This window comes from Thauera phenylacetica B4P, assembly GCF_000310225.1.
Taxonomy (GTDB): domain Bacteria; phylum Pseudomonadota; class Gammaproteobacteria; order Burkholderiales; family Rhodocyclaceae; genus Thauera; species Thauera phenylacetica.
Genome location: NZ_AMXF01000011.1, coordinates 1 through 42,825 on the forward strand (window position 1 = coordinate 1; position 42,825 = coordinate 42,825).

General features: G+C 68.0%; 36 protein-coding genes. 11 read left to right on the forward strand and 25 right to left on the reverse strand.

The annotated features are described in order from the left end of the window. The 3 genes from C667_RS03335 to C667_RS03345 form a co-directional block, all read right to left on the reverse strand. A partial coding sequence (locus tag C667_RS03335) for an electron transfer flavoprotein subunit beta/FixA family protein (protein ID WP_004357015.1) occupies positions 1-468 on the reverse strand: 468 nt, incomplete at its 3' end. 15 nt (positions 469-483) lie between these two features. Next, complete coding sequence (locus C667_RS03340) at positions 484-1,650, reverse strand: acyl-CoA dehydrogenase family protein (RefSeq protein ID WP_245538420.1); 1,167 nt, start codon at positions 1,648-1,650, stop codon at positions 484-486. Positions 1,651-1,752: 102 nt separating this feature from the next. Beyond that, positions 1,753-2,571: an IclR family transcriptional regulator gene (locus C667_RS03345; RefSeq protein ID WP_004357019.1), complete on the reverse strand. Its 819-nt coding sequence runs from the start codon at positions 2,569-2,571 to the stop codon at positions 1,753-1,755. Between the two features lie 248 nt (positions 2,572-2,819). On the opposite strand from C667_RS03345, the gene C667_RS03350 reads away from it, so the two are divergent. The 5 genes from C667_RS03350 to C667_RS03370 all read left to right on the forward strand — a co-directional run bounded on the left by C667_RS03350 (position 2,820) and on the right by C667_RS03370 (position 6,664). Continuing rightward, the gene (locus tag C667_RS03350; RefSeq protein ID WP_083881262.1) at positions 2,820-3,629 is read left to right on the forward strand and encodes a sugar phosphate isomerase/epimerase family protein; all 810 of its coding nucleotides are present in this window, start codon (positions 2,820-2,822) and stop codon (positions 3,627-3,629) included. Between the two features lie 244 nt (positions 3,630-3,873). After that, positions 3,874-4,692, forward strand: coding sequence for a sugar phosphate isomerase/epimerase family protein (locus C667_RS03355; protein WP_004357023.1), 819 nt, complete (start codon positions 3,874-3,876; stop codon positions 4,690-4,692). Between the two features lie 43 nt (positions 4,693-4,735). After that, entirely contained in the window at positions 4,736-5,521 is a 786-nt protein-coding gene (aroD, locus tag C667_RS03360) for a type I 3-dehydroquinate dehydratase (protein WP_004357026.1), read from the forward strand. A gap of 4 nt (positions 5,522-5,525) precedes the next feature. Then, complete coding sequence (locus C667_RS03365) at positions 5,526-6,143, forward strand: chromate transporter (protein ID WP_157302165.1); 618 nt, start codon at positions 5,526-5,528, stop codon at positions 6,141-6,143. Further along, positions 6,140-6,664, forward strand: coding sequence for a chromate transporter (locus tag C667_RS03370; RefSeq protein WP_157302167.1), 525 nt, complete (start codon positions 6,140-6,142; stop codon positions 6,662-6,664). The genes C667_RS03365 and C667_RS03370 overlap by 4 nt, the downstream gene beginning before the upstream one ends. Positions 6,665-6,804: 140 nt before the next feature. Here the strand turns inward: C667_RS03370 and C667_RS03375 are convergent, their stop codons facing one another. The 4 genes from C667_RS03375 to C667_RS03390 form a co-directional block, all read right to left on the reverse strand. Next, positions 6,805-8,568, reverse strand: coding sequence for a thiamine pyrophosphate-binding protein (locus C667_RS03375; protein WP_004357033.1), 1,764 nt, complete (start codon positions 8,566-8,568; stop codon positions 6,805-6,807). A 100-nt stretch (positions 8,569-8,668) separates the two neighbouring features. Next, positions 8,669-9,502: a citryl-CoA lyase gene (locus C667_RS03380; RefSeq protein WP_004357035.1), complete on the reverse strand. Its 834-nt coding sequence runs from the start codon at positions 9,500-9,502 to the stop codon at positions 8,669-8,671. Between the two features lie 2 nt (positions 9,503-9,504). Then, a complete protein-coding gene (locus C667_RS03385; RefSeq protein ID WP_004357037.1) occupies positions 9,505-10,707 on the reverse strand; it encodes a CaiB/BaiF CoA transferase family protein in 1,203 nt (400 codons plus the stop codon). Positions 10,708-10,951: 244 nt separating this feature from the next. After that, complete coding sequence (locus C667_RS03390) at positions 10,952-12,442, reverse strand: aldehyde dehydrogenase (protein ID WP_004357039.1); 1,491 nt, start codon at positions 12,440-12,442, stop codon at positions 10,952-10,954. Between the two features lie 107 nt (positions 12,443-12,549). Between C667_RS03390 and C667_RS03395 the strand changes: the two genes are divergently transcribed. Next, on the forward strand, positions 12,550-13,464 hold the full coding sequence (locus C667_RS03395) for an IclR family transcriptional regulator (RefSeq protein ID WP_245538421.1): 915 nt from the start codon (positions 12,550-12,552) through the stop codon (positions 13,462-13,464). 52 nt (positions 13,465-13,516) lie between these two features. Here C667_RS03395 and C667_RS03400 read toward each other — a convergent pair whose 3' ends face one another. The 5 genes from C667_RS03400 to C667_RS03420 form a co-directional block, all read right to left on the reverse strand. Beyond that, entirely contained in the window at positions 13,517-14,392 is an 876-nt protein-coding gene (locus C667_RS03400) for a sugar phosphate isomerase/epimerase family protein (protein ID WP_004357044.1), read from the reverse strand. 60 nt (positions 14,393-14,452) lie between these two features. Continuing rightward, positions 14,453-15,316: a 4-hydroxyphenylpyruvate dioxygenase gene (locus tag C667_RS03405; RefSeq protein ID WP_039920695.1), complete on the reverse strand. Its 864-nt coding sequence runs from the start codon at positions 15,314-15,316 to the stop codon at positions 14,453-14,455. Between the two features lie 169 nt (positions 15,317-15,485). Beyond that, the gene (aroQ, locus tag C667_RS03410) at positions 15,486-15,923 is read right to left on the reverse strand and encodes a type II 3-dehydroquinate dehydratase (protein WP_004357047.1); all 438 of its coding nucleotides are present in this window, start codon (positions 15,921-15,923) and stop codon (positions 15,486-15,488) included. 139 nt (positions 15,924-16,062) lie between these two features. Next, complete coding sequence (locus tag C667_RS03415) at positions 16,063-17,088, reverse strand: TRAP transporter substrate-binding protein (RefSeq protein WP_004357049.1); 1,026 nt, start codon at positions 17,086-17,088, stop codon at positions 16,063-16,065. A gap of 132 nt (positions 17,089-17,220) precedes the next feature. After that, positions 17,221-18,471, reverse strand: coding sequence for a CaiB/BaiF CoA transferase family protein (locus C667_RS03420; RefSeq protein ID WP_004357051.1), 1,251 nt, complete (start codon positions 18,469-18,471; stop codon positions 17,221-17,223). Positions 18,472-18,669: 198 nt separating this feature from the next. Between C667_RS03420 and C667_RS03425 the strand changes: the two genes are divergently transcribed. After that, complete coding sequence (locus C667_RS03425) at positions 18,670-19,605, forward strand: LysR family transcriptional regulator (protein WP_004357053.1); 936 nt, start codon at positions 18,670-18,672, stop codon at positions 19,603-19,605. Positions 19,606-19,623: 18 nt separating this feature from the next. Here the strand turns inward: C667_RS03425 and C667_RS03430 are convergent, their stop codons facing one another. The 11 genes from C667_RS03430 to C667_RS03480 form a co-directional block, all read right to left on the reverse strand. Further along, positions 19,624-20,586 carry an AEC family transporter gene (locus C667_RS03430; protein WP_004357056.1) on the reverse strand — a complete coding sequence of 321 codons (963 nt, stop codon included), beginning with the start codon at positions 20,584-20,586 and terminating at the stop codon, positions 19,624-19,626. A 152-nt stretch (positions 20,587-20,738) separates the two neighbouring features. Then, on the reverse strand, positions 20,739-22,202 hold the full coding sequence (locus C667_RS03435; RefSeq protein WP_004357058.1) for a glutamate synthase subunit beta: 1,464 nt from the start codon (positions 22,200-22,202) through the stop codon (positions 20,739-20,741). Then, the gene (locus C667_RS03440) at positions 22,203-26,885 is read right to left on the reverse strand and encodes a glutamate synthase-related protein (RefSeq protein WP_004357060.1); all 4,683 of its coding nucleotides are present in this window, start codon (positions 26,883-26,885) and stop codon (positions 22,203-22,205) included. Between the two features lie 1,838 nt (positions 26,886-28,723). After that, a complete protein-coding gene (locus tag C667_RS03445; RefSeq protein ID WP_004357062.1) occupies positions 28,724-29,848 on the reverse strand; it encodes a deoxyguanosinetriphosphate triphosphohydrolase in 1,125 nt (374 codons plus the stop codon). 136 nt (positions 29,849-29,984) lie between these two features. Continuing rightward, positions 29,985-31,067, reverse strand: coding sequence for a 3-dehydroquinate synthase (aroB, locus tag C667_RS03450; RefSeq protein WP_004357063.1), 1,083 nt, complete (start codon positions 31,065-31,067; stop codon positions 29,985-29,987). Beyond that, positions 31,055-31,585: a shikimate kinase gene (locus C667_RS03455; protein WP_004357064.1), complete on the reverse strand. Its 531-nt coding sequence runs from the start codon at positions 31,583-31,585 to the stop codon at positions 31,055-31,057. Before C667_RS03455 ends, aroB begins: the two co-directional genes overlap by 13 nt. An 88-nt stretch (positions 31,586-31,673) precedes the next feature. Then, positions 31,674-33,821, reverse strand: a complete 2,148-nt coding sequence (locus C667_RS03460) for a type IV pilus secretin PilQ (RefSeq protein WP_004357065.1) — start codon at positions 33,819-33,821, stop codon at positions 31,674-31,676. Beyond that, complete coding sequence (locus C667_RS03465; RefSeq protein ID WP_004357066.1) at positions 33,818-34,342, reverse strand: pilus assembly protein PilP; 525 nt, start codon at positions 34,340-34,342, stop codon at positions 33,818-33,820. The genes C667_RS03460 and C667_RS03465 overlap by 4 nt, the downstream gene beginning before the upstream one ends. Beyond that, positions 34,339-35,022, reverse strand: coding sequence for a type IV pilus inner membrane component PilO (locus C667_RS03470; RefSeq protein ID WP_004357067.1), 684 nt, complete (start codon positions 35,020-35,022; stop codon positions 34,339-34,341). The genes C667_RS03465 and C667_RS03470 overlap by 4 nt, the downstream gene beginning before the upstream one ends. Then, positions 35,019-35,624, reverse strand: a complete 606-nt coding sequence (locus C667_RS03475) for a PilN domain-containing protein (protein WP_004357068.1) — start codon at positions 35,622-35,624, stop codon at positions 35,019-35,021. Before C667_RS03475 ends, C667_RS03470 begins: the two co-directional genes overlap by 4 nt. Beyond that, complete coding sequence (locus tag C667_RS03480) at positions 35,621-36,697, reverse strand: pilus assembly protein PilM (protein ID WP_039920699.1); 1,077 nt, start codon at positions 36,695-36,697, stop codon at positions 35,621-35,623. Before C667_RS03480 ends, C667_RS03475 begins: the two co-directional genes overlap by 4 nt. 187 nt (positions 36,698-36,884) lie before the next feature. Here C667_RS03480 and C667_RS03485 point away from each other — a divergent pair, with 187 nt between their 5' ends. Continuing rightward, a complete protein-coding gene (locus C667_RS03485; RefSeq protein WP_004357071.1) occupies positions 36,885-39,308 on the forward strand; it encodes a penicillin-binding protein 1A in 2,424 nt (807 codons plus the stop codon). 338 nt (positions 39,309-39,646) lie between these two features. Here C667_RS03485 and cyaY read toward each other — a convergent pair whose 3' ends face one another. After that, positions 39,647-39,973, reverse strand: a complete 327-nt coding sequence (gene cyaY, locus C667_RS03490) for an iron donor protein CyaY (protein WP_004357073.1) — start codon at positions 39,971-39,973, stop codon at positions 39,647-39,649. Positions 39,974-40,018: 45 nt separating this feature from the next. On the opposite strand from cyaY, the gene lptM reads away from it, so the two are divergent. Together lptM and lysA are read left to right on the forward strand one after the other, a co-directional pair. Continuing rightward, a complete protein-coding gene (gene lptM / locus C667_RS03495) occupies positions 40,019-40,216 on the forward strand; it encodes an LPS translocon maturation chaperone LptM (RefSeq protein WP_004357075.1) in 198 nt (65 codons plus the stop codon). Then, complete coding sequence (lysA, locus tag C667_RS03500) at positions 40,213-41,484, forward strand: diaminopimelate decarboxylase (protein WP_004357076.1); 1,272 nt, start codon at positions 40,213-40,215, stop codon at positions 41,482-41,484. The genes lptM and lysA overlap by 4 nt, the downstream gene beginning before the upstream one ends. A 160-nt stretch (positions 41,485-41,644) precedes the next feature. Here the strand turns inward: lysA and C667_RS03505 are convergent, their stop codons facing one another. Further along, entirely contained in the window at positions 41,645-42,001 is a 357-nt protein-coding gene (locus C667_RS03505) for a hypothetical protein (RefSeq protein ID WP_004357078.1), read from the reverse strand. 142 nt (positions 42,002-42,143) lie between these two features. Here C667_RS03505 and C667_RS03510 point away from each other — a divergent pair. Further along, a partial coding sequence (locus C667_RS03510; protein WP_039920712.1) for a D-alanyl-D-alanine carboxypeptidase occupies positions 42,144-42,825 on the forward strand: 682 nt, incomplete at its 3' end.

Here is a 42,825-nt window from a genome sequence, read left to right on the forward strand (position 1 = left end):
CGTCACCGAGGCCTTGCCATCGGCCAGCGTCACCTTGGAGGCGAAGGTCGCCTGCGGCCAGCCCGCGAGCGCGGCGAGCATCTGCCCGGTCTGGTTGGCGTCGTCGTCGATCGCCTGCTTGCCGCAGATCACCAGCTGCGGCTGTTCCTTGTCGCACACCGCCTTGAGCAGCTTGGCCACCGCCAGCGGCTGCAGCTCGACGTCGGTCTCGACCAGGATGCCGCGGTCGGCACCGATCGCCATCGCCGCGCGCAGGGTCTCCTGGCAGGCGCCCACGCCGCAGGACACCGCCACCACCTCGGTGGCCACGCCCGCTTCCTTCAGGCGCACCGCCTCCTCGACGGAGATCTCGTCGAAGGGGTTCATGCTCATCTTGACGTTGGCCAGGTCCACGCCGCTGCCGTCGGCCTTGACGCGAACCTTGACGTTGTAATCGACCACGCGCTTGACCGGTACGAGGATCTTCATGTTTCGCGCCTCCGCTCAGTACGTGCCGAAAAGGGCTTCGCCATGCTTCATCGCGCTGCGTGCGATGACCATGCGGTGGATCTCCGAGGCACCGTCGAAGATGCGGTAGATGCGGGCGTCGCGGTACATGCGCTCGATCGGCATCTCGGCGCAGTAGCCCATGCCGCCGAACACCTGCACCGCACGGTCCGCCACACGGCCGAGCGTCTCGGCGGCGAAGACCTTGACCATCGCGATCTTGTCGCGCGCATCGCGACCGGCGTCGATCGTCGAGGCGGCATCGAGCACCATCAGGCGTGCGGCGTTGATCTCGATCACGCTGTCGGCAATCATCTGCTGGACCATCTGGAAGTCCCCGATCGGCTTGCCGAACTGCTTGCGCTCCTTGGCGTAGCCGACCATCAGATCGAGCAGCCGCACCGACTTGCCCACCGCACGCGCGCCCACCTGACCGAGGCGCACGCGCCCCAGGGTCTCGAGGATCAGTCGGAACCCCTGGCCTTCGCCGCCGAGCAGGTTCTCGGGGCCGACCGGGACCTCGTCGAAGGCAAGCTCGACATGGCTGGTGCCGGTCAGCCCCATCATCTTCTGGTCGCGCCCGATGGTGAAGCCCGGCGTGCCCTTGTCCACCAGAAACAGCGAGATGCCCTTCGGGCCCTTGTCGGGATCGGTGACGGCCGAAACCATGAAGAAGTCGGAGAACTCGCCGTCGCTGATGAAGTGCTTCGTGCCGCTGATCTTCCAGCCCCCCTGCCCGTCGGCGACCGCCCGGGTCTTGATGCTGGCGGCGTCTGAACCGGCGCCGGGCTCGGTGATCGCGATCGAGAAGGTGCGCTCGCCGCGCACCGCCGGCTTCAGCCAGCGTTCGTGCTGGGCCGGGGTGCCGACTAGGAGGGTTTCATAGACGTTGCCGAAGGCGCGGCGGATCAGGATGTCCTTGGCGTGACCGAACTGTTCCTCGCACAGCATGGTGTCGACCGCGGACAGGCCGCCACCGCCGAACTCTTCAGGGATGTTCATCGCGTACAGGCCGTTGGCCATCGACTTCTCGAACAGCGCACGCGCCTTCTCGGGCGCGAGGCGGCCGGTTTCCTCGATTTCATCCTCGAGCGGCAGCAGTTCGTTCTCGACGAAGCGGCGGACAGTCTCGACGAGCATCTTTTGTTCGGAACTCAGGTTCATATCCATTTCTTGCGGTCTCCAGGTGTACCCTCGGTGAGGCGGGACTGAGGCGGGAACGGGTGGGGCGTGCGGACAACGTGCGGGTCGGGCCTTCGCGGCCGCTCACCGCATGGAAGCGGGCCGCGGCGGCGCCGGATTGATGCTCTCGAGGTAGTCGGCCAGCGGCGCGAACGCGGAGAGCTCCTCGGCCGCCTGACGCAGTTCGGGAATCAGGGCCTCGATCGCCGCCTCGGTCAGGCGCACGCTCGGGCCGGCGACACTGACCACACCGCCGACGCGATCGGAACCCGGCGCGGCCACCGCGACAGCGCAGGACGACATGCCTGCCGCCCAGGTCTCGATCGCGCAGGCGTAGCCACGACGCCGCGTCTCGGCGACCTGGTGCATGACCTCGGCGATGGTCCTGGGGACGCGCGCGCCACGCTGCTCGAGCTGGGTGAAGCCCTGGCGGACGACATGTGCGATCGCCTCGTCCGCGGGAAGACTGGCAAGCCAGGCCATGCCGCTCGCCGAGCAGAACAGGGCTGCCTCGCCGCCCATGTCCGGATCGAAGCGCAAACCGCTGCGCGCACCCTGCGCCTTGGCGACGAAGGGCAGACGACCGTTGTCCACCACCGCGAGGCGAACCAGCTCGCCACAGGACTGCGCAAGGCGATTCAGCACCGGCTGCACCACTTCCAGGATGCCGCTGCCACCCAACAGGCGGAAGCCGAGCGACATCAGCCGGGTGGTCAGCAGATAGCGCCCCGATTGCTCATCCTGGGCCACATAGCCCAGCTGGATGAACTCGGCGAGCAGGCGATGCACGCCGCTCTTGGGGATCTCCAGGCGATCCGCGATGTCCTGCAGGGGCAGTCCATGCGGACACTCTGCCAGGAGCTCCAGCACATTCATCGCACGCAACAGCAGACTCCCCGCCATCGAACACCTCATTTCTTGAACTTAGTTCCATTTTTGAACCTGAGTCCGATTTTGTCAATGTTTTTTTGAGCAGAACTACAGTTCGCCTGACGAAGCCTTTCTACCAAAAAAAGTTGCATTGAACAGAACTAAATTCTATCTTAACGAAAACCGGCGGCCATCAAGCACCACCACCGCCCACCCTCGACAAAGAAAGAGCGCTCCCCTGCCGCATGAGCAGGATCACGCCCCTGCACGGAAACGGAGACATGGCGCACCGATTCTCCCTGGCTCGACCGGACGACCCACCCCACTCGCCTGCGGAGACCCTGCGGATCGCGATGCGCGCGGGTTACACCCACGCGAGTCTGCGGCTTGCCGACCTCGCGGCTGCCGCGTGGCCCTTCCTGCACCGCGACCGCGCCGGGGCCAACGGGGAGGTCCGCGCCATCCTCGAGGACAACGGGATCCGGGTGCTCGATCTGGAGGGTGCGCCGATCGACGCCTTCAGCCCGCTCGACACCTTCCTGCCACTGCTCGAGACCGCAGCCAGGCTGGGCGCACGCCATGTCGTCGCGCGCATCGACGACACCGAACGCGAGCGCGCGACCGAGGCCTTCGCCAGACTGTGCGACCGCGCGCTCCCGTTCCGGCTGACGGTGGAGTTGTCCTGCGTCCATGGCAGCGCCACCCCCCGACTGGCCGCCGCCGCGGCGGTGGTCGGCGCGATCAACCGCCCGAACGCCGGCATCCTGATCGACACGCTGGACTTCACCCGCGCCGGCGACGAGCCCGAGGAGCTGCGCAGGCTGCCCAAGGAGTGGTTCCATCTGGTCCGGGTGCGCGACGCCGCCTCCGCCGGATCGACCACCAACTGCCCCGCCGTGGTGCTCCCGGGCGAAGGCTCGGTCGACCTGCGCGGCATCCTCGATGCACTTCCCGCCGGGCTGCCCTACGCGCTGGTGCCGCCGCGCGCCGCGAACGCAGGCGCCGAGGAAGGGTGGGCACGCCGCTGCATCCTGGCCGCGCGCGACTGCATCGACGGTCTGCACGGCATCCGGGACCTCCAGGCGGCATGAGTTTCGACGCGCGCGCGACAATGCGACACCCTCCTCCCTCCCTCTTCGTCGCGCGCGCCCTTTTCTTCCCGACGGCCGCGAGGCCTGCGCCGCAGTCGTGGCGCAGGCCTCGCCCCGGCACCGGCCGCCCATCGCGCTCGCCAAATGGACGCGACGCCAGCGGGCCACTATCGTCATCAGGATGGCGGCGGACACCTCGTGTGGCGCCGTCGACGCAGCTCCCTTCACCCGAGCGGATCAGACCATGAAACAGGAATTTTCTCTCGCCCACCTCACCGTGCTGGGCTGCGCGCCCCCCGAGATGGTGTACATCGCGGCGCGCGCCGGATATGACTACGTCAGCATCCGCCCGATCTTCATGGGCCTGCCCGGGGAGCCGAACTACGCGCTCGCCGAGAACCGGCAGATGCTGGCGCAGACGCGGCGCGCGCTGACGTCGACCGGCGTGCGCGTTCACGACATCGAGCTCGCGCGCATCTTCGACGGGGTGACCGTGCGCGACTACCTGCCGGCGATGGAGGTCTCCGCCGAGCTCGGCGCCAAGGCGGTGCTGTCGTCGATCTGGGGTGGCGAGCGCGAGTACTACATCGAGAAATTCGCCGAGCTGTGCGACCTGGCCAAGCCCCTGGGCCTGAGCGTCGACCTCGAGTTCGTCCCGATCGCCGCGGTGCGCGACCTCGCCGGCGCGGCGGACGTGCTGCGCACGATCGACCGCGACAACGCCGGCCTGATGATCGACATGCACCACTTCCATCGCGCAGGCGACGACCCGGCGGCACTCGACGCGCTGCCGCGGGAGTGGTTCCATTTCGCCCATTTGTGCGACGCGCCGGCCGTGATCCCCACCGAACGTCAGGAGATGATCCGCATCCTGCGCGAGGCACGCATGTATGTCGGCGAGGGCGGCATCGACGTCGCCGGCATCCTCGCCCACATTCCGCACTGCGTGTATTCGATCGAGCTGCCCAACAAGGCCGCGCACGAGGAAATGGGCTACGCCGAACACGCCACCCGCTGTCTCGAAACCCTCAAGGCCTACCTCGCGCGCGACGCTCGCGCTTGAGGCGCGGCACATCGAAACATCCACAGGTTCTGGAGCGCATCGCATGAAACACCCCCTGGTGCTCGACCCCGCCGGCCGCAAGCCCGGCGGCGAAACCCCGCTGATCTGCACCCCGCTGATCGGTCGCAGCAAGGAACGCCTGCTCGGCGAACTCGCCACCATCCTGCGCAAGAAGCCCGACATGCTGGAGTGGCGCGTCGACTGCTTCGACGCGGTCGCCGACACCGCAGCGGTGCTCGATGCGGCCGTCGCGCTGCGCGCCGCGGCCGCAGGCCTGCCGATGATCTTCACCTGCCGCAGCGCCGGCGAGGGTGGCCAGCCCACCGCCCTCGACGAGGCCGGCGTAGTCGCCCTGCTCGAGGCGGTGTGCGAAGGCGGGCTCGCCGAATGCATCGACTTCGAGCTCGGCAATTCGCCGGCCCATGTGCGCCGCGTGCGCGAATTCTCGCGCAAGGCCGACGTGAGCCTGATCCTGTCCTACCACCAGACCAGCTACACGCCCGGGCAGGAATTCCTCATCGACCGCTTCCTGGAGGCCGAACACCTCGGCGCCGACGTCGCCATGGTCCAGGTCCGGCCGCGCGACCGCGCCGACGTGCTGCGCCTGCTCGCCGCGACCTCAGAGGCCGACGCGAAGACCCGCATCCCGCTGATCTGCTCGGCGATCGGCCCGCTCGGTTCGGTCAGCCGCATGGTGGGCGGGCTGTTCGGTTCCTGCCTCACCTTCGCCGTGGGCGAGCACTCCTCGGCGCCCGGGCAGATTCCGGTAGGCGATCTCGTCAGCGTGTTCGACGTGATTCGTCGCGCGCGCGGTGGCGAGATGTTCTGAGACCGTGCCGAATCCGGACGGCAAGTCGGGCGTAACCCCCGCGGCGGAAGCGGGCGCCACGCCCGGGTTGCTCGAACTCTTCCTCGCTTGCAGCCGCATCGGCCTGTCCGGCTTCGGCGGCGTGCTGCCCTTGCTGCGCCACATGCTGGTCGAGCAACGCCGCCTGCTCGACGGCCCCGAATTCAACGCCCTCCTCGGCCTGTGCCAGTTCCTGCCGGGCTCGAACGTGATCAACCTCGCGGTGTGCGTGGGCGCGCGCCTGCACGGCGTGCGCGGCGCCATCGTCGTGACCGCGGGGCTGCTGATCGCCCCCTTCGCGCTGATGATGGGGCTCGCCGCCCTCTACGGCCTGTGGGGCCATCTCGCCATCGTGCAGGACATGCTGCGAGGCATCGCGGCCGCCGGCGCCGGGCTGCTGTTCGCCACCGGGCTCAAGATGGCGCAGGCCATGCATGAACGCTGGCTTTACCTGCCCTTCGCCGTGCTCATCCTGGTGGCCATGGTGGTGCTGAAGCTGCCGCTGCCGCCGCTGATGCTCGCCCTGCTGGCCGTCACCGCCGGACTGGCATGGTGGCGCGCACGCCGCGCGCTGGCGGAAGCCGGGAAGGTGCCGAGGCCATGATCCTGCTGCTGCTCGACCTGTTCGTCCAGTTCGCGATCCTCAACGTGATCGCCTTCGGTGGCATCACCGCGCTGCTGCCGGAGCTTCACCGCCTGGTGGTGGAGCAGCGCATGTGGATGGACAGCACCACCTTCGCCCATCTGTTCGCGATCGCCCAGTCGGCACCCGGGCCGAACCTGCTCGTGGTGTCGCTGATCGGCTGGAAGGTCGCCGGCATTCCCGGCGCGATCGTCGCCACGCTGGCGATCAGCCTGCCGATGAGCGTCTTCATCTACGTCTTCTACCGCCACTGGGAACGCTTTCGCACCGCACCCTGGCGCGCGGCGATCCAGGTCGGCGTCGCCCCGCTCGCGGTCGGCCTGGTGTGCGCCAGCGGCTGGCTGATCGCCGCCTCGGCCGGGCTCGACTACCGCGGCGTCGCGCTCGTCGTGGTGTGCACCGTGCTGATGTTCTACCGCCACTGGCACCCGCTGTGGTACATCGCCGCGGGCGCCGCGGCGGGGGCGGCGGGCCTCGTCTGAAGGCACGGCGCCCCCACGGGCAAGCCCCCCGGGGTGCAAGAGCACGGACAAAGCCCGCCCGATCTGTCGACCGGGCGGGCTCCGAAGCGGATTCACGCAGGCTGAACGCGGGCCCTGGCGGGCCCGCGTCGCGATCGCGCTCAGTCCGTGCTGACGTGCGATACGCCGCCGTCGGGCGAGTAGATGTCGAGGATGTTCCAGTGGCCGGTGGTGGGCACCGGGTTGTTCTTCATCGCGACATCGATCACGAAGGGCTTGTTCGACTTGACCGCACGTTCCAGCACCTCCTTGAACTCGGCGGCCGATTCCACCTTGACGCCCTCGGCGCCGTAGGCGCGCGCGACGGCGGCGAAGTCGGCCTGGTAGGGCTGGTCGTCCTTGCGGAAGAGCGTGCCGACGGTGGTGCCGTAGTGCGCCTTCTGCAGGCCGGCGATCGTGCCGAACGCGAAGTTGTTCATCACGATCCAGATCGCAGGGATGTCCTCTTCCACGGCGGTGGCGAGCATCGCCGGGTTCTGGCCGAAGCCGCCGTCACCGACCAGGGAGACGACCACGCGATCCGGGCAGGCGACCTTGGCACCGAGCGCGGCCGGGGCGCCGAAGCCCATGGTGGCGTAGCCGCCCGGGGTGAGGATGCTGCCCGGAGTGTAGATCGGGAACTGCTGGCCCACGCCGTTCTTGTTCCAGCCGACGTCGGTGGTGATGATCGCGTCGCGCGGCAGCACCTCGCGCACGACCGAGAGGATGCGCTCAGGCATCATCGGGAAGCAGTCGTCCTCGACGAACTTCTGGTTGCCGGCGACGAAGGTCTTGCGGAACTCGGCGATCTCCTGGCGCAGGGCTTCATTGCGGCGCGGCTGCGGCAGCATCTCGCGGGCGACGCGGTTGAGCACCTTGAGCGCTTGCTTGAGATCGGCCACGGCGCCGATGGCGACCGGATAGTTGCGGCCGATCTCGGACGGGTCGATGTCGATGTGGATCAGCTTGCTCTTGTCGAAGTCGAAGGTGAACTCTTTCTCCCAGGAGCTGCAGTCGGCCTCGGCGAAGCGGGTGCCGACGCCGAACACCCAGTCGGCGTTCAGGCACTTGCCGTTGACCAGCTCGGTGCCCCAGAAGCCGGTCATGCCCAGGACGAGGTCGTGGTCGTCGGGCAGCACGCCCTTGCCCATCAGCGAGTGCGCGACCGGGATGCCCATGTGGTCGACGAAGGCCTTCAGCTCCTCGGCCGCGTCGGCGAGGATCACGCCACCGCCGGCCTGGATCACCGGGGCCTCGGCGTCGAGCAGGGCCTGCACGATCTGGCGTGCGGTCTCGTCGTCGATCGAGGGCTTGTTGAGCGCGCGGGTGTGTCTGGAGACGCGTTCGAACAGCGCGGGATCGATCTCGCGCGAGAAGAAGTCCATCGGCACGTTGACCAGCACCGGGCCGGGGCGGCCGCTCTCGGCGAGCTGGAAGGCCTTCTCCATGATCTCCGGGAACAGCTCCGGGGTGTCGACGCGCCAGGCGCGCTTGACGAAGGGGCGGTAGATCTCCCACTGCGAGGCGTCCGCGTGCAGGTTGATCTCCTGGTGCGGGTGCTTGCCGTAGTAGTAGCTCGGAATGTCGCCGGCGATGACCACCATCGGGATCGAGTCGAGGGCCGCGTTGGCGACGCCCGTGGAGGCGTTGGTGAGGCCCGGGCCGAGGTGGCTGAGCACGACCGAGGCCTGCTTCTTCGCGCGTGCGTAACCATCGGCGGCGTGCGAGGCGATCTGCTCGTGGCGGGTGTTGATGAAGCGGATCTTGCTGCCCTCCAGCGCGTTGAGCACCGCGATGTTGGTGTGGCCGCACAGACCGAAGATGTGCTCGATGCCGCGGTTCTCGAGGTACCGGACGAGCTGGTGAGAGATCGTTTGCTTTTTCATGTGTCGCCTCCTGGTTGGGATAGGGCTGCTGCTCGAATCTTGCGCCGTGTCTCGGCCGACGCTGCCTGGGGTACTGCGTTCGCGAATGCGCGGTGCGCGATCAATCCTGCGGCGGCAGGCTGCGCCGCGCCGGACCGGCATAGGTGTAGGGAATGCTCTTGGGCATCGGGCCCTTGATGCGGCCGCCCTGCTGATGCTGCTCCCATGCGTGCGACAGGATGCCCACCGAGCGCGACAGGATGAACAGGCCGCGACCGAGCTCCGGCGCGAAGCCGAGTTCGGCGTAGATCACCGCGGTCGCACCGTCGATGTTCATCGGGATGCGCTTGCCCTTGCGGCGTTCGAGGACGCGCTCGACCTCGCGGCCGATGTCGACGTAGCGCCCGCTCACCGCCCCCTTGTCGCGCGCAGCTTCGGTGAGCGCCAGCAGACGGCCCGAGCGCGGGTCGATCGGATGGAAGCGGTGACCGAAGCCGGGGATGACCTTGCCGTTCTCGGCCACCCAGGCGTCGAGCGCGAGCTCGACCGCCTGCCCGATCGGCTCGCCCGCGTCCATGCGACGCGCCACGTCGGCGTAGATCTCCATGCACTGCTGGCCGGCGCCGCCGTGGATGCCGGCGAGCACATTGACCGCCGAAGCCATGGCGTTGTTGAGCTCGACGCCGCAGGTGACGGCCATGCGCGAGATCGAGATCGACGGCGCCTGCGGGCCGTGATCGACCGCCGCCACCAGTGCGGCCTCGAGCAGGCCGGCCTGCTCGGGCGTGGGCAGATCGCCGCGCACCATCAGCCAGATCATCTGGGGGAAGCTGATGTTGCCGATCAGCTCCTCGATCGGATAGCCGCGGACGGCGATCTTGCCCGGGTGGATGTCGATGATCTCGGTGGTCCACCAGGCCTTGGCTTCCTGGACGATGTCTTCTGCGCTTTTCATGGTCAGACCGCCTTGGCGTCGTGAAGTTGGGCGATTTCCGCAGCCGAGTAGCCGAGTTCCACAAGCAGGGAGTCGGTGTGCTCGCCGAGCTGCGGCGGCGGCGTGGCGACGTCGGGGTTGCCACCCGCCATCTTGAAGCCGGCGCGCACCAGGCTGATGTCGCGGCCGACGCCGGGCACCTGCTCGAAGTGCGCGAGCAGGTCGCGGGACTGGATCTGCGGATGGCCGAGGACCTGCGGCACGCTGAGCACCCGCCCGGCCGGCACGCCCAGCTTGGCGAGGATGGATTCCCACTCCGCGGCCGACTTGCCGGCGAGCCCGGCCTCGACCTCGACCTTGAGCGCCTTGCGATTGCGCTTGCGCGTCTCGCGCTCGGCGAAGCGCTCGTCGGTGGCGAGCTCGGGGCGACCGATCGCCTCGGCAAGGGCGACGAACTGCTCCTGCTTGTTGGCGGCGATGTTGAGCAGCCCCTCGCCGGTGCGGAAGGTGCCCGACGGCGCGGCGGTGAAGTTCTCGTTGCCCATGGGCACCGGCTCCTTGCCCGCGATGAGATAGTTCGAGACGATCCAGCCCATGGTGACGATCGTCGAGTCGAGCATCGACACGTCGATGAACTCGCCCTCGCCGCTGCGGCTCTGGCGCACCAGCGCGGCCGCCACGGCGAACGCGGCGGTGATGCCGCCGATGGTGTCCGCCACCGGGTAGCCCACGCGCAGCGGCGCGCTTTCGTGGTCGCCGGTGATGCTCATAACGCCGGACATGCCCTGCACGATCTGGTCGTAGGCCGGCGCATGACGCATCGGCCCGCCCTGGCCGAAGCCGGAGATGGCGCAATAGACCAGCTTGGGGTTGGCTTTCTTGAGGATCTCGTAGCCGAGGCCGAGGCGGTCCATCACGCCGGGGCGGAAATTCTCGACGAGCACGTCGGCGGTGCGCACCAGGCGCAGCAACACTTCCTTGCCGGCATCGGACTTGAGGTTGAGGGTGAGCGACTTCTTGCCACCGTTCTGGGCGAGGAAGGAAGCGCCCATCTTCTTCTTGTTCAGTTCGGCATCGGCGCCGAGCTGGCGCGCCAGGTCGCCCGATTCGGGCACCTCCACCTTGACCACATCGGCGCCGAGCAGGCCGAGCTGATAGGCGCAGAACGGCCCGGCGAGCACGTTGGTGAGGTCGAGTACGCGGACTCCGGAAAGTGCAGCGGTCATGTGCTACCTCTTCTTGTGAGGATTCATCGATGAGGAACAGGTCTCCTGAATCCAATAATAGAACGCAATTCCCGATATCGCAACTATTTTTGGAACTGCGTTTTGTCTGACAGACCGATGCCGGCAAACTCCCGTGCGGTATGCCCGCCGCAGAAAAAAGACCGCCCGCAACGAGAGCGCGCTCTCGCCGCGGGCGGTCTTCTCCAAGGCGCGAACCTGCCTTGCCGGCCTGCCGAATCCGGGCTCAGCGGCGGATGAAGGGATTGGGGACGTCGAGGTCGGTCGAGATCCACACGCACTTGGTCTCGAGGTATTCCTTGATCGTCTCGCTGCCCGACTCGCGACCGATGCCGGAGCGCTTGAAGCCGCCGAAGGGCGCGGTGAAGCTGGTGGCGCGGTAATTGTTCACCCAGATCGTGCCGGCCTTGAGCTTGTCAGTCACCAGCATCGCGCGGTGCAGGCTCTGGGTCCACACGGCGCCGGCCAGGCCGTAGAGGACGTCGTTGCCGATGCGGATGGCGTCTTCCTCGTCCTTGAACTTGATCACCGACAGCACCGGGCCGAAGACTTCTTCCTGCGCGATGCGCATGCTGTTGTCGACCTCGGTGAAGATCGTCGGCTCGACGAACAGGCCTGCACCGAGGTCGGGACGCGCCTTGCCACCGAGCACGCATTTCGCACCCTCGGACTTGGCCACCTCGATGTAGCTCAGCACCTTCTCGAACTGAGGGCGGGTGGCGACCGGGCCGATCTGGGTGTCCATCTGCGTCGGGTCGCCGAGCTTGGCCTTGCTGACGAAATCGATCAGGCGGGCGATCAGCTCGTCGTGGATGGATTCCTGCACCAGCAGGCGCGAGCCGGCCTGGCAGCTCTGGCCGGTGGCGGCGAAGATGCCGGACACCACGCCCTTGACCGCCTGGTCGAGGTCGGCATCGTCGAACACGATGTTGGGCGACTTGCCACCGAGTTCGAGGGTGACCGTCTTGAGGCCCTTCGCGGCCTGCTCGTAGATCATCTGGCCGGCGATCTCGCCACCGGTGAAGCCGATGTGGGCGACGTCGGGATGCGCCACCAGCGGCTCGCCGACTTCCTTGCCGAAGCCGGTGACGACGTTGACCACACCCTTCGGAAAGCCGGCCTGCTCGAACAGCTTGCCGAGCTCGACCGCCGAGGCGGAGGTGAACTCGGACGGCTTGATCACCGCGGTGCAACCGGCGGCGAGCAGCGGCGCGAGCTTCCAGCTCGTGAGGGTGAGCGGCGAGTTCCACGGCGTGATCACCGCGACGACGCCCTTGGCCTCGTACTTGGTGTAGCAGAACACGCCCTTCTTGTCGGTCGGGATGACCTGGCTCTGCACCTTGTCGGCGAGACCGGCGTAGTACTGGAAGTACTGCCCCATGTAACGCACCTGGGCGACGACCTCGGAGGCCAGCTTGCCGTTGTCGCGCATCTCGATGTCGGCCAGGTGCTGGGCGTTGGCGATGATCAGGTCGCCGAGACGCCACAACAGGCGGCCGCGCTCGCTGGCGGTCATCTCGGGCCAGGCGCCCTTCTCGAAGGCGCGATGCGCGGCGGCGACGGCAGCCTGCACGTCGTCCTTGTTGCCGCGGGCGATCATCGCCCAGGCCTCGCCGGTGTAGGGATTCTCGGTCGGGAAGTACTCCCCCGAGGCCGGCGGCACGATCGCGCCGTCGATGTAGTTGCCGTAGTGCGGAAGGGTCGCGGTGTTTGCCATTGATGTCTCCAGTCACGAATCGAACAGGCGCTCTTTCAGTCTCATTCACGCTGCCGCGAGAAGCCTGGCGCGGTTTCGTGTTTCGCTTATCAGAACTTGGTTCTAGTATGGAGTATCATCTCGAGGGTTTCAAGCCGAATCTGTATTTTTTTTGGCCTGTCAAGCAGACGCACTCGAAGCGGGCTTCCGCCACGCCCGAGGCCCCTCGAAGCCGCGTCCGAACGCTGAAGGAGGGGCCGAATCCGGGCTATCATCCACAGCGAAACAGGAACACTGTTCAACTAATTTGGCGCAAGAACATGAGCACAGAAGGTGTGGCATCGGTAGAGCGTGCGCTCTCCATCCTGGACGTTTTCACCGACCGCGAGAAAAGCCTGACCCTGACCGAGATCTCCAAGCGGGCCGGGTTCTACAAGAGCACCACGCTCCGCCTGGCCGAGTCGCTGGAGAAATTCGGCTACCTGCGCCGCTTCGAGGACGGCACCTACATGATCGGCCCCAAGCCGCTCTTCCTCGGTTCGCTGTACCAGCGCCACTTCAGCACGCACGACTTCATCCCGCCGCTGATGCGCCGAATGTCCGAGGAACTGCGCGAGGGCATCTCCTTCTTCATTCGCGACGACAACCATCGCGTCTGCCTGCACCGGGTCGAGGCGCCGCGCTCGATCCGCGACACGATCCACGAGGGCGATGCCTTGCCGCTGACCGTGGGCGCCTCCGGGCACGTGCTGATGGCATTCAGCGGGATGAGCGGGGAACGCTACGACCAGGTGCGCGCGCGCCTGTACGCGATCTCGCTCGGAGAGAGGGATCCCGAAACCTCGGCCGTCGCCGCCCCGGTGTTCTCCGGCGGGCAAAGGCTGGTGGGCGCGCTGACCGTTTCCGGGCCGCGCTACCGCCTGGACCAGGCCGCGCTGGAGGCGATCGTGCCGGCGCTGCAGCGTTACGCCGCCGAACTCACCGAAACCCTCGGGGGAGCCTGGCCGGGCAAGAGCGACGCCAAGCCGGCCGGCGCCGACTGAAAGCGGGGAAAGCGCACCCCTGCCGCCACGCGGGAGAGATGCGCGCGCGGGCTCAGGCGCGGACGGCCGCGGGGATGCGGCGGCGCGGCAGATCGATGTGGCGCAACTGGTCGATCAGCCAGAGCAGGGATTCGCGCGCCTGATCGGCGACGAGCTCCGGCGGCAACTGGGCGAAATCGTCGTTGCAGGCGTTCAGATAGAAGCCGCCATGGAAACCGATCACGCGCAGGCGGCGGATCAGCTCGAGCAACGACTCCGCATGACTGCCGTCGCCGGGAAAAACCCGGACGAAATCGCGCTCGCCGCGGGTCTGCTCTTGCGGATGAAGTGCGATCGCGTCACTGAGCCCGACCAGGAACAGGCGATCCCCGTAACACCGGTCCAGGGCATCGAGCCCGCGATCGGCGACGAAGAGGTGGCCGGTATCGATCGCCAGCCCCAGGTTCGCGCGCTCGGCGGCATTGACACGCTCCTCCGCACTCACCACGTCGCACGCCACCGCCGAGCCCGGGCGCCCCTGATAGGCGATATCGACCCCCTTGGGCACGGCGAGTGTCGCCAGCTTTGCGAGATCGCGCGCGACACGAACCGGATCGGCCGCCGCCTCGGGCACGCCGCTGGCCGAGACGAGCAACATCGGCGCGCCAATCGCACGACACAGCCCGAGGAGTCCCTTCGCAACCGTCACCTTGTACTCGTGCAGTGGTCCTTCGAGTCCCTCGAAATCGCTCAGCTGGCGCAGCGCCTGCACGCGCACCCCGGCGCCGCGCACCAAGGCCACGGCGGCCTCCACGCCCTGCGGATGCCCCACCAGGTCGGACGCCGCGAACACCATGCGCCGGAACCCCCGGCTCACCGCTGCGTGCAGGCGCGCTTCCAGCGGGCCCGCCATCGAACTGGCATCCAGCGCGACAGAATCGAAATCCAAGCTTCCCTCCTGGAATCATTGCGAACGACCGCATCCGGGCGCCACACGCCCGGGCGGGGTTCAGACCTCGGTCGGCTTGCTCGCGACCAGCTCGAAAGTGGCGGAGCCGAGATACACCTGGGTGAGCGCACCGCGTTCACCCGGATGCAGATGCCCCTCGTCGATGAAGACCAGCCCCCGCTCGCGCAGCAGACGGGTCGCCTCCGGGACGTCGGGTGCGCCGAAGCCGATACGCACCAGGCCTTCGTCCCAGTGGATGTCCTCGGCCCCCTCGGGCGGCTCGACGAGTTGCACGTAGAAACGACCACAGGGGCTGCGCAACAGCGTGCCCTTGGGAAGGATGCCGACGAAGCTGCCCGGCGGCAGTTCGACGAAGCCGAGCAACTGACTGTAGAAATCCACCCACTCGCCGGTGCGGAAGGCCCCCACCGCCTGCACCAGTCCGAAATAATGCAGGCCGGCGATCGCGGGGGGGTTGGGATCCATGCCCGGCAAGGGCACGAAATCTACGTCGTAGATGGAAAAATCCTTGTAGCGATCGACGAAGTAGATCGTGCTGTCGCCGCTGCCCAGGATGCCCGGGATGTTGAGCTCCATCGCAGCAGCCCGTCGCGGGATCTCCCAAGCGCCGGCGTCGAGCGAGTGACGCATCGCATGCGCCGCATCACGAACCCGGAAGGCCACCGCGGAGAGGTAGGTCGCGCCCGGCTCGGCGCTGGCCCCGTCGGCGTTCACGATCAGGTTCATAGCCCCCTGGCGGTACAGCACCACCTCGCGAGAACGATGGCGCGCCACCGGCGCGAAGCCCATGAGCTGGAGCACACCACCCAGCGCCTGAGGCTTGCCGGTGACGAACTCGATGAACTCCACCCCATCCATGCCCAGGACATTCCGGGGTTCGGGAACCAGATCCAACGCAGTCATTGCCGATACCTTGAGGAGAGAGCACGTCCGCAGCGGGTGCGGAACGCGTGCGTGCCCGGCTGCGGCCGGACGATAGCTCGAATCTACTCGAAACGCGCAGCCCGGCCAAGCAAGGGACGGTTGGCTGGATCCGCCCGGACCGATCCCCCCTCGATCGTCCAGGCCCGCCTCAGCGCAGCTTGCTGGCGATGAACTGCAACGCGAGGTTGTAGCCCATCGTCCCGAAACCGGCCATCACCGCCTCGGCGATATCCGAAAGATAGGAATGGTGGCGGAAGGGTTCGCGCTTGTGCACGTTGGAGATGTGCACTTCGACGAAGGGCAGGGCCACGCCATTGAAGGCATCGCGGATCGCCACGCTGGTGTGCGTATAGGCACCGGGATTGATCAGCGCGAACTTCACGCCCTCGCTGCGCGTCTGGTGGATGCGCTCGACGATCGCACCTTCGTGATTGCTCTGGAAGCAGAGCACTTCGAGGCCGAGCTCGCCGCCCTGGGCGACCAGGCCGCTCTCGACGTCGGCCAGCGTGGTGGCGCCGTAGATATGGGGCTCGCGGGTGCCGAGCAGGTTGAGGTTGGGGCCGTTGATGACGAGGACCTTGCTCATCGGGAATCTCCGGTGGTTCGTGCAATGGGTAGGACGGCAAATGGGTACGACTGCAAAAGCGAAGGGCCCGGCCACGCGGATGTACCGACGGCCAGGCCCGGATGGAACGAGCCTTGCTGCGTTCCGGGCTTGCTGCGGATTACTTCGTCCGCAGCTTGGCGAGTTCCGCCTGCAGCTCGGTAACGACGTCGGCACCGACGGTGGCCGAGTGCTTCTCGATCACCGGCTTCATCTTCTCGCGCAGCTTTGCGACCTCTTCCGGCGGCAGCTCGGTGACCTGCATGCCGGCCTTCTTGAGCGCTTCGAGGGCGGTCTCGCTTTGCTCGCGCGAGACCTTGCGCTGATGGGCGATCGCCTCCTTGGCCGCATCCTGGAACACTTTCTTCTCATCCGCGCTGAAGGTGTCCCACACCTTCTTGCTGATGATCATCGATTGCGGGTTGTACTGGTGGCGGGTCAGCGCGAGATGCTTCTGCACCTCGGCGAACTTGTTCGCGAGGATCACGGTGACCGGGTTCTCCTGGCCATCGACCGCGCGCTGCTCGAGTGCGTTGAACACCTCGGGGAAGGCCAGCGCCACCGGGTTGGCACCGAGCGCCTGCACCCAGTCGAGGTTGATCGGGTTGGGGATCACGCGCAGCTTCAGGCCGGCGATGTCTTCCACCTTGTTGATCGGACGCACGTTGTTGGTCAGATTGCGGAAGCCCAGCTCCCAGTAGCCGAGGGCGACGATGCCCTTTTCCTCGAGCCTGGCATGCAGCTTCTGGCCGAAGGGGCCGTCGACGACCGCGTCGACCTCGTCGGAGTTGTTGAACAGGAAAGGCAGGTCATAGACGCCGAGCGCCGGCACGTGCGAGGCGAGGATACCGGAGTTGAGCGCGGTCATCTCGATGGTGCCGCCCTGCAGGGCCGAGACCGTCTGCTGGTCGCCGCCGAGCACGCCACCCGCGAACACGCGCACCTTGATCTTGCCGCCGGTCTTCTCGCCGACCAGGTCGGCAAACTTCTGCGCGCCGACCTCCGCCGGGTGTCCCTTCGGGTTCTGGATGCCGAGGCGAAGCGTGCGCTCGGAGAAGCTCTGGGCATACGCGCCCATGCTGGCCACTCCCATCGCCAACGCAGCGGCAGCGGTCATTGCGGTCTTGATGAACATCCGTTTCTTCATGGTCGATCTCCTCAGTGCCGGGACGGCGGGTACGCAATTGTCTTGCACGACTGCGTGCGTACCGGACGCAGTCGCACTGTATCTCAGACGGGACGCGCCGACCGCGCCCCGATGCGGCGGGCCGGTGGAGCCTCAACCGAGGCCGAGCGCCGCGACCGCCTTCTCGGCGTGGAGCACACCGTCGCGGACCATCGCCTCGATCTGCTCGGGGGTATAGCCGAGTTCCGCAGCGAGCTTGCGGTTGTGCTGTCCCATCAGCGGCGCCGGCGTCGTCTGGGTGGTGTCGCACGCCGAGAACCGGAAGGGGAGGTTGGGCAGCCTGACCTTGCCGAGCACCGGATGATCCTGCTCGATCAGCATCCCGCGGGCCTGGATCTGCGGGTCCGCCAGCACTTCGTCGATACGCTGCACCTTGGCGCAGGGCACGTCGACCGCATCGAGCGCCGCCAGGCACTCGGCCGCGCTCATGCCGGCCACCCATGCACGCACCACGGGCAGGATCTCGAGGCGATGCTCGTTGCGCCCCGCGGCGGTGTGGAGGCGCGCATCGGCGGCAAAGGCCGCGTTGCCCGTCTGACCGGCCACCAGGGCAGCGAAGCGCCTCCAGGCGTCGTCGACCTGCGCCGCGATCACCAGATGATCGCCGTCCTTCGCGGTGAAGACCCCGTACAGTGTCGAGGTCGGCAGATCGTGCCCGGTCTGCTGCGGGATCTCCTTGCCGCCCGACAGGGTGTAGCACTGCACCGCATATTCGTGCATCGACATCAGCGTGTCGTACAGCGCCATGTCGATGTGCTGGCCGCGGCCCGATTTGACCCGCCCCAGCAGCGCCGCACACACCGCCGCCACGCCATGGATGCCGGTGTACAGGTCACCGAGGGCGACCCGCAGCAGCGGCGGAGCCTCGCCCGGCTCGCCCACCATGGCCATGATGCCGCTCTTGGCCTCCGCGATCAGGCCGAAACCCGGTCGATGGGAATCGGGGCCGGTATGGCCGTAGGCGGAGATCGAGCAATACACCAACCCCGGATTCTGCTCGGCCAGTTTCTCGTAGCCGAGCCCCAACTTCTCGAGCGCGCCCGGGCGATAGTTCTCGACGAAGACGTCGGCCGAACGCACTAGCTTGTGCATCATCTCGAGCCCGCGCGGGTCCTTGATGTTGATGCAGACGCCCTCCTTGCCCATATTCTGCTGCAGGAAGTAGCCGCTCTGGCCCTGGATGAAATAGGGATGGTCGCGACCGGCGTCGCCGGAGGTCGGACGCTCGATCTTGATGACCTCCGCACCGAGCGCTGCCAGGCACCGGGTCAGGTAGGGGCCCGCGAGGAAGTGCGTGTAGTCGATGACACGAATGCCTGCGAGCGGAAGCTGCTGAGTTGCCATGATGTCGAAGTCCGGTTCGGGTCCTGGATCACCTGCGCCGAGCACTTATCCGCACATCGGCCAGACTGATTTGCAGCGCAAAGATAGGCCTCGCTTGAGCCCGCGTAAATGCAATGCCTGACATATAGTTCATTGCGCTTCGCAATAGTATTGCTAAAATCCAGCGTATTCAGGGCCTTGACCGAAACACGGTTCCGCATGACGCACCCAAAAGAGATCGATGCCACGCTGATCGACGTCAAGCTTCTGCGTCTGCTCGACCTCCTCTACGACACCCGCAGCGTCACCCGCTGCGCCGAGCTGCTCGAACAGAGCCAGCCGACGATCAGCATCTGGCTGTCACGACTGCGCCGGGAGCTGCACGACCCCCTGTTCGTCCGCAGCGCCGAAGGCATGCTGCCGACGCCCCGCGCGGACGCCCTGATCGTCCATGTCCGCGACGCGCTCGCCGCGCTGCGCCGGCTCTCGGCACCGGAGCACGGCTTCGATCCCGCCAGTTCCGAGCGTCGCTTCCGCATCTGCATGACCGACGCCAGCCATGTCACGATGCTGCCGCAACTGTTCGCCCATGTGCATGCGCTCGCCCCCTCGGTGACGCTCGAGGCGCTCGGCATCGCCGGCGGAACCGCCGGCCTGCTGCAGGCGGGCGAGGCGGACCTCGCGCTCGGCCTCGTGCCGGAGCTGGAATCGGGCTTCTACCAGCAAGCGCTGTATCCGCAGGACTGGATCTGCCTGGTCAACCGCTACCACCAGCGCATCGGCGAACAGTTGAATCTGGAGAGATATGGTCGCGAGGGACACGTCGGAATCCTTTCCGGGTCGGGCTCCACCCTCCTGCGCGAGACGCTCAAGGCGCAGCAGGTCGAGCGCCGAGTCGCGATCGAACTCCCGGGCTTTCTCGGGCTGGCCGCGATCGTGTCCACGACCGACCTGATCGCCACCGTTCCCCGCCACATCGGCAATGCGCTCGCCCGCAGCGCCAGCCTGAGGATCCTCCCCTGCCCGCTGCCGATCCCGCCCTTCATCGTCAAGCAGTACTGGCACGCGCGCTTCCACCACGACAGCGGCAACCGCTGGCTGCGCGAGATGTGCGTCTCGCTGTTCCAGCACGAGCCGCTGGCTGCGGCGTGCTGAACCGCGCGCGGCGCTCGCCTAGCGGAGATCCACGCCGGGGAACAGCGCCGAGCGGCTCGCCACCCAGATCCACAAGGTGATGCTGAAGAAGGACACCACCGTGGTCAGCACCAACGCCGCGGCCGCCTCGCGCTCCAGCGCATATTGCTGGCTGAGGATCGGATAGATGCTGAACATGGGCATGCACCCGAACAGCACCGCGGCCATGCGCACCGCGGGCTCGATTCCCGGCACCAGCATCACCGCGGCCAGCACTGCGAGCGGGTGCACGCAAAGCTTCATGAAGCTCACCAGCGCCACACCGCCCAGCAACCCGCCCAGCACGACGCCGGCCAGGCTTCCGCCCACCACGAAGAGCGAGATGCCGGCCGAGCCCAGCGCTAGCATGTCGATCGCCTTCAGGACGGGCGCCGGCAGGGCGAGGCCGCTCAGCGAAGCGACAAACCCCGCGCTGATCGCCAGGATCATCGGGTTGCGCAGCAGGCGGCCGAGCGTGCGCGACAGTGCGCGCCAAAGCGTGGCGTCCCGGTTACCGAGCGTTTCGGCCGCCGCCAGCAGCAAGGGGAGCATCAGCAGGTTCTCGACGATGACCACCATGGCCACGGCCAGCGAGGCGGTCGGCCCGAGCACCTGCAACACGACCGGCAGGCCGATGAACATGCTGTTCGACATCGACGACCCCATGCCCACGACCACCGCCGCAAGGGAGTTGCGCCCCAGCACGAAGCGGGCCGCCGTCACTGCGACGGCAAACGCGAGCAGCGAGCCGATCAGATAGGCGAACAGCAAGCGCAGATTGAGAATTTCCGCCACGCTGCTGCGCGTGAGGGTCAGGAAGAGCATCGCCGGCAAGGCGAACTGGATCACGAAGCGCCCGAGCACGCGAATCTCGACGGACGAGAACAGGCCGGCACGAACCGCGATGAAGCCGAGACCGATGATCAGGAAGATCGGCGTAGTGATGGCGAGGATGTCCAGCATGCGCTCGGGAGGCCCCAAAAGAAGAAAGGCGGCCCGAAGACCACCTTTCGTGAATCGCTCTGCCGCGGAGAATATCAGCGCTGCCAGCCAGTTTGGTAGACGCGACGCGACGCGACGCGACGCGAGTCGCGATGGCAGCGCCTCGCCCGCGCTTACCGCGGCAGCAGGCTCTCACCCATCAGGAACTCATCGACCGCGCGGGCGCACTGGCGGCCCTCGCGAATCGCCCACACCACCAGCGACTGCCCGCGGCGCATGTCGCCGGCGGCGAAGACCTTGGGCACGTTGGTGGTGTAGGAGCCGGCGCCGTCGGTCGTGGCCTTGGCGTTGCCGCGCGCGTCCTTGTCCACACCGAAGGCCTCGAGCACGCCGCCCACCGGCTGGGTGAAGCCCATCGCGAACAGCACCAGGTCGGCCTTGATCTCGAACTCCGAGCCCGGGACCTCGGCCATCCTGCCGTCCTTGAACTCCAGGCGACAGGCCTTGAGCGCCTTGACCTTGCCGTTCTTGCCGATGAACTCCTTGGTGGCGACGGCGAAGTCGCGCTCGCAGCCTTCCTCGTGCGAGGACGAGGTGCGCAGCTTGGTCGGCCAGTACGGCCACACCAGCGCCTTGTTCTCCTGCTCGGGCGGCATCGGCATGAGCTCGAACTGGGTCACGCTGGCCGCGCCGTGGCGGTTGGACGTGCCCACGCAGTCGGAGCCGGTGTCGCCACCGCCGATCACCACCACGTGCTTGCCCTTGGCCGAGATCGGGTTGGGCTTGTCGCCGGCGACCTGCTTGTTCTGCGGGATCAGGAACTCGAGCGCGTAATGCACGCCGCCGAGCTCGCGGCCGGGCACCGGCAGGTCGCGCGGGATCTCGGAGCCGCCGGCGAGCACCACGGCGTCGAAGTCCTGCTGCAGCTGCTCGGCGCTGACCACCTGCTTCGCATCATTGACGATGCCGGCGGGCACGTTGGCGGCGCCGACCAGCACGCCGGTGCGGAACACCACGCCCTCGGCCTGGAGCTGCTCGACGCGGCGGTCGATCAGCGACTTCTCCATCTTGAAGTCGGGGATGCCGTAGCGCAGCAGGCCGCCGATGCGGTCGTTCTTCTCGAACACGGTGACGTCGTGGCCGGCGCGCGCGAGCTGCTGCGCGGCGGCCAGCCCCGCCGGGCCGGAGCCGACCACGGCGACCTTCCTGCCGGTCCTGGCCTCGGCCGGCTGCGGCACCACCCAGCCCTCTTCCCAGGCCTTGTCGATGATCGCGTGCTCGATCGACTTGATGCCCACCGCCTCGGTGTTGATGTTCAGCGTGCACGCCGCCTCGCAGGGCGCGGGGCAGATGCGGCCGGTGAACTCGGGGAAGTTGTTGGTCGAGTGCAGCACCTCGATCGCCTCGCGCCAGTGGCCGCGATACACGAGGTCGTTCCAGTCCGGGATGATGTTATTGACCGGGCAGCCGTTGTTGCAGAACGGGATGCCGCAGTCCATGCAGCGCGCGCCCTGGACCGACGCCTGCTCGTCGGTGAGGCGGACGACGAACTCCTTGTAGGTCTTCAGGCGCTTGTCGACCGGCTCGTAGGCCTCGGACAGACGCTGATATTCCATGAATCCGGTGGGCTTGCCCATTTATGCGGCCTCCTTCTCAGCTTCGCGCTGCTGCGCCATCTCGGTCAGCGCGCGACGGTACTCGTGCGGGAACACCTTGACGAACTTCTTCCGCCAGACGCCCCAGTTGTTCAGGATCTCGCGCGCGCGCACGCTGCTGGCGAAGCGGACGTGGCGCTCGATCAGGCCCTTGAGGATGAGCTCGTCGCCCATCGTCAGGTGGTCGATATCGACGCGGCCGTGGGCCTCGAGCTCGTCGCCCGACTCCGAGCCCTTGCGCGCGGCGATCTCGTCGGGCAGCGGCTCGAGCGCGACCTGCGCCATGTTGCAGCGCTGCTCGAACGTGCCGTCCTCGTCGAGCACGTAGGCCACGCCGCCCGACATGCCGGCGGCGAAGTTGCGCCCGGTCTCGCCGAGCACCACCACGGTGCCGCCGGTCATGTACTCGCAGCCGTGGTCGCCCACGCCCTCCACCACCGCGGTGGCGCCGGAGTTGCGCACCGCGAAGCGCTCGCCCGCGACCCCGGCGAAGTAGACCTCGCCCTCGGTCGCGCCGTAGAGCACGGTGTTGCCGACGATGATGTTCTGCGGCGTGTCGCCACGGAACTCGGCCTTCGGGCGCACGATGATGCGACCGCCCGAGAGGCCCTTGCCGACGTAGTCGTTGCCCTCGCCCACCAGCTCGAGGGTGACGCCGCGCGCCACGAAGGCGCCGAAGCTCTGACCGGCGGTGCCGTTCAGGCGGATGTGGATGGTGTCGTTGGGCAGGCCGGCGTGGCCGTAGCGCTTGGCCACCTCGCCCGAGAGCATCGCGCCCACGGTGCGGTTGATGTTGCGCACCGGCAGGTCGATGTTCACCTTCTCGCCCTTCTCAAGCGCCGGCTTGGCGAGCGCGACGAGTTGGCGGTCGAGCGCCTTGTCGAGCCCGTGGTCCTGCGTCTCGCTGTGCAGGCGCGGCACCTCGGCGGGCACGTTGGGCAGGTAGAAGATGCGCGAGTAGTCCAGGCCCTGCGCCTTCCAGTGCGCGATGCCCTTCTTCATGTCGAGCAGGTCGGCGCGGCCGATGAGCTCGTCGAAGCTGCGCACGCCGAGCTGCGCCATGAGCTCGCGCACTTCCTCGGCGACGAAGAAGAAGTAGTTGACCACGTACTCGGGCTGGCCCGAGAAGCGCGCACGCAGCACCGGGTCCTGGGTGGCGACGCCGACCGGGCAGGTGTTGAGGTGGCACTTGCGCATCATGATGCAGCCCTCGACGACCAGCGGCGCGGTGGCGAAGCCGAACTCGTCGGCGCCGAGCAGCGCGCCGATGACGACGTCGCGACCGGTCTTGATCTGGCCGTCGACCTGCAGGCGCACGCGCCCGCGCAGGCGGTTGAGCACCAGGGTCTGCTGGGTCTCGGCCAGGCCGAGTTCCCACGGCGAGCCGGCGTGCTTGATCGAGCTCCACGGCGAGGCGCCGGTGCCGCCGTCATGGCCGGCGACGACGATGTGGTCGGCCTTGGCCTTGGCCACGCCCGCGGCCACCGTGCCGATGCCGATCTCGGACACCAGCTTGACCGAGATGCTGGCCACCGGGTTGGTGTTCTTGAGGTCGTGGATGAGCTGCGCGAGGTCCTCGATGGAGTAGATGTCGTGGTGCGGCGGCGGCGAGATGAGGCCGACGCCCGGGACCGAGTGGCGCAGGAAGCCGATGTACTCCGAGACCTTGTGGCCGGGTAGCTGGCCGCCCTCGCCGGGCTTGGCGCCCTGGGCCATCTTGATCTGGATCTGGTCGGCGTTGACCAGGTACTCGGTGGTGACGCCGAAGCGGCCCGAGGCCACCTGCTTGATCGCCGAGCGCAACGAGTCGCCGGCGTTGAGGTCGAGGTCGCGCGCGATGCGCTTCTCGCCGATCACCTGCGACAGCTTGATCGCCTCGGTCAGCGGCTTGAAGCGCATCGGGTCCTCGCCACCCTCGCCGGTGTTCGACTTGCCGCCGATGCGGTTCATCGCCACCGCCAGGGTGGTGTGCGCCTCGGTGGAGATCGAGCCGAGCGACATCGCGCCGGTGGCGAAGCGCTTGACGATCTCCTTGGCGGGCTCGACCTCGTCGAGCGGCACCGGGGTGGTCGCGGCCCTGAGCTCGAACAGGCCGCGCAGCGTCATGTGGCGGCGGCTCTGGTCGTTGATGATGCGGGCGTATTCCTTGTAGGTGTCGGCCTTGCCCGAGCGCGTGGCGTGCTGCAGCTTGGCGATCGCGTCCGGCGTCCACATGTGCTCTTCGCCGCGGATGCGGAAGGCGTACTCGCCGCCGGCGTCGAGCATGTCGTGCAGCACCGGGTCGGTACCGAAGGCGGCCTTGTGCAGGCGGATGGACTCCTCCATCACCTCGAACACGCCGATGCCCTCGACCTGGCTGGTGGTGCCGGTGAAGTACTTGTCGAGCAGCGCCTGCTTGAGGCCGACGGCCTCGAAGATCTGCGCGCCGGTGTAGGACATGTAGGTCGAGATGCCCATCTTCGACATGACCTTCATGAGGCCCTTGCCGATCGCCTTGACGAAGTGCTTGACGTACTTGGCCGCGGCCTCGGCGTCGTCGGCCAGGTGGGCCAGGGTCTCGAGCGCGAGGTAGGGGTGCACCGCCTCGGCACCGTAGCCGGCGAGCACCGCGAAGTGATGCACCTCGCGCGCCGAGCCGGTCTCGACCACCAGGCCGGTGCGGGTGCGCAGGCCTTTCTCCACCAGGTGCTGGTGGATCGCGGACAGCGCCAGCAGCGCGGGGATGGCGACGCGGTCGGCGGCGAGCTTGCGGTCGGAGACGATGAGGATGTTGGTGCCCGCCAGCACCGCGTTCTCGGCGTCGGCGCACAGCGAGGCGAGGCGCGCCTCGACGCCCTCGTTGCCCCACTCGGCCGGGTAGCAGATGTCGAGCTCGGCGGAGCGGAACTTGTTCTGCGTGTAGCGCGCGATGTTGCGGATCTTGGCCATGCCCTCGAAGTCGAGCACCGGCTGGCTCACCTCGAGGCGGAAGGGCGGGTTGATCTCGTTGATCTCGAGCAGGTTGGGGCGCGGGCCAATGAAGGACACCAGCGACATCACCATCTGCTCGCGGATCGGGTCGATCGGCGGGTTGGTGACCTGCGCGAAGAGCTGGCGGAAGTAGTTGAACAGCGGCTTGTTCTTCGAGGACAGCACCGCCAGCGGCGAGTCGTTGCCCATCGAGCCGGTGCCCTCCTCGCCCGCCTTGCCCATCGGCTCGAGGATGAACTTGATGTCCTCCTGGGTGTAGCCGAAGGCCTGCTGGCGGTCGAGCAGCGGCGCGACGCGCTCGTCGGCGGCGGCGGTGTCGAGCATCGCCGGGGCCTCGAGGGTGTCGAGCTTGATGTTGATGCGGCGCAGCCAGTCGGCGTAGGGGCGCGCGTGGGCGAGGGACTCCTTGATCTCCTGGTCGCCGATGATGCGGCCCTGCTCCATGTCGATCAGGAACATCTTGCCCGGCTGCAGGCGCCACTTCTTGACGATCTTGCTGTCGGGGATGGGCAGCACGCCGGACTCGGAGGCCATCACCACGAGGTCGTCGTCGGTGATCAGGTAGCGCGCCGGACGCAGGCCGTTGCGGTCGAGGGTGGCGCCGATCTGGCGGCCGTCGGTGAAGGCCACCGCCGCGGGGCCGTCCCAGGGCTCCATCATCGCCGCGTGGTACTCGTAGAAGGCGCGGCGCTTCTCGTCCATCTGCGTGTGCGATTCCCAGGCCTCGGGGATCATCATCATCATCGCGTGGGCAAGCGAGTAGCCGCTCATCACCAGCAGCTCGAGCGCGTTGTCGAAGGAGGCCGAGTCGGACTGGCCGGGGTAGATCAGCGGCCAGATCTTCTGCAGGTCGTCGCCGAGCAGCGGCGAATGCACGCCCTTCTCGCGCGCGCGCATCCAGTTGTAGTTACCGCGCAGGGTGTTGATCTCGCCGTTGTGCGCGATGTAGCGGAACGGGTGGGCGAGGTTCCACTTCGGGAAGGTGTTGGTCGAGAAGCGCTGGTGCACCAGCGACAGTGCCGACACGGCGCGCTTGTCGAGCAGGTCGGGGTAGTACTCGCCCACCTGGTCGGCGAGCAGCAGGCCCTTGTAGTTCACGGTGCGCGCCGAGCACGACACCATGTAGAACTCCTTGGCGTGCTTGAGCTTGAGCGCACCGATGGCGTTGGCCGAGCGGCGGCGCACGACGTAGAGCTTGCGCTCGAGCGCCTCGGTGACCATGACGTCGGGGCCGCGGCCGATGAAGATCTGGCGGATCACCGGCTCCATGGCCTTGACCGTCGGAGACATCGGCATGTCGCGGTTGACCGGCACGTCGCGCCAGCCGAGCACGACCTGGCCTTCGGCCACGACCGCGCGCTCGATCTCCTGCTCGCAGGCGAGGCGCGAGGCGGCCTCCTTGGGCATGAACACCATGCCGACGCCGTACTCGCCGGGCAGCGGCAGGCTCACGCCCTGCGCGGCCATCGCCTCGCGATAGAGCTGGTCGGGGATCTGGATCAGGATGCCCGCGCCGTCGCCCTGCAGCGGGTCGGCCCCCACCGCGCCGCGGTGGTCGAGGTTCTTCAGGATCTCGAGGCCCTGCAGAATGATGTCATGACGTTTCTCGCCCTTGATGTGGGCGATGAAACCCACGCCACAGGCATCGTGTTCATTGGCGGGGTCGTACAGACCCTGCTTTTGGGGCAGATCCATCTTCGATTCCTCAAACGACACTCAAGATCACGCGCCCGGCGTCGGAAAAAATCGGCCACAAGGCCATCGCCGACAAACCGAACGCGCACAAAAAAGCCGGGCGCGCGCGCACCGGCTTTGTAGTCTGCACCAATCTGGTGCAGAAACAGCGACTCGACGGGGTCGAAGGGCAGCCTTTTCAGGCCTCATGCACCATTTTGGACATCACCGTCCTGCTCGCTGCGGTCGAAAAAACTATACCCCCCAAAGCTCGCCGGATTCAACAGTTTTTTTGCACTGCGGCACGCGATGAAAACCCCAGCCGCGACGGTTCCTGCAGGCCCGCCGGCAGGCGCAAAGGCGGCGCGAAGGCGGTGCGAAGGCGGCGGCGGAGTTCTGGGCTCGCGTCGATCGCGGGGCCGCCGTGTTCGCAGCTGCCGCAGCTCCTACAGGAGGCGGGCGCGCGGTGGTTTTGTAGGAGCGCCGGCAGGCGCGAAGGCGGCGGCGAAATTCGGCGCTCGCGTCGATTGCGGGGTCGCCGTGTTCGCAGCTGCCGCAGCTCCTACAGGAGGCCGGGACGCGCGGTGGTTTTGTAGGAGCGCCGGCAGGCGCGAAGGCGGCGGTGGAATTCTGGGCTCGCGTCGATTGCGGGGGCGCCGTGTTCGCAGCTGCCGCAGCTCCTACAGGGGGCGGGGGCGCGGTGATTTTGTAGGAGCGCCGGCAGGCGCGAAGGCGGCGGCGGAATTCGGCGCTCGCGTCGATTGCGGGGTCGCCGTGTTCGCAGCTGCCGCAGCTCCTACAGGGGGCGGGCGCGCGGTGGTTTTGTAGGAGCGCCGGCAGGCGCGAAAGCGGCGGCGGATCCTGGGCTCGCGTCGATCGCGGGGCCGCCGTGTTCGCAGCTGCCGCAGCTCCTACAGGGGGCCGGGACGCGCGGTGGTTTTGTAGGAACGCCGGCAGGCGCGAAAGCGGCGGCGGATCCTGGGCTCGCGTCGATTGCGGGGTCGCCGTGTTCGCAGCTGCCGCAGCTCCTACAGGAGGCCGGGACGCGCGGTGGTTTTGTAGGAGCGCCGGCAGGCGCGAAGGCGGCGGCGAAATTCGGCGCTCGCGTCGATTGCGGGGTCGCCGTGTTCGCAGCTGCCGCAGCTCCTACAGGGGGCGGGCGCGCGGTGGTTTTGTAGGAGCGCCGGCAGGCGCGAAAGCGGCGGCGGAATTCTGGGCTCGCGTCGATTGCGGGGGCGCCGTGTTCGCAGCTGCCGCAGCTCCTACAGGGGGCCGGGGGGCGCGGTGATTTTGTAGGAGCGCCGGCAGGCGCGAAAGCGGAGGCGGAATTCTGGGCTCGCGTCGATTGCGGGGGCGCCGTGTTCGCAGCTGCCGCAGCTCCTACAGGGGGCGGGGGCGCGGTGATTTTGTAGGAGCGCCGGCAGGCGCGAAAGCGGCGGCGGAATTCTGGGCTCGCGTCGATTGCGGGGGCGCCGTGTTCGCAGCTGCCGCAGCTCCTACAGGGGGCGGGGGCGCGGTGATTTTGTAGGAGCGCCGGCAGGCGCGAAAGCGGCGGCGGAATTCTGGGCTCGCGTCGATTACGGGGCCGCTGTGTTCGCAGCTGCCGCAGCTCCTACAGGGGGCGGGGGGCGCGGTGGTTTTGTAGGAACGCCGGCAGGCGCGAAAGCGGCGGCGGATCCTGGGCTCGCGTCGATTGCGGGGGCGCCGTGTTCGCAGCTGCCGCAGCTCCTACAGGGGGCGGGGGGCGCGGTGGTTTTGTAGGAGCGCCGGCAGGCGCGAAAGCGGAGGTGCCGGTGGCGACGGGCGGCGGTGTCAAGCACGAGGCCCCGCCTCACCCCTCACCCCTCACCCCTCACCCCTCAATAAATCTCCCCCACCGCGAACAGCCGCCGGTGCTCCTTCATGGCGTAGCGGTCGGTCATGCCGGCGATGTAGTCGGCGATGGCGCGCGGCTTGTCCTCGCGCGCCATCGCCTGGTACTGCGGCGGCAGGATGTGGGGGTCGTCGGTGAAGGCGGTGAACAGGTCACCGACGATGCGGCGGGCCTTGTTGGTCATGCGCAGCACCTGGTAATGGCGATAGAGCTTGTCGCGCAGGAAGACCTTGAGCTCGCGCAGGCGCGGCAGCAGCGCATCGGAATACGCCACCAGGCGCGGCGCGGCGTGGACGTCGGCGAGCGTCTCCACGCCCTCGGCGGCGATGTTGGCGCGGGTCTGCTCGATGAGGTCGATCACCATCAGGTGGATCATGCGCCGCACCGTCTCGTTGATCAGCTTGCGCCCCGACAGCCCCGGCCAGCGCGCCTCGGCCTCGCGCCGCTGCACGGCGAAGATCGGCACCTCGTCGAGCTGCTCGAGGGTGATCAGCCCGGAGCGCAGGCCGTCGTCCACGTCGTGGTTGTTGTAGGCGATCTCGTCGGCGAGGTTGGCGAGCTGGGCCTCGAGCGAGGGCTGGGTGCCGTCGAGGAAGCGCTGGCCGAGCTCGCTGAGGCGCTCGGCGTTGGCGCGCGAGCAGTGCTTGAGGATGCCCTCGCGTGTCTCGAACATCAGGTTGAGCCCGTCGAAGCCGGCGTAGCGGTCCTCCAGCAGGTCCACCGTGCGCAGCGACTGCAGGTTGTGCTCGAAGCCGCCGAAGTCCTTCATGCAGGCGTTGAGCGCGTCCTGCCCGGCGTGGCCGAAGGGGGTGTGGCCGAGGTCGTGGGCGAGCGCGATCGACTCGGCGAGGTCCTCGTTGAGGCCGAGCTCGCGCGCGATGCCGCGGGTGAGCTGGGCGACCTCGATGCTGTGGGTTAGCCGGGTGCGGAAGAGATCGCCCTCGTGGTTCACGAACACCTGGGTCTTGTATTCCAGGCGGCGGAAGGCGGTGGAATGCACGATGCGGTCGCGGTCGCGCTGGAACTGGCCGCGGGCGACCGGGGCGGGCTCGTCATGGACGCGGCCGCGCGAGGCAGCCTCGGTGACGGCGTAGGGGGCGAGTTGCAGCATGCGGGCTCCTCAAGTGGCGCAGCAAGACAAAGACAGGCGGACCCTTCCCGCGGCTCGACTCGCGGGCGAGCCCGCCCCCACGGCAGCGCATCCCGCGACGAGAACACCCTCGCCCGCGCTCGCGCCTGCCGCGAGTTCAGCGGCAGCGCGCCTCGATCGCCGCGGCGATCTCGCCGGCCGGCGCCTCGCCGTGCATCACCGCGCGCCCGAGCGCGCGCAGCAACACCAGGCGCAGCTTGCCGGCCTCGACCTTCTTGTCGTGCGACATCAGCTCGACGTAGCGCTCGACGCCCATGCGCGGCCCCCACACCGGCAGGCGGGCACGCTCGAACAGCGCCTCGATGCGGGCCACCGCGGCGGTATCGATCCAGCCCAGGCGGCGCGACAGCTCGGCGGCCATCATCGTGCCGGCGGCGACGGCCTCGCCGTGCAGCCATTCACCGTAGCCGAGGCCGGTTTCGATGGCGTGACCGAAGGTGTGGCCGAGGTTCAGCAGCGCGCGCTCGCCCTGCTCGGTCTCGTCGGCCGCCACCACCTCGGCCTTGTTGCGGCAGGAGCGCTCGATCGCCCACGCCAGCGCGTCGGTGTCGCGCGCCACCAGGCGGTCGAGGTTCGCCTCCAGCCAGGCGAGGAACTCGGGGTCGCGGATCAGCCCGTACTTGATCACCTCGGCCAGGCCGGCGGAGAGCTCGCGGTCGGGCAGGGTGTCGAGCGTGTCGATGTCGGCCAGCACCAGCCTGGGCTGGTAGAAGGCGCCGATCATGTTCTTGCCGAGCGGGTGGTTGATCGCGGTCTTGCCGCCCACCGAGGAGTCGACCTGCGACAGCAGCGTGGTCGGCACCTGGATGAAGGGCATGCCGCGCTGGTAGCACGCCGCGGCGAAGCCGCCCATGTCGCCCACCACCCCGCCGCCGAGCGCGACCAGGGTGGTCGAGCGCTCGCAACGTTCGGCAAGCAGCATGTCGAAGATACGATTGAGCGTCTCCCAGTCCTTGTGCGCCTCGCCGTCGGGCAGCACCACCGCTACGGTGCGCACGCCTGCGGCCTCCAGCCCGGCGCGCAGGCGCTCGAGGTAGAGTGGCCCGACCACCGTGTTGGTGACGATCGCGACGCGCTGCGTCTTGAGGTGGGGCAGGATCAGGTCGGCGCGCCCGAACAGGCCGCGGCCGATGTGGATGGGATAGGCGCGCTCGCCGAGCGCAACGTTCAGGGTCTGCATGTATCGGCCTTGTAGCGCGCGAGCGCCTCCTCGATCTGGCGCACCATGTTGCCCGGGTTGCCGCGCCCGCCGGCGAGGATGATGTGGGCGGTCTCGCGATAGAGTGGGTCGCGCGCGCGGTGGAGTTCCTCGATGCGCTGGCGCGGGTTGTCGACCTGCAGCAGCGGGCGGTTGCGGTCGTGGCGGGTACGCTCGAACAGAACCTGCGGAGGCACGTCGAGGTAGATCACGATGCCACGCTCGCGCATCAGCTCGCGGTTGAGCGGCGTGGTGACGACCCCGCCACCGGTGGCGAGCACGAGGTCGGGCTCGCGGGTGAGTGCGTCGATCATCTGCGTCTCGCGGCGGCGGAAGCCGGCCTCGCCCTCGAGCTCGAAGATGGTCGGAATGCTGACGCCGGTGCGCGCCACGATCGCCTGGTCGCAATCGGCGAAGCGCATCCTGCGCCTGCGCGCCAGTTCCTTGCCGACCGTGGTCTTGCCGGCGCCCATCATGCCGATCAGTATCAGACAGCTCACGCGTGACTCGCCGGAAATCCAGATGAAAAAGGGCGGGCATCCATGCCGGATGCCCGCCCCGCGGATTGTATCAGCAGATGCGCCGGACTCAGCGCAGCGTGAGCGCGTCGGAGACGATGCGCGGGGTGATGAAGACGAGGAGTTCGCGGCGCTCGGAGACGCGGGAGTTCGACTTGAATAGATGTCCCAGAACAGGAATATCCCCAAGGAGCGGCACTTGCTGAGTGCTGTTGGTTTCGTTCTCCTCGTAGATACCGCCAATCACCACGGTTCCTCCGTTTTCAATAAGTACTTCGCTCTTCACTTTCTTCGTGTCGATTGCTGGCCCGGACCGCGTGTCTTCGCCACGCGAATCCTTGTTGACCTCTATCGTCAACTGGAGCCGGCCGTCCGGAGTGATCTGTGGCTTGACCTTCAGCGACAGCACCGCCTTCTTGAACGTCACACTGGTTGCACCGGAACTGGTCGCCTCTTCGTATGGAATTTCCGTTCCCTGCTCAATCAGCGCCTCCACCTGGTTGGCCGTCAGCACCCGAGGACTGGATATAAGGCGCCCACGCCCATCGGCGTCCAGCGCACTGAGTTCAAGATTCAGAAACCTCGTTGCGCTGTTGTTCCACAGCACCATCGACAACAGGCCGGGATTTGAGGCGCCCGCCGGCAGGTTGAGGTTCAGACCCGCCGGGTTCGCGTCGTCGACGCCGGCGACCTGACCCGCCATCGTCCGTGTGGCGCCGAGGCCGCCACCGAGCGTGCTGCGACGCACCGGCGCGCCATCCTCGGTGTAGCCGACGATGCGGCCGAAGGCCCCGCCCACGCCCAGGCGCACGCCGAGGTCGCGAGCGAAGGTCTTGCTCGCCTCGACGATGCGCGCCTCGATCAGCACCTGGCGGGGCGCCACGTCGATCTCCTGCACCAGTCGGCGCAGCGCCTGCAGCCGCGAACCGACATCGGTCACGAAGACCTTGTTGCTGCGCTCATCCACCACTACGCTGCCGCGCTTGGACAGCATGGTCTGGTCCTTGGCCTTGAGGAAATCGAAGATCTCCTTGGCCTTGTGGTAGTTGATCTGGAAGCTCTCGGTCTGCAGCGGCTCGAGGTCGTTGATCTGCGCCTTGGCCTCGAGCTGCAGCTTCTCGCGCGCGGCCAGCTCGTCACCCGGGGCGATCCAGATCACGTTGCCGTTCTTGCGCATGTCCAGGCCCTTGGCCTGCAGGATGATGTCGAGCGCCTGGTCCCAGGGCACGTCCTTCAGGCGCAGGGTCAGGTTTCCCTGCACCGAGTCGGAGGTGATGATGTTGAAGTCGGTGAAGTCGGCGATGACCTGCAGCACCGAGCGCACGTCCACGTTCTGGAAGTTGAGCGAGAGCTTCTCGCCCTTGTAGTCGCTGCGCCCGCCGCCGAGCTTGGTCGGGTCCTCGGCGACGCGACGCACCTCGAGCACGAAGCGGTTGTCGCTCTGGTAGGCGTTGTGCTCCCACAGGCCGTTGGGCGTCACGGTCAGGCGCACGCGGTCGCCCACCTGCTGGGCGGTCATCGAGGTGACCGGGGTGGCGAAGTCGGTGACGTCGGAGCGGCGGCGCAGGTGCTCGGGCAGCGCGGCGTGCAGGAAGTCGATGACGAGGTTCCCGCCCTGCTGGCGGATGTCGATGCCGGTATCCGGGGTCGACAGGTCGACCACCACGCGGCCTTCGCCGCCGGTACCGCGGCGGAAGTTGATGTCACGCACCGCCAGGCCGCCCGTCGCCGCCGCTACGGCGCGCGGCTCGGCGAAGTTGGCGGCGGCTTCGCTCACCACCGAGCCCTGCGCCGCGCGCGATGCGGCCGGCGAGAGCGCGATGATCAGGTCGCGACCCTGCACGCGCGCCTCGTAGGGGCTCATGCGGGTGAGGTTGAGCACCAGGCGGGTGCGGTCGCCCGCCTGCACGATGTTGGCGCTGCGCAGGTCGCCCTGGTCGATGGCCTGCACGTTGCGCCCGAGCGCATTCCCGGTGCCCGGAAAGTCGAAGGCGATGCGCGCCGGGTTGGCGACGCTGAAGCTCGCCGGCGGACTGGCGAGCGGTTCGCGCAGGGTCAGGCGCACGTAGATCGCACCGCCTTGCTCGGCGACCTCCAGCCCCTCGATCTGGTTGCTGAAGCTCTGCGTCTGCGATGCGTCCTGGGCCAGCACGGCGGGCGCGGGCGCCAGGCCTGCGAAAGCGGCTGCGATCAGCAGCACTCCGATGCGGTGTCTCATTTTCCGGCCTCTCCGCGCTCCTGCAATTTCAGGTCGCTGACTTTTTCCACCCAGTCGCCATAGACATCCTCGACCAGTTCACGCAGCTTGATCTCGTTCTCGGTGACTTGCGTGATCACGCCGAAATTCTGTCCCATGTAGTTCCCGACCTTCACCTGATGCAGCACGGTCCCCGCCTTGACCAGCGCGTGGGTGTTGTTTCCCTGCATCAGCACGCCCACCATGTGCAGGGATTCGAGCGGAAAGGCCTCAAGCGGCTCGCGCCGGCGCTCGAGGTCGGGGCGCAGCGCACTGCCCGAGGCACGCCGCTCAGGCTCCATGCGTCCGATACGGAAGGGGTCGTCGCCCTGCGTGCCGGCATAGGCCACCACCGACACCTGGCGCAGCTCGGGCAGTGGTCGTACCGCCCCCCGCATGGTCTTCGCCTGCCCGTCCATCCAGGCCTTCAGGTCGTCCTGGCTGCCCCCCGTGCATCCGGCGAGCAGCACACAGGCGCCGATCAACGCGGCCCTGTTCATCATTTCTTCCCCTGCTTCGCGGCTTGGGCCGCCTGCGCCGCCTTGCGCTGCTGGGCGAGCTCTTCCTCGTCGAGGTAGCGGTAGGTCACCGCCTTGGCCTGCAACTTGAGCCGCCCGTCCTTGTCCGCCTCGATGCCGACATCGTTGAGGGTCACCATCCGCGGCATGCTCGCGAGGTCGGCGACGAACTCGCCGAGGTCGTGATAGATACCGGTCACCCGCACGTCGATCGGCATCTCGGCGTAGAACTCCTTGATCACGTCGGTCCCCGGCTTGAACAGCTCGAACTGGAGCCCGCGGCCCAGGCCGGCCTGGTTGATGTCGGAGAGCAGGGAGTCCATCTCGGCGCGATTGGGCAGCTGTTTGAGCAGGGCGCCGAACTGCCGGTCGATCTCTGCGAGCTGGCGACGGTGCTCCTCGAGATTCACCGCCTGGCGCTTCTTGGTATGCCAGCTCTCGCGCAACTGCACCTCTTCAGCCTCGCGCGCCGCCAGGGTCTTGACCTGATCCTGCCAGTCGAACCACCAGAATCCGGCCACCGTGAGCACCAGCAACAGGACCGCGACCACGATGCGGGGCGCGGTCGGCCACATGCCCGGGTCCTGCGGATCGAGCCCCTTGAAGTCTTCCGCCAAGCGGCGGAAATCGATACCTTCGCGCAATGCGGCGAGATCGAAGCTCATTTCTGCGCTCCCTTCGCGCCCGCTTTCGGCGCGCTTGCGCCCGCCTCGGGCTCGGCTTCGACCGGCGGCCGGATGGCGATGTCGAGGGTAAATTCGCTCAAGCGGCGGTTGTCCTGCATGACCGCCTTGGCCTCGATCAGCCTCGGCTGCTCAAGGAAGGCCGAGGCCTCGACGTTGCGCATGAAATGCGACACCCGGGCGTTCGACTGCGCCAGCCCGACCACCCTGACCTGGCGCCCGGTCTGCTTGGTCGACTTGAGGTAGACCCCATCGGGCAGGCGCTGGGCCAGTTCGTTGAACAGATGCACGGTCTCCGCGCGCGTCCCCTGCAGCGACTCGATGACCTGCTTGCGCGCCAGCATCGCGTCGATCTGCTCGCGCAGGCGGCGGATCTCGGCGATGTCGCGGTCGATGCGGACGATCTCCTCCTTGAGGAAGGCGTTGCGCGCCTCCTGGTGCTCGATGTAGCCGGCGTAGATCATGTGCACGCCGAAGCCGATCAGCGCGCCCAGCAGCACCATGCCTGCGGCGAGCGCGTAGAACTGCTGGCGGCGCTGGCGGCGCTTGGCGATCCGATGCGGAAGCAGGTTGATGCGGGTCATGCGTCGGACCTCCGCAGCGCCAGGCCGCAGGCGACCATCAGCGCGGGCGCATCGGCGAGCAGCGCCTTCGGCCGCACCTTGCTGCTCAGGGTCATGCCGGCGAAGGGATTGGCGATGAGCGTGTCGACCTGGGTACGCGCCGCGACCACATCGCCGAGCCCGGGCAGCACCGCACAGCCACCGGCGAGCACGACGTGGTCCACCTGGTTGAACGGTGTCGAAGTGAAGAAGAACTGCAGTGCACGCGAGACCTCGAGCGCGAGGCTGTCCATGAAGGGGCGCATGAGGTCGCGCGGATAGCTGTCCGGCAGCGAGCCCGCGCGCTTGGCCGACTCCGCCTCCTCGAAGCTCATGCCGTACTGGCGCGCGATGTCCTGGGTGAGCTGGCTGCCACCGAAGGCCTGCTCGCGCGAATAGATGGAGTGGCCGTTGCGGAACATGGTCACGTTCATGACCGAGGCGCCGATATCGACCAGCGCGATCACCTGATCGGCACCGCCACGCGGCAACTGGCGGCAGACGAGCTCAAGCGCGGATTCGGTGGCCAGCGACTCGACATCGACGATCACCGCCTTGAGCCCGGCCGCTTCGGCCACCGCTACGCGGTCCTCGACCTTGTCCTTGCGCGAGGCAGCGATCAGCACCTCGACGTCACCCGGGCTGCCGGGCGCGGGACCGATACGCTGAAAATCGAGGTTGACCTCCTCGAGCGCGAAGGGAATGTATTGGTTGGCCTCGGCCTCGACCGCGAATTCCATCTCGGTCTCGCGCAGGCCATCGGGGAGGATGATCTTCTTGGTGATGACCGACGAGGACGGCAGCGCCAGCGCCACGTTGCGCACGCTGGTGCCGAAGCGACGCAATGCGCGCCGCACGGCTTCGCTCACCGCATCGAGGTTGGCGATGTTGCCGTCGACCACCGCGTCGCGCGGCAAGGTCTCGACCGCATAGCGCTCCACTTTGTAAGCGTCCTTTTCCCCGCCCGATAGCTCGACGAGCTTCACGGATGAAGACGAGATATCGAGCCCGACGAGCTGGCGCGCCGAGGGCCTTAAAAAGGGGAGGTCGATCACAAAGAAAACCCTTGAATTTCTTTATGTTACGCGCTGTTTTTCAACAAGGCTCTAGCATGCTAGCAACAAGCCATTGGGGTGTAAAGCAAACCCCGTCACGGTTGACATGCACTTACGGTCGGGCACGAGAGCCGGGCGGGCGCATCCCGTATAATGCCGCTCCGCTCGAAACCATCCTGGATTGCCCATGCGCTGGGTCCTGTATCCGATTGCAGCGCTGTTCGCGCTGGCCGTTCTCGGCATCGCCACGCTCGCGGCGATGGCCTTCTTCGCCTGGCCCAAGCTGCCTGCGCTCGACACGCTCACCGACTACCGTCCGCGCGTTCCGCTCCGAGTATATACGGCCGATGGGCACCTCATCGGCGAGTTCGGCGAGGAGCGCCGTGACGTGGTTCGCATTGCCGAGGTTCCTTCCCACCTCAAGCACGCCATCCTCGCTGCGGAGGACGAGCGCTTCTACGAGCATCGCGGCATCGACCCCGTCGGCCTGGCGCGCGCGGCGCTCGCCAACCTGTCGTCCGGCGGACGCGGCCAGGGGGCCTCGACGATCACCATGCAGGTCGCGCGCAACTTCTTCCTCTCGCGCGAAAAGACCTACAACCGCAAGCTCTACGAGATCCTGCTCGCCCTCAAGATCGAGCAGAACCTGTCCAAGGACCAGATCCTCGAGCTCTACATCAACCAGATCTTCCTCGGCCAGCGCGCCTACGGCTTCGCCGCCGCAGCGCGTGCCTACTATGGCAAGACGCTCGACGAGCTCAGCCTGCCCGAGGCGGCGATGCTCGCCGGCCTGCCCAAGGCGCCCTCCGCCTTCAATCCGATCGTGAACCCGGCGCGCGCCGCCGTGCGCCAGCAATACGTGCTGCGCCGCATGCTCGAGGCGGGCTTCATCGCCCCGCAGCAATACGAAGAAGCGCTCGTCTTCGCCACGCCGAAGCAGAGCCAGCGCGACATCGCCGCCGCCCGCCGGGTGCCGGACATCGTCGTGCCCGGCGACTACGTCGCCGAGATGGCGCGCCAGATCGCGGTGGAGCAGTTCGGCGAGCAGGCCTACGAGCTCGGGCTGCGCATCGTCACCACGGTCACCCGCAAGGACCAGGAGGCCGCCTATGCCGCGCTGCGCCGCGGCGTGTTCGACTACGACCGCCGCCATGGCTACCGCGGCCCGGAAGCCTTCGTCGACCTCCCTTCGGGCCGGGTCGCCGACGAGCAGCTGGACGAGGCACTCGGCGACTCCAGCGACCACGACGACCTGCTCGCGGCGCTGGTGCTCAAGGCCGGGCCGAAGGAAGTGCTCGTCTATCGTCGCGGCCAGGAGATCCGCATCACCGGCAAGGGCCTGTCCTTCGTCGCGCCGATGTTGTCGGAAAAGGCGCCGCAGGCGCGCCGCGTGCGCCGCGGCGCGATCGTGCGCGTGCGCAACGCCGGCAAGGACAGTTGGGAACTCACTCAGCTCCCCGACGTGCAGGCCGCGCTGGTGGCGATCGACTCGCACAGCGGCGCGGTGCGCGCGCTGATCGGCGGCTTCGACTTCAACCGCAACAAGTTCAACCACGTGACCCAGGCGGTGCGCCAGCCGGGATCGAGCTTCAAGCCCTTCATCTTCTCGGCCGCGCTCGACCGTGAGTTCGGCCCGGGCAGCGTGCTCGAGGACAACCCGCTCTACTACCCGGCCGGCGTCACCGGCAGCAAGGCCTGGGAGCCGAAGAACTACGACGGGCGCTATTCCGGCCCGATGACGCTGCGCGACGGCCTGGCGCGCTCGAAGAACATGGTCTCGATCCGCCTGCTGGAGAAGATCACCCCCGAGTACGCGCGTGACTACCTCGGCCGCTTCGGCTTCGATCCCGCGCAGAACCCGCCCTACCTCACCATGGCGCTCGGCGCGGGCGCCGCCACGCCGTGGCAGATGGCGGCCGGCTATGCGGTGTTCGCCAACGGCGGCTACCGCGTCGAGCCCTTCGTCATCAAGGAGATGTACGACGGCAGCGGGCGCCTGATCGCGCGCACCGACCCGCCGGTCGCGGGCCAGAGCGCGCCGCGGGTGATCGACGCGCGCAACGCCTGGCTGATGGATTCGATGATGCGCGACGTGGTGCAGCGCGGCACCGCCACGCGCGCGCGCAGCCTCAAGCGCGAGGATCTCGCCGGAAAGACGGGCACCACCAACGACTATGTGGACGCCTGGTTCTGCGGCTACCACCCCGACCTCGTCGCGGTGAGCTGGGTCGGCCACAGCCAGCCGCGCAACCTCGGCAAGGGCGAGACCGGCGGCGCCGCGGCGCTGCCGATCTGGATCAACTACATGGCGTCCGCGCTCGAAGGTGTGCCGCAGGTGGAGCTGCCTCGTCCCGACGGCCTGCGCCAGGTGCAGAACGGCCTCGGCACCCGCCAGGACTGGCAGTACGCCGAGTACGCCCCGCCGGCGCCGCCGCCGGTTCCGGACTGGCTGCGCGAGATGTTCGCCAACGACGGCGCACCGGCGATGGAGGCCGAAGCCGAGGCGATCCCGCCCGGCCCCGCCCCGCTGATCCTGCCGCCCCCCAGCCCGGCGCGCGCGCAGGCCCCCGCCCCGGTCGAAGAACGCCGCCCCACGCCGATCCGGCCGTAACGGAAGCTTCGCGGCTTCCGTCGCTCCTGCAGGCACCCGAAGACACGCCAGCCCCCTGCAGGAGCGCCGGCAGGTGCGAAGGCGGCGGTGGAATTCGGCGCAGGCGTCGATTGTGGAGTCGCCGTGTTCGCAGCTGCCGCAGCTCCTACAGGGGGCGGGACGCGCGGTGGCTTTGCAGGAGCGCCGGCAGGCGCGAAGGCGGGGGTGGAATTCGGCGCACGCGTCGATTGTGGAGTCGCCGTGTTCGCAGCTGCCGCAGCTCCTACAGGGGGCGGGACGCGCGGTGGCTTTGCAGGAGCGCCGGCAGGCGCGAAAGCGGCTGGCCAGACCCGCCGCCCTCAATCGCGCCGTACCAGCCTCACCGCCTCGCCCGACTGCTCGCCCACCAGCGCGCCGAGCATCGCCCACAGCTCGCGGCCATCGCGCGTGTTGACCCAACTCCCCTCCTGCGGACGGAAGTGGAAGCCGCCCGACTTCGCCGCCACCCAGATCTCGCGTGCCGCGGTGTGGCGGTTGATGATCATCTTGCTGCCGTTGTCGAACTCGATCTCGAGGATGCCGCCCGGCTTCGGCTCGACGTCGAGCTCGGCGCCGCAGTCCTCCAGGGCGGTCTCGATGCGCGCCAGCTCGGCCTCGGCGAGCGCATTGAACGCAGACTCTTCCATGCTGATTCCTTCTGTTAGCATTCCGGTTTTTTGCGAAGAACGGCGATGCGAGCCACGATGCGAGTCCCGAAGCGAGTCCAACTCCCCGCGATCGCGCTTGCCTGCGCGCTGCTGTCGGCCTGCGGCATCAAGGGTCCGCTCTACCTGCCGGCACCCGGCGCCACCGCGGCGCCTCCGGCGGGCGCCGATCATAGCAAACCCGTCGTGCCGAAGGACCTGATCAAGGAATCGCCCCTCGAATGAACGCCCCCGCCTCCCGCTGGCCCGCTCCCACCCTGTCCGCACGCGACGGCGCGCTCTGGCTCGAGGAGCTGCCGCTCGCCGAGATCGCCGCGCGCTTCGGCACGCCCACCTATGTATACTCGCGCGCCGCGCTCGAAGCCGCCTTCGCGGCCTGGAAGGACGCGCTCGCCGGGCGCCGGGCGCTGGTGTGCTACGCGGTCAAGGCCAACTCCAACCTCGGCATCCTGTCGGTGTTCGCGCGCCTGGGCGCGGGCTTCGACATCGTCTCGGGCGGCGAGCTGGCGCGCGTGCTGGCCGCCGGCGGGCGTGCCGACAAGGTCGTGTTCTCCGGCGTCGGCAAGACGCGCGCCGAGATGCGCCAGGCGCTGCAGGCGGGCATCCGCTGCTTCAACGTCGAGTCGGCCGCCGAACTGGAGCACCTGAACGCCGTGGCGGGCGAGCTCGGCGTGCGCGCGCCGGTGTCGCTGCGCGTCAATCCGGACGTCGACCCGAAGACCCACCCCTACATCTCCACCGGCCTCAAGGGCAACAAGTTCGGCGTCGCCTTCGCCGACGCGCCGGCGCTCTATCGCCGCGCCGCGGCGCTGCCCAACCTGCGCATCACCGGCGTCGCCTGCCACATCGGCTCGCAGCTGCTCGACCGTGCGCCGATCGCCGAAGCCGCACAGAAGCTGCGCGACCTCGTCGAGGGCCTCGCCGCCGACGGCATCGCGCTCGAGCACATCGACCTCGGCGGCGGGCTGGGCATCCGCTACCGCGACGAGGCCCCGCCGCCGGTCGCGGACTACCTCGCGCCGCTGCTGGAGGTCTTCGCCGGGCGCGAGGAAGAGCTCTGCTTCGAGCCCGGCCGCTCCCTGGTCGGCAACGCCGGCCTGCTGCTCACCCGCATCGAGTACCTCAAGCCGGGCGAGACCAAGAACTTCGCGATCGTCGACGCGGCCATGAACGACCTCGCCCGTCCGGCGCTCTACGACGCCTGGCACGACGTGGTCGAGGTCGCCCCGCGCGCGCTCGCCCCCACCACCTACGACGTGGTCGGGCCGATCTGCGAGAGCGGCGACTTCCTCGCCCGCGAGCGCAGCCTCGCGGTGGCCGAGGGCGACCTGCTGGCGATCCTGTCGGCGGGCGCATACGGCATGACGATGGCCTCGAACTACAACACCCGCCCGCGCGCCGCCGAGATCCTGGTCGACGGCGCGAACGCGCACGTGGTGCGCGAACGCGAGACGGTGGAAGAGCTGTTCGCGCGCGAGCGCGTGGCGGAGTGAACGAAGACCAGGGCGGCGGGCGCCTGGCGGGCCGAGGCGGCGGGATTAGCCCGCAGAATTAGCCCGTGGGTCGGGGCGGTGGGTCGAGCCTACTGGCGCAGCCCCCCGCGATCGGCCCTCTGCCGGACCTTGCGAATCCGCCCCGCGTGCGGAGCCGGCCTCAGGCGCTCGCCTGTGGCTGCGGCGGCCGCACGCCCGCGTCGAACTCCTCGTTGAGCGCGCGTCCGAAGGCCTTCCAGGCCGGGCCGCCGTGGGTCTCGAAGCCGATCTCGGCGCTCTGGCGCATGTTCTGCAGCATCAGCTCGGAGAGGGCGAAGAGCTCGCCGGTGAGCTTGTCCTGGCGCTGCGGGCTGCGCAGCAGCTTCATCATGCAGGTGGGCGTGCAGCTCAGTGCCCGACGCGCAAGGTCGCGCATGCGCGTCGGGTCGTCCCAGTCGATGCCGATCGCGATCCCGCGCTTGAGGATCTCGCGCTCCAGCTCGTCCGCGGTGCGCGAGTAGTGTCCGAATCCGCTCATCTTTCCGTCGTTGCCCGCCGCGCGACTGTCGCTGCGCCGCGGGTGTACCGCTCCGTATAGAATCCGCCGCGCGGCTGCGCCGGCGAAGCGCGCATTCTAGCGCCTCGCCGACAGGCGCTCGATCAGGATCCCTGACATGCTCATGAAGAATCTTTCCCTCTGCGTGATCTTCATCACCGGCCTGCTGCTGGTCGCGCCCGCCCATGCCGACAGCAACGCCCTGCCGCCGGGAGTGCGCCTGGCGCTCGACAACGCGCGCATCCCGGTGGAGACGGTGGCGGCCTGGAGCCAGCCGGTGGACCGCCCCGCGCCGACGCTCGCGATCAACGCCACCGCGGCGATGAACCCGGCCTCGGTGATGAAGCTCGTCACCGCCTTCGCCGCACTCGAACGCCTCGGCCCCGCCCACACCTGGACGACCCGCATCGCCGGCGACGGCCCGCTCCGCGTGGGGGTGCTCGAGGGCAACCTCTACCTCGTCGGCGGCGCCGATCCCGTGCTCGGCTACGATCGCCTGTGGAAGATGCTGCGCCGCCTGCGCGCGCTCGGCGTCGAGCGCGTGGCCGGGGACATCGTGCTCGACGCCTCCGCGCTGCGCCTGCCGCCGCACGACCCCGACGCCTTCGACGGCCGCGGCCTGCGCCCTTACAACAGCGGGCCGCACGGCCTTTTGCTGCACTACAACACCTTGCTGCTCGGCCTGCATCCGGGCTCGGCGGCCAACGCGCCGGTCACCCTGGCCGCCGAGCCGCCGCTCGCCGGCCTCGTCATCGACAACCGCATCCTCACCTCGGACGCACCCTGCGGCACCTGGTACCGCGACC

Coding starts and splice junctions, on each gene's coding strand:
- C667_RS03430 (WP_004357056.1), bottom strand. CDS start 20,586: ATGCTGGACATCCTCGCCATCACTACGCCGATCTTCCTGATCATCGGT.
- C667_RS03470 (WP_004357067.1), bottom strand. CDS start 35,022: ATGAGCTTCGATCTCGCCGCATTGCGCGAAGGTATCGATTTCCGCCGC.
- C667_RS03445 (WP_004357062.1), bottom strand. CDS start 29,848: ATGCTGCAACTCGCCCCCTACGCCGTCACCGAGGCTGCCTCGCGCGGC.
- C667_RS03355 (WP_004357023.1), top strand. CDS start 3,874: ATGAAACAGGAATTTTCTCTCGCCCACCTCACCGTGCTGGGCTGCGCG.
- C667_RS03440 (WP_004357060.1), bottom strand. CDS start 26,885: ATGGATCTGCCCCAAAAGCAGGGTCTGTACGACCCCGCCAATGAACAC.
- aroQ (WP_004357047.1), bottom strand. CDS start 15,923: ATGAGCAAGGTCCTCGTCATCAACGGCCCCAACCTCAACCTGCTCGGC.
- C667_RS03405 (WP_039920695.1), bottom strand. CDS start 15,316: ATGACTGCGTTGGATCTGGTTCCCGAACCCCGGAATGTCCTGGGCATG.
- C667_RS03380 (WP_004357035.1), bottom strand. CDS start 9,502: ATGAAAAGCGCAGAAGACATCGTCCAGGAAGCCAAGGCCTGGTGGACC.
- C667_RS03465 (WP_004357066.1), bottom strand. CDS start 34,342: ATGATGAACAGGGCCGCGTTGATCGGCGCCTGTGTGCTGCTCGCCGGA.
- C667_RS03415 (WP_004357049.1), bottom strand. CDS start 17,088: ATGAAGAAACGGATGTTCATCAAGACCGCAATGACCGCTGCCGCTGCG.
- aroD (WP_004357026.1), top strand. CDS start 4,736: ATGAAACACCCCCTGGTGCTCGACCCCGCCGGCCGCAAGCCCGGCGGC.
- C667_RS03425 (WP_004357053.1), top strand. CDS start 18,670: ATGACGCACCCAAAAGAGATCGATGCCACGCTGATCGACGTCAAGCTT.
- C667_RS03370 (WP_157302167.1), top strand. CDS start 6,140: ATGATCCTGCTGCTGCTCGACCTGTTCGTCCAGTTCGCGATCCTCAAC.
- C667_RS03420 (WP_004357051.1), bottom strand. CDS start 18,471: ATGGCAACTCAGCAGCTTCCGCTCGCAGGCATTCGTGTCATCGACTAC.
- C667_RS03395 (WP_245538421.1), top strand. CDS start 12,550: ATGGAGTATCATCTCGAGGGTTTCAAGCCGAATCTGTATTTTTTTTGG.
- C667_RS03375 (WP_004357033.1), bottom strand. CDS start 8,568: ATGAAAAAGCAAACGATCTCTCACCAGCTCGTCCGGTACCTCGAGAAC.
- lysA (WP_004357076.1), top strand. CDS start 40,213: ATGAACGCCCCCGCCTCCCGCTGGCCCGCTCCCACCCTGTCCGCACGC.
- C667_RS03390 (WP_004357039.1), bottom strand. CDS start 12,442: ATGGCAAACACCGCGACCCTTCCGCACTACGGCAACTACATCGACGGC.
- C667_RS03385 (WP_004357037.1), bottom strand. CDS start 10,707: ATGACCGCTGCACTTTCCGGAGTCCGCGTACTCGACCTCACCAACGTG.
- C667_RS03475 (WP_004357068.1), bottom strand. CDS start 35,624: ATGACCCGCATCAACCTGCTTCCGCATCGGATCGCCAAGCGCCGCCAG.
- lptM (WP_004357075.1), top strand. CDS start 40,019: ATGCGAGCCACGATGCGAGTCCCGAAGCGAGTCCAACTCCCCGCGATC.
- C667_RS03345 (WP_004357019.1), bottom strand. CDS start 2,571: ATGGCGGGGAGTCTGCTGTTGCGTGCGATGAATGTGCTGGAGCTCCTG.
- aroB (WP_004357063.1), bottom strand. CDS start 31,067: ATGCAGACCCTGAACGTTGCGCTCGGCGAGCGCGCCTATCCCATCCAC.
- C667_RS03350 (WP_083881262.1), top strand. CDS start 2,820: ATGGCGCACCGATTCTCCCTGGCTCGACCGGACGACCCACCCCACTCG.
- C667_RS03435 (WP_004357058.1), bottom strand. CDS start 22,202: ATGGGCAAGCCCACCGGATTCATGGAATATCAGCGTCTGTCCGAGGCC.
- C667_RS03485 (WP_004357071.1), top strand. CDS start 36,885: ATGCGCTGGGTCCTGTATCCGATTGCAGCGCTGTTCGCGCTGGCCGTT.
- cyaY (WP_004357073.1), bottom strand. CDS start 39,973: ATGGAAGAGTCTGCGTTCAATGCGCTCGCCGAGGCCGAGCTGGCGCGC.
- C667_RS03460 (WP_004357065.1), bottom strand. CDS start 33,821: ATGAGACACCGCATCGGAGTGCTGCTGATCGCAGCCGCTTTCGCAGGC.
- C667_RS03340 (WP_245538420.1), bottom strand. CDS start 1,650: ATGAACCTGAGTTCCGAACAAAAGATGCTCGTCGAGACTGTCCGCCGC.
- C667_RS03505 (WP_004357078.1), bottom strand. CDS start 42,001: ATGAGCGGATTCGGACACTACTCGCGCACCGCGGACGAGCTGGAGCGC.